Source organism: Rhizobacter sp. P5_C2, from assembly GCF_054049715.1.
On record NZ_JBFULV010000045.1, the window covers coordinates 1 to 53,358 of the forward strand.

The 53,358-nt window shown below is 69.7% G+C and carries 48 protein-coding genes and 1 pseudogene; 30 read left to right on the forward strand and 19 right to left on the reverse strand.

The genetic code is table 11. The features are described from left to right. The 4 genes from ACXJLU_RS17665 to ACXJLU_RS17680 all read right to left on the reverse strand — a co-directional run. Nucleotides 1-696, reverse strand: a 696-nt coding sequence (locus tag ACXJLU_RS17665; protein WP_457333136.1) for an SAM-dependent methyltransferase, incomplete at its 3' end; no start/stop codon positions are given. A gap of 48 nt (nt 697-744) precedes the next feature. After that, nucleotides 745-1,545 (reverse strand): DUF1365 domain-containing protein, encoded by an 801-nt coding sequence (locus ACXJLU_RS17670; RefSeq protein ID WP_457333138.1) that lies wholly within the window; start codon nt 1,543-1,545, stop codon nt 745-747. Continuing rightward, nucleotides 1,542-2,873, reverse strand: a complete 1,332-nt coding sequence (locus tag ACXJLU_RS17675; RefSeq protein ID WP_457333140.1) for an NAD(P)/FAD-dependent oxidoreductase — start codon at nt 2,871-2,873, stop codon at nt 1,542-1,544. Before ACXJLU_RS17675 ends, ACXJLU_RS17670 begins: the two co-directional genes overlap by 4 nt. 323 nt (nt 2,874-3,196) lie before the next feature. After that, the gene (locus ACXJLU_RS17680) at nt 3,197-3,778 is read right to left on the reverse strand and encodes a glutathione peroxidase (protein WP_457333142.1); all 582 of its coding nucleotides are present in this window, start codon (nt 3,776-3,778) and stop codon (nt 3,197-3,199) included. Nucleotides 3,779-3,906: 128 nt separating this feature from the next. On the opposite strand from ACXJLU_RS17680, the gene ACXJLU_RS17685 reads away from it, so the two are divergent. The 5 genes from ACXJLU_RS17685 (at nt 3,907) to ACXJLU_RS17705 (ending at nt 7,495) form a co-directional block, all read left to right on the forward strand. After that, nucleotides 3,907-4,833 carry a MerR family transcriptional regulator gene (locus ACXJLU_RS17685; protein WP_457333144.1) on the forward strand — a complete coding sequence of 309 codons (927 nt, stop codon included), beginning with the start codon at nt 3,907-3,909 and terminating at the stop codon, nt 4,831-4,833. A gap of 82 nt (nt 4,834-4,915) precedes the next feature. Further along, the gene (locus tag ACXJLU_RS17690; protein WP_457333146.1) at nt 4,916-5,788 is read left to right on the forward strand and encodes a ferritin family protein; all 873 of its coding nucleotides are present in this window, start codon (nt 4,916-4,918) and stop codon (nt 5,786-5,788) included. 141 nt (nt 5,789-5,929) lie between these two features. Then, on the forward strand, nt 5,930-6,541 hold the full coding sequence (locus tag ACXJLU_RS17695; RefSeq protein WP_457333148.1) for a TetR/AcrR family transcriptional regulator: 612 nt from the start codon (nt 5,930-5,932) through the stop codon (nt 6,539-6,541). Further along, entirely contained in the window at nt 6,538-7,005 is a 468-nt protein-coding gene (locus ACXJLU_RS17700; protein WP_457333150.1) for a nuclear transport factor 2 family protein, read from the forward strand. The genes ACXJLU_RS17695 and ACXJLU_RS17700 overlap by 4 nt, the downstream gene beginning before the upstream one ends. 16 nt (nt 7,006-7,021) lie before the next feature. Continuing rightward, the gene (locus tag ACXJLU_RS17705; protein WP_457333152.1) at nt 7,022-7,495 is read left to right on the forward strand and encodes an adenylyltransferase/cytidyltransferase family protein; all 474 of its coding nucleotides are present in this window, start codon (nt 7,022-7,024) and stop codon (nt 7,493-7,495) included. 75 nt (nt 7,496-7,570) lie between these two features. Here the strand turns inward: ACXJLU_RS17705 and ACXJLU_RS17710 are convergent, their stop codons facing one another. The 6 genes from ACXJLU_RS17710 to glnE all read right to left on the reverse strand — a co-directional run bounded on the left by ACXJLU_RS17710 (nt 7,571) and on the right by glnE (nt 13,681). Further along, nucleotides 7,571-8,071 carry a hypothetical protein gene (locus tag ACXJLU_RS17710; protein ID WP_457333154.1) on the reverse strand — a complete coding sequence of 167 codons (501 nt, stop codon included), beginning with the start codon at nt 8,069-8,071 and terminating at the stop codon, nt 7,571-7,573. Between the two features lie 6 nt (nt 8,072-8,077). Then, nucleotides 8,078-8,545, reverse strand: coding sequence for a hypothetical protein (locus ACXJLU_RS17715; protein ID WP_457333156.1), 468 nt, complete (start codon nt 8,543-8,545; stop codon nt 8,078-8,080). Then, entirely contained in the window at nt 8,535-9,305 is a 771-nt protein-coding gene (locus tag ACXJLU_RS17720; RefSeq protein ID WP_457333158.1) for a TIGR04255 family protein, read from the reverse strand. The genes ACXJLU_RS17715 and ACXJLU_RS17720 overlap by 11 nt, the downstream gene beginning before the upstream one ends. Nucleotides 9,306-9,381: 76 nt before the next feature. Next, nucleotides 9,382-10,275 carry a DMT family transporter gene (locus tag ACXJLU_RS17725; protein WP_457333160.1) on the reverse strand — a complete coding sequence of 298 codons (894 nt, stop codon included), beginning with the start codon at nt 10,273-10,275 and terminating at the stop codon, nt 9,382-9,384. Then, complete coding sequence (gene rrtA / locus ACXJLU_RS17730; RefSeq protein ID WP_457333162.1) at nt 10,272-10,856, reverse strand: rhombosortase; 585 nt, start codon at nt 10,854-10,856, stop codon at nt 10,272-10,274. The genes ACXJLU_RS17725 and rrtA overlap by 4 nt, the downstream gene beginning before the upstream one ends. A 20-nt stretch (nt 10,857-10,876) precedes the next feature. Further along, a complete protein-coding gene (gene glnE / locus ACXJLU_RS17735) occupies nt 10,877-13,681 on the reverse strand; it encodes a bifunctional [glutamate--ammonia ligase]-adenylyl-L-tyrosine phosphorylase/[glutamate--ammonia-ligase] adenylyltransferase (protein WP_457333163.1) in 2,805 nt (934 codons plus the stop codon). A 147-nt stretch (nt 13,682-13,828) separates the two neighbouring features. Between glnE and ACXJLU_RS17740 the strand changes: the two genes are divergently transcribed. Then, complete coding sequence (locus ACXJLU_RS17740; RefSeq protein WP_457333165.1) at nt 13,829-14,644, forward strand: carbon-nitrogen hydrolase family protein; 816 nt, start codon at nt 13,829-13,831, stop codon at nt 14,642-14,644. Here the strand turns inward: ACXJLU_RS17740 and ACXJLU_RS17745 are convergent, their stop codons facing one another. Next, complete coding sequence (locus tag ACXJLU_RS17745) at nt 14,645-15,571, reverse strand: carbohydrate kinase family protein (RefSeq protein ID WP_457333167.1); 927 nt, start codon at nt 15,569-15,571, stop codon at nt 14,645-14,647. Between the two features lie 186 nt (nt 15,572-15,757). Here ACXJLU_RS17745 and ACXJLU_RS17750 point away from each other — a divergent pair, with 186 nt between their 5' ends. From ACXJLU_RS17750 to ACXJLU_RS17770, 5 genes are read left to right on the forward strand one after another with little or no spacing between them, the layout of a single operon-like run. Next, nucleotides 15,758-16,774 carry a sugar ABC transporter substrate-binding protein gene (locus tag ACXJLU_RS17750; RefSeq protein ID WP_457333169.1) on the forward strand — a complete coding sequence of 339 codons (1,017 nt, stop codon included), beginning with the start codon at nt 15,758-15,760 and terminating at the stop codon, nt 16,772-16,774. After that, nucleotides 16,774-17,727, forward strand: coding sequence for an ABC transporter permease (locus ACXJLU_RS17755; protein ID WP_073462423.1), 954 nt, complete (start codon nt 16,774-16,776; stop codon nt 17,725-17,727). Before ACXJLU_RS17750 ends, ACXJLU_RS17755 begins: the two co-directional genes overlap by 1 nt. Next, nucleotides 17,727-18,512 (forward strand): ATP-binding cassette domain-containing protein, encoded by a 786-nt coding sequence (locus ACXJLU_RS17760; RefSeq protein ID WP_457333171.1) that lies wholly within the window; start codon nt 17,727-17,729, stop codon nt 18,510-18,512. Before ACXJLU_RS17755 ends, ACXJLU_RS17760 begins: the two co-directional genes overlap by 1 nt. Before the next feature lie 19 nt (nt 18,513-18,531). Continuing rightward, nucleotides 18,532-18,966, forward strand: a complete 435-nt coding sequence (locus ACXJLU_RS17765; RefSeq protein ID WP_457333173.1) for an RbsD/FucU family protein — start codon at nt 18,532-18,534, stop codon at nt 18,964-18,966. A gap of 4 nt (nt 18,967-18,970) precedes the next feature. Continuing rightward, on the forward strand, nt 18,971-20,182 hold the full coding sequence (locus ACXJLU_RS17770) for an ROK family transcriptional regulator (protein WP_457333175.1): 1,212 nt from the start codon (nt 18,971-18,973) through the stop codon (nt 20,180-20,182). Nucleotides 20,183-20,186: 4 nt separating this feature from the next. Here the strand turns inward: ACXJLU_RS17770 and ACXJLU_RS17775 are convergent, their stop codons facing one another. Next, nucleotides 20,187-21,422, reverse strand: coding sequence for an FAD-dependent monooxygenase (locus ACXJLU_RS17775; protein ID WP_457333177.1), 1,236 nt, complete (start codon nt 21,420-21,422; stop codon nt 20,187-20,189). Nucleotides 21,423-21,608: 186 nt separating this feature from the next. Between ACXJLU_RS17775 and ACXJLU_RS17780 the strand changes: the two genes are divergently transcribed. From ACXJLU_RS17780 to ACXJLU_RS17810, 7 genes are all read left to right on the forward strand, one after another. Further along, complete coding sequence (locus tag ACXJLU_RS17780) at nt 21,609-22,493, forward strand: EpsD family peptidyl-prolyl cis-trans isomerase (RefSeq protein WP_457333179.1); 885 nt, start codon at nt 21,609-21,611, stop codon at nt 22,491-22,493. Between the two features lie 123 nt (nt 22,494-22,616). Continuing rightward, nucleotides 22,617-23,654: an SPFH domain-containing protein gene (locus ACXJLU_RS17785; RefSeq protein WP_073462429.1), complete on the forward strand. Its 1,038-nt coding sequence runs from the start codon at nt 22,617-22,619 to the stop codon at nt 23,652-23,654. A 10-nt stretch (nt 23,655-23,664) separates the two neighbouring features. Then, nucleotides 23,665-25,251 (forward strand): DUF4178 domain-containing protein, encoded by a 1,587-nt coding sequence (locus ACXJLU_RS17790; RefSeq protein WP_457333181.1) that lies wholly within the window; start codon nt 23,665-23,667, stop codon nt 25,249-25,251. A 40-nt stretch (nt 25,252-25,291) separates the two neighbouring features. Further along, nucleotides 25,292-25,513, forward strand: coding sequence for a DUF350 domain-containing protein (locus ACXJLU_RS17795; RefSeq protein WP_056804825.1), 222 nt, complete (start codon nt 25,292-25,294; stop codon nt 25,511-25,513). Between the two features lie 104 nt (nt 25,514-25,617). Continuing rightward, complete coding sequence (locus ACXJLU_RS17800) at nt 25,618-27,711, forward strand: hypothetical protein (RefSeq protein WP_457333183.1); 2,094 nt, start codon at nt 25,618-25,620, stop codon at nt 27,709-27,711. Then, nucleotides 27,708-29,282: a polyamine aminopropyltransferase gene (locus ACXJLU_RS17805; RefSeq protein WP_457333185.1), complete on the forward strand. Its 1,575-nt coding sequence runs from the start codon at nt 27,708-27,710 to the stop codon at nt 29,280-29,282. The genes ACXJLU_RS17800 and ACXJLU_RS17805 overlap by 4 nt, the downstream gene beginning before the upstream one ends. Further along, nucleotides 29,279-30,913, forward strand: coding sequence for an FAD-dependent oxidoreductase (locus tag ACXJLU_RS17810; protein ID WP_457333187.1), 1,635 nt, complete (start codon nt 29,279-29,281; stop codon nt 30,911-30,913). Before ACXJLU_RS17805 ends, ACXJLU_RS17810 begins: the two co-directional genes overlap by 4 nt. Here ACXJLU_RS17810 and ACXJLU_RS17815 read toward each other — a convergent pair. From ACXJLU_RS17815 to ACXJLU_RS17830, 4 genes are read right to left on the reverse strand one after another with little or no spacing between them, the layout of a single operon-like run. Beyond that, on the reverse strand, nt 30,907-31,323 hold the full coding sequence (locus ACXJLU_RS17815; RefSeq protein ID WP_457333189.1) for an LIC_13387 family protein: 417 nt from the start codon (nt 31,321-31,323) through the stop codon (nt 30,907-30,909). The genes ACXJLU_RS17810 and ACXJLU_RS17815 overlap by 7 nt on opposite strands. A 53-nt stretch (nt 31,324-31,376) precedes the next feature. Then, nucleotides 31,377-32,846 (reverse strand): GGDEF domain-containing protein, encoded by a 1,470-nt coding sequence (locus ACXJLU_RS17820; protein WP_457333191.1) that lies wholly within the window; start codon nt 32,844-32,846, stop codon nt 31,377-31,379. A gap of 27 nt (nt 32,847-32,873) precedes the next feature. Further along, the gene (locus tag ACXJLU_RS17825) at nt 32,874-34,262 is read right to left on the reverse strand and encodes an aminopeptidase P N-terminal domain-containing protein (RefSeq protein ID WP_457333193.1); all 1,389 of its coding nucleotides are present in this window, start codon (nt 34,260-34,262) and stop codon (nt 32,874-32,876) included. A gap of 26 nt (nt 34,263-34,288) precedes the next feature. Next, on the reverse strand, nt 34,289-35,248 hold the full coding sequence (locus ACXJLU_RS17830) for a hypothetical protein (RefSeq protein WP_457333195.1): 960 nt from the start codon (nt 35,246-35,248) through the stop codon (nt 34,289-34,291). A gap of 143 nt (nt 35,249-35,391) precedes the next feature. Between ACXJLU_RS17830 and ACXJLU_RS17835 the strand changes: the two genes are divergently transcribed. The 7 genes from ACXJLU_RS17835 (at nt 35,392) to ACXJLU_RS17865 (ending at nt 43,504) form a co-directional block, all read left to right on the forward strand. Next, nucleotides 35,392-36,372, forward strand: coding sequence for a potassium channel beta subunit family protein (locus ACXJLU_RS17835; RefSeq protein WP_457333197.1), 981 nt, complete (start codon nt 35,392-35,394; stop codon nt 36,370-36,372). Nucleotides 36,373-36,471: 99 nt separating this feature from the next. Then, nucleotides 36,472-37,116 (forward strand): TetR/AcrR family transcriptional regulator, encoded by a 645-nt coding sequence (locus ACXJLU_RS17840; RefSeq protein ID WP_457333199.1) that lies wholly within the window; start codon nt 36,472-36,474, stop codon nt 37,114-37,116. Then, complete coding sequence (locus tag ACXJLU_RS17845) at nt 37,113-38,069, forward strand: HlyD family secretion protein (RefSeq protein WP_457333201.1); 957 nt, start codon at nt 37,113-37,115, stop codon at nt 38,067-38,069. The genes ACXJLU_RS17840 and ACXJLU_RS17845 overlap by 4 nt, the downstream gene beginning before the upstream one ends. Beyond that, the gene (locus tag ACXJLU_RS17850; protein WP_457333203.1) at nt 38,066-39,010 is read left to right on the forward strand and encodes an ABC transporter ATP-binding protein; all 945 of its coding nucleotides are present in this window, start codon (nt 38,066-38,068) and stop codon (nt 39,008-39,010) included. The genes ACXJLU_RS17845 and ACXJLU_RS17850 overlap by 4 nt, the downstream gene beginning before the upstream one ends. After that, the gene (locus ACXJLU_RS17855) at nt 39,007-40,131 is read left to right on the forward strand and encodes an ABC transporter permease (RefSeq protein ID WP_457333205.1); all 1,125 of its coding nucleotides are present in this window, start codon (nt 39,007-39,009) and stop codon (nt 40,129-40,131) included. The genes ACXJLU_RS17850 and ACXJLU_RS17855 overlap by 4 nt, the downstream gene beginning before the upstream one ends. Before the next feature lie 36 nt (nt 40,132-40,167). Further along, the gene (locus tag ACXJLU_RS17860; protein ID WP_457333207.1) at nt 40,168-41,487 is read left to right on the forward strand and encodes an NAD(P)/FAD-dependent oxidoreductase; all 1,320 of its coding nucleotides are present in this window, start codon (nt 40,168-40,170) and stop codon (nt 41,485-41,487) included. A gap of 34 nt (nt 41,488-41,521) precedes the next feature. Next, nucleotides 41,522-43,504 carry a tetratricopeptide repeat protein gene (locus ACXJLU_RS17865; protein WP_457333209.1) on the forward strand — a complete coding sequence of 661 codons (1,983 nt, stop codon included), beginning with the start codon at nt 41,522-41,524 and terminating at the stop codon, nt 43,502-43,504. On the opposite strand, the gene murU is transcribed toward ACXJLU_RS17865, so the two are convergent. Together murU and speD are read right to left on the reverse strand one after the other, a co-directional pair. Continuing rightward, nucleotides 43,501-44,205: an N-acetylmuramate alpha-1-phosphate uridylyltransferase MurU gene (gene murU, locus ACXJLU_RS17870; RefSeq protein ID WP_457333210.1), complete on the reverse strand. Its 705-nt coding sequence runs from the start codon at nt 44,203-44,205 to the stop codon at nt 43,501-43,503. The two genes, ACXJLU_RS17865 and murU, sit on opposite strands and share 4 nt — an antisense overlap. After that, nucleotides 44,202-44,564, reverse strand: a complete 363-nt coding sequence (gene speD, locus ACXJLU_RS17875) for an adenosylmethionine decarboxylase (protein ID WP_457333212.1) — start codon at nt 44,562-44,564, stop codon at nt 44,202-44,204. The genes murU and speD overlap by 4 nt, the downstream gene beginning before the upstream one ends. Before the next feature lie 92 nt (nt 44,565-44,656). Between speD and tkt the strand changes: the two genes are divergently transcribed. The 5 genes from tkt (at nt 44,657) to ACXJLU_RS17900 (ending at nt 52,823) form a co-directional block, all read left to right on the forward strand. Then, complete coding sequence (tkt, locus tag ACXJLU_RS17880) at nt 44,657-46,714, forward strand: transketolase (protein ID WP_457333214.1); 2,058 nt, start codon at nt 44,657-44,659, stop codon at nt 46,712-46,714. Further along, nucleotides 46,714-47,712, forward strand: coding sequence for a hypothetical protein (locus ACXJLU_RS17885; RefSeq protein WP_457333216.1), 999 nt, complete (start codon nt 46,714-46,716; stop codon nt 47,710-47,712). The genes tkt and ACXJLU_RS17885 overlap by 1 nt, the downstream gene beginning before the upstream one ends. Nucleotides 47,713-47,775: 63 nt before the next feature. After that, the gene (gap, locus tag ACXJLU_RS17890) at nt 47,776-48,774 is read left to right on the forward strand and encodes a type I glyceraldehyde-3-phosphate dehydrogenase (RefSeq protein ID WP_073462451.1); all 999 of its coding nucleotides are present in this window, start codon (nt 47,776-47,778) and stop codon (nt 48,772-48,774) included. Between the two features lie 204 nt (nt 48,775-48,978). Next, nucleotides 48,979-50,994, forward strand: coding sequence for a S8 family peptidase (locus ACXJLU_RS17895; protein WP_457333218.1), 2,016 nt, complete (start codon nt 48,979-48,981; stop codon nt 50,992-50,994). 23 nt (nt 50,995-51,017) lie between these two features. After that, a complete protein-coding gene (locus tag ACXJLU_RS17900; RefSeq protein ID WP_457333220.1) occupies nt 51,018-52,823 on the forward strand; it encodes a S8 family serine peptidase in 1,806 nt (601 codons plus the stop codon). A 58-nt stretch (nt 52,824-52,881) separates the two neighbouring features. Here ACXJLU_RS17900 and ACXJLU_RS17905 read toward each other — a convergent pair. Then, nucleotides 52,882-53,358 (reverse strand): annotated as a pseudogene (locus tag ACXJLU_RS17905) (SPOR domain-containing protein); the annotation flags it as partial.

Genomic DNA, 53,358 nt, shown 5'->3' on the forward strand with positions numbered 1-53,358 from the left:
GCGCTGCCCCCACTCGAGCTGCTCGGTCGACAGCGTCACGCCGGTCACCTGCGCGCCGAACTCGCGGGCCGCGCATTCGGCCAGCGCGCCCCAGCCGCAACCCACCTCGAGCACGCGGTCGCCCGGCCGCACGCCGCATTCGCCCAGCGCGCGCCGCATCTTGGCCACTTGCGCCGTCGGCATGTCCTGCGCGCGGTTGCCGTCGAACCACGCGCTGGAATAGTTCATCGTCGGGTCCAGCCACAGGCGGTAGAACGCGTTGCCGAGGTCGTAGTGCGCATGGATGTTCTTCTTGCTGCCGCGCCGCGAGTTGCGGTTGAACAGATGGCGCGCCCGGTGCAGCAGCGCGCCCCACCAGCGGCCGTAGACCAGCGCCTCCATCTCGTCGCGGTTCGCGATGAAGAGCTTCAGCAGCGCTGCCAGGTCGGGCGTGCTCCAGTCGCCGGCGATGAAGGTCTCGGCGAAGCCGATGTCGCCGGATTTCAGCGCCGCGGTGGCGGCATTCCAGTTGCGCAGCCGCAGCGCTGCGCGAAGCTCGCCGCCGCTGCCGAAGTGCAGCTGTTCGCCGCTCGGCAGCTGGATGTCGAGCGTGCCGTGGCGCAGGTGTTCGAGCAGGTGCAGCACCGGGCGGGCCGCCATCGGCACGGTGTCGGGCAGGGGCCGGGACGCGAAGCTGGTGGGAAATCGATAAGACATGGTGTCGTTGCCCGATCGGCGGTCGGTGAGCGGCAGGTCGGCGGGAGATCAGCGGGTGAGAAACTGCGCCGGCGGCGCCGGCTTCCGTCTCCAAGGCACGCGCTTGCAGAACAGCTTCAGCGCCTGCCAGTGGATGCGCGCAACGACGGCCAGCGTCATCAGCGGCATGCCGAAGAAGGCGGCGCGCGCGCTGCGGACCGACAGCGGCGCGAGCGTGCCCGAGACGCTGGTGCGGATCAGCGGGCCTTCGCTGTCGTCGTGGTCGATGCGGGCGATGGTTCTCATGGGAGAGTCCATACGCGCATCCGCGGCCGGCGGATGCACGCCGCTCAGCATGAAGCGAAAACGGTAGCGGCCGCGTGGCTCGCAGAACGGCGACACATGGAAGACCTTGTCGGCCGTCAGCTCGCGGCCCCAGGCCAGCGTCGGACCATGCAGCAGGTAGCAATGCCGCTCGCCGAAGGTGTTGTTGACCTCGACGACGATCGCGCCGAGCCCGCCGTCGGCCCGGTGGCAGTACCAGAAGCTGACCGGCTTGAAGGTGTGGCCGAGCAGCCGCGGCAGGCAGTGCAGCCAGACCTCGCCGCGCGTTTCGCCGTGCAATCCCTCGGTGAACAACAGCTCGTCGAGCCAGGCCAGGCAGTCGTCCCGGCCGTCGCCATGGTCGCGATCGCTGAAGCTGACGAGCCCGAAGCGGTTGCGGTGCAGCGCCGGGGAGGGCTGCGCGCGCAGGCTGCGCAGCGGCAGCATCAGAAAGTAAGTGGGGTAGGCGAAGCGGTTGATGGCCGGTCGCAGGCGCGCGTGCCGCACTTGGCCCCGGCCGATCAGCGCCTGCGCGCCCGGCGTCACGCGGCGACTCCCTGCTCCGCGGTGGCCCACCGTTCGCGCAGGCCGTCGACGACGGCGAGGCCCGACATCAGCCCGTCTTCATGAAATCCGTAGCGCGTCCACGCGCCGCAGAACCAGGTGTGGGCCTGGCCTTGCAGCGCCGGCAGGCGTTGCTGCGCCGCGATGGCTGCCGCGTCGAACACCGGATGCGCGTAGTCGAACTCGCCGTGCACCCGGTCGGGCGCCGGCTCGCGCACCGGGTTCAGCGAGACGATCACCGGCTCGCGGAACGGCAGCGGCTGCAGCCGGTCGATCAGGTAGTGCAGGCAGACCGAGGCCTGCTCGCGCGGCAACTCGGCCGCGCGCTCGTAGTTCCAGGCCGCCCACGCGCGGCGCCGCTGCGGGAGCTGCCGCGTGTCGGTGTGGAGCACCGCGCGGTTGCGGTGGTAGCGGATCGCGCCGAGCAGCGCGCGCTCGGCCGGCGTCGCGTCGTCGAGCAGCGCGAGCGACTGATCGCTGTGGCAGGCCAGCACCAGTTCGTCGAAGCGCTCGCTGCCGGCGTCGGTGCGCACCATCACGCCGGCGCTGCCCTGGCCGGGCGGCAGGCGCCGCACGCTGCGCACCGGCGTGTTCAGCCGCGCGTCGGCGATGCGCGGCAGCATCTTCTCGACATAACGGCGCGCCCCGCCGACCACGGTGAACCAGCGCGAACGGTTCGCCACCTGCAGCAGCCCGTGGTTGTGGCAGAAGCGGATCATCGTCGCGACCGGAAAGCGCAGCATCTGCTCGGTCGGACACGACCAGATGCTGCCGATCATCGGCAGGAAGTAGCCGTCGCGGAACATCGGCGAGAAGCGCTGCGCCTCGAGGAAGTCGCCGATCGACTGCTGCATCTGCGCGTCGTCGTTGTCGTCATCGTCACGCTCGGCGATGCGCGTGGCCACGCGGTTGAAGCGCAGCACCTCGGCCAGCATGCCGAGAAAGCTCGGGCGCAGCAGGTTGCGACGCTGCGCGAACACGCTGTTCAGGTCGCTGCCGCTCCATTCGAGGCCGGTCGACCGCGCCTGCACCGAGAACGACATCTCGGTCGCAGTCGTCGCGACGCCCAGCTCGGCAAACAGCGCGATCAGCCGCGGGTAGGTGCGTTCGTTGAAGACGAGGAAGCCGGTGTCGACGCCGTGCGTGACGTCGCCGGTGCCATCGCGGGCCGGCAGTGTCAGATCGACGGTGTGCGTGTGGCCGCCGAAGTACGGCCCGGCTTCGAACAGCGTGACCTGGGCTTCATCGGCCAGCCGCCAGGCGACCGACAGGCCGGCGATGCCGGAGCCGACGACGGCAACGCGTCGCATCGCAGCTCAGGCTCGGTCGACCGGGGCGCAGAGGCCCGGGCCGGGAATAAAAACCGCTGCACAGCGCCCCGCGGCGAAGGAGGGAGGGAGGAGGGAGGAGGAGAACCGCCCCGGGATTTCAGCCTGCTGGGCAGGCCGGCTGTGCAACGCAAGAACAGGATCCAAACACGTGCCACCGGCAAACGCCCCGGCACGTCTCAGGTGGGGTGAGACGCCCAGTGTCCAGTCGAGTTCCGTCGTCTTCCGAAAAAAAACATGTCCCGGTGTGACCCGCCACCGGGCGTGGCCGAAGGCGGCGACATCGAGGCGGCGGGCAAGGCGCATCACTTCGCGGCCAGTTGGCGTTCGATCTCGCGCACGAAGGCCGCGTCGTCCGGCTCGACCGTGCTCGCGAAGCTCTGCACCGCGTTGCCGTCGCGCGAGACCACGTACTTGTGGAAATTCCACTTCGGCGCGGCGCCGGTGCGCCTGCGCAGTTCCACGTACAGCGGATCGACCTGGGCGCCGGCAGACTCGGCCACGCGGGTCTTCGTGAACATCGGGAACTTCACGCCGAAGGTGTTTTCGCAAAAGTCCGCAATGTCCTTGCTTGAGCCCGGCTCCTGCGAGCCGAAATCATTGGACGGGAACCCGAGCACGACCAGGCCCCGGTCGCGGTAGCGCTGGTACAGCGCCTCGAGGCCTTTGTATTGGGGCGTGAAGCCGCAGAAACTCGCGGTATTGACGATCACCACGACCTGGCCGGCGTACTGGCACAGGTTCTGCGGCTTCTCGTCCTGCAGGCGCAGCGCTTGCCGGTTCAACAGGGCCGGGCACGACGGCGCGGCCGATGCCGTGGCGGGGGCCAGCAAGGCGCCTGCGAGCAGGGCCGAGGCCAGCGCGAGGAGGGGTCGAAAGTGTGTCATGCGGTCAGTTTGTCCAGGTCAGGATGGGTGTCGATGCCAACGAACTGCTCAATTTTGCCGACATTGTCCAGTTTTGTCCTGGACAATATTGATTCGCTTGGCAAGCTTGTCGACCCGAGCGTGCCACGATGAAAGCCCCTACCCTGTCCATCGCCGCCGTCGAGCGCGACACCGGGCTCAGCAAGGACACCTTGCGGGTCTGGGAGCGCCGCTACGGATTCCCGCTGCCGCAGCGCGATGCGCAGGGCGAGCGCTCGTATCCGCTCGACCAGGTCGAGAAGCTGCGCATCGTGCGCCGGCTGATGGACGGCGGGCACCGGCCCGGCCGGGTCGTCGGCATGCCGATCGACGAGCTGCGCCGGCTCAGCGAGAGCAGCCCCGAGCCGGTGCGCGGCACCGCCACCGCGGCCGCTCCGCTCGAGCCGGTCGCGCCGGCGTTGAACCAGTACCTCGAACTCGTTCGTGCCCATGATCTGGTGGCATTGCGACGCCTGCTGACGCAGGCCCAGTTGAGCCTGGGCCTGAGCCGCTTCGTCGTGGAAGTGGTGGTCCCCCTCAATACGCTGGTCGGCGACGCCTGGATGCGCGGGCAGCTGGAAATCTTCGAGGAACACGCCTGCTCGGAGGTGCTGCACGGCGTGATGCGCCAGGCGCTGTACCTGCTGCCGCAGCCGCCGGCCGACGCGCGGCCGAACGTGCTGCTGACCACCTTCCCCGGCGAACCGCACGGGCTGGGCCTGCTGCTGGCCGAGGTGCTGCTGGGCATGGCCGGCGCGCGCTGCACCTCGCTCGGGCTGCAGACGCCGCTGTGGGACACCGTGCTGGCGGCCCAGGCTTTCGAGGCCGACATCGTCGTGCTGGCCTTCAGCGGCGCCACCAACCCGCAGCAGGTCACCGACAGCCTGGTCGAGCTGCGCGCGAAGCTTCCGGCGCCGGTCGAGGTCTGGGTGGGCGGCGCCGCACCGGTGCTGCACCGGCGCACGCCGGCCGGCATCACCGCGCTGGCCACGCTCGGCGACCTGCAGGGCGCGCTGAAGCGCTGGCGGGAACGGTAGATAACCTTCTTCGCTACTCTTGTGTGACGGGCTGTCACGATGCGCCGTCTAAAATGCCGCCGGACTTCCACAGGCCCTATCCATGCTTTACCCCGAACTGTTCAAGCAACTCGAGGCTGTCCGATGGAACATGGACACCGACATCCCCTGGGATGAGTTCGATGGCAGCCAGCTCACCGAAGAGCAAGCCCAGACCATCAAGATGAATGCGATCACCGAGTGGGCGGCGCTGCCGGCCACCGAGATGTTCTTGCGGGACAACCGCGATGACAGCGATTTCTCGGCATTCATGAGTGTGTGGTTCTTCGAAGAGCAGAAGCACTCGCTGGTGCTGATGGAGTACCTGCGCCGCTTCCGGCCCGACCTGGTGCCGAGCGAAGAGGAACTGCATGCGGTGCGCTTCGAGTTCGATCCCGCCCCGGCGCTCGAGACGCTGATGCTGCACTTCTGCGGCGAGATCCGCCTGAACCACTGGTACCGCCGCGCCGCCGAATGGCACAGCGAGCCGGTGATCAAGGCCATCTACGAGACGCTCGCGCGCGACGAGGCCCGCCACGGCGGCGCCTACCTGCGCTACATGAAGCGCGCGATGCAGAAGTTCGGCGACGAGGCGCGCGCTGCCTTCGCGAAGGTCGGCGTGCTGATGGCCAGCGCCCGCCGCACCGCGCAGGCGCTGCACCCGACCAACCTGCATGTGAACGTCAAGCTGTTCCCGCGCGACACCATCCAGAGCCGCCTGCCCAACCCCGAGTGGCTGGAGCAGTGGCTGGACCGCCAGATCCAGTTCGACGCGGTCTGGGAGAACAAGGTCGTCGAGCGCATCCTGCACAACATGAGCCTGCTGATGGAACGCAGCTTCGCGAGCGTGCAGGAGCTGAACCGCTTCCGCAAGGAGATGGCGGCGGCGATCGCGGCCGCCGCCAAGGGTGCCACCCCGGGCGCACAACCGGCCTGATCGACGCCGGCTCCACCTCGACGGCCCGCGCAAGCGGGCCGTTGTCGTTTCATGCCTTGCGCGATGCGACGAAGCCCGTCAGAATAAAAGAAACTGATCGGTCTCTTTTGAGGGGGCTCGTGAGGAACGTGAAAGGCAGGCATGGGCAGCAAGGGCGAACGCACGCGGGCCGAGGTCATCCAGCGCACGGCCGAGCTGATGAACCAGCGCGGCTTCCTCGCCGCCTCGATGGGCGCGGTGGTCGAGGCGACCGGCCTGCAGAAGGGCGGGCTGTACCGCCACTTCGAAAGCCGCGAGGCCCTGGCGCACGAGGCCTTCGACTTCGCCGTCGAACAGGTGCGTGACCGCCTGCTGGCGGCGGTCGGCTCGGCGACGCGAGCTCCCGATCGATTGCTGGCGATGCTCGACGCCTACGGCGATCCGGGCAACGACGTGCCGTTGCCGGGGGGCTGTCCGATCATGAACACCGCCATCGAAGCCGACCACGCCGACCCGGCTCTGCGCGAGCGCGCACAGGTGGCGATGCTGGCCTGGCAGGGCCTGGTCGCACGCATCGTCGACGACGGCCTGCGCCGCGGTGAACTGCGCGCCGGCGTCGATGCACCGGCCTTCGCCAGTGTGTTCATCGCCTGCATCGAAGGTGGCGTGATGCTGTCGCAGTTGCACGGCGACCCGTGCCATCTGGATGCCGCGCGCGCCCATCTTCGAGCGCAGGTGCACGCCCTCGTTCCTTCCGCAGGAGAGCCGCCATGATCTATCGCCGGGTCGTCGAATTCCAGCTGCGCCGCGCCTTCGATGCGCTCAACCGAGGCGACCACGCCCCGGTACTGGGGGCCTTCGGCAGCCCGGTCGAACACGTCTTCTTCGGCCGGCATGCGCTGGCCGGCAGCCGCCACGCGATGGCCAGCATCGGCCCCTGGTACGAGCGCCTGAAGCAGGTGTTTCCGGACCTGCAGTTCGAGATCCGTTCGGTGGCCGTGCGCGGCATGCCGTGGAACACGACGGCGCTGGTCGAGTGGCGCGACCGCTTCACGATGCCGGACGGCACGCGGCGCGGCAACCAGGGCGTGCATGCGGTGGGGCTGAAATGGGGCAAGGTGGTGTCCTTGCGCATCTACTGCGACACGCAGGTGCTGGCCGAGGCCTTGCACGACATGCAGGCACAAGGCCGCCCGGCGGCAGGACTGCCGCCGATCGACGATGCGCTGGCGGCCTGAGGCGACAATCCGGCCGATGGCCTCCTTCCTCGACAAACTCTGCCCGCGCGAACAGCTCGCTTCGCGACTCGCGCTGCTGCCGCGGCCGCTGGTCTTCACCAACGGGGTGTTCGACATCCTGCACCGCGGCCACGTCAGCTACCTCGCGAAAGCGCGCGAGCTGGGCGGCAGCCTGGTGATCGGGCTGAACAGCGACGCGTCGGCGCGCCTGCTCGGCAAGGGACCCGACCGGCCGCTGAACACCGAGACCGACCGTGCCTGCGTGCTGGCCGCGCTGGAGAGCGTGAGCCTGGTGACGCTGTTCGACGAGAAGACGCCGGTCGCGCTGCTCGGCGAGGTGCGCGCCGACCTGTACGTGAAGGGCGGCGACTACGACATGGAGACGCTCGACGAGACGCGGCTCGTGCGCAGCTGGGGCGGGCAGGCGCTGGCGATCCCGTTCGTCGATGGGTATTCGACGACGGCCTTGGTCAAGCGCATTCGCGCATAGGTGGATTTGTTCGACGACCGGCGCGGCTGCGGCAATCATGGGTTGCCCTGAAATCGTTGGATCGAGGTCCACCAATCAGGTCGTGGCATCCAGCGGGACAGCCCTCTCGAAGTGGCAGCAATTCAGGAACAGGTACTGCTTCACTGCGAGATGCGCGGGATCGTCCAGACTCCCTGTCCAATGGTCAACCCCGGGCAGGGGATGTACGCCGCAATGCGTGTCGCCCTCCGCACGCGGCTCTTTCCGGCAGTCGAGTTTCGTCCCGACGTCCATCAATCGCGCAGCGCGAATCGTTCCCACCGACAGCACCGCATAGGCCATCTGCCGGGTGGGCCGAATCAGTTGGACATTCAACGGATTGGCGATCTGATAGCAGCGCAAGTGGGCCAGCTTCTCGGCAAAGCTGTTGCCGTGAGCCGGCAGCATCTCCAACCCATCGACCGACAGGTAGGCGTCGTTCCACTGCCCGTTCGCGGCAAGCCGGAACTCGAAAGATGCGACGGAGGGTGCGCGACTGGACGGGTCGAGGGTCGAGGCCTTGCACAGGCGCGCAACGAAATTCTCGCCGGTCAGCACGAGTGCTCACCCTGCGAATCGTGCAGTCAGCGGCTCGACATCAAACAACGCGACGGCATGGCCTCGCCCCCATCGACGTTCGAGAGCGCCATCCACGGAGGCCGTCACCGCGAATTTCAACTGGAAGCGATCCAGGAACTCCAGCGAAAGCGCTTCATTTCCTATTTGCCAAGTCGCAATGATTCGACCACTGGCCTCCGCACCCATCGTCGGCAGCACCCGCATGGGTGTTCGAATGAGGAAGCGAATCAGCCCCGCCCAGGAGTCTTCGTCCAGCGGCCGTCCGTAGTCCTCGTAGTAGGCCGCGCTCAGTTCCACGAACGCGCGCTGGTACTCGCCTTGTGCGAACACCTGCCGCCACTCGCACTCGTCGATCGATGCGGAGCCCGGCGCTTTCGCGCGAGGCGCGAGACGGCCGTCGGGCAGTTGCCTGTCCGCGGTGGCCGGCGTGGAGGAGAGCAGGTCATTGAACATCGCGCAGCTTCCAGTGTTGATGCATCGCGGGGGTCGTGAGGTCCTTGAAGGCCTGAATCAGGAGGTCATGTGCCTTCAGCGCCCACGGCCCAAGGCGCTGTTCTTCCCCGCTGCGCCCCCGCACGGTGAGATCGATCTTCAGCACACCACTGCCATCATCGGCGCGGCGGCCCGTTGCAATCACGACGGACATGTCACCCACATTCCCGGGAACCTCGAAGGTATAGGAGTGCGCCAAGGCCGTCGGCGCATCCAGGAACCGCTGGCCCCGGCACCACGCGGCATCGCGCAGGGTGTCGTCAGCAAGTTCGAAAGGCGATTTCCCGGCACTCGACACGATGTTGGTGTAGGTGAGTTCGTTGGAAAGTGGCTGGATGGCGCTGCCGGTGGCCTCCAGCACATAGGCGCCAAACACGTCCCACAAACCCAGCGCTTGCGCATGGATCGCGGGAAATCGAACATACGCGGCCGAGTCGCTGGTCTTGCGCCAATTGAAGTGAAAGCGATTCTGCTGGAGTTGCACCAGCCTCGCCTTGTCCGCGGACACGTACCAGACACGTGGAAGCATGATCCCGTCGTCACCGAGAAGCGGGCCGTCGTTGATGTTCACGATCTGGCCGGCGTGCGCGACATCTGGAAAATCCTTCTTGATCCGCTCCCAGAACGCACCGAAGTGCGGCACCAGAAAGTCGGGCCTCGGCAAGAACGTGCACCCCAAGGAGACTTCAGCCAGAGGCGGGGCGTCGAAGGTGATTCCCATGCGGCGCAATGTACCAAAGGGCGATGGCTGGCCGAACATCGAAGTTCGAATGTACCGGGGGGCCTCGACAGCGGATTCAGCGTCGGTTCACCAGTGCAATGCCCGCAGCCACACCCACCAGCGCCACCACCAGCCGCGCCGTGATCGGCTCGCCGAGCAGCCACAGCCCGAGCAGCAGCCCGAACACCGGCGTCAGCAGCGTGAAGGCCGCGAGCCGTGTCGCGGGGTAGTGGCGCACCAGCCAGAACCACATCAGGTAGCTGGCCGACGTGACGACCACCACCTGGAATGCGAGCGAACTCCAGGCCAGCGGCGACAGCGAATGAGGCAACGGCCGGCCGCTCGCGAGCGCCGCCAGCGCCAGCAGCACGCCCGACACGCTGAGCTGGTACAGCAGCGTCTTCTCGGCCGACGCACCCGACAGCCTGGTGCCGCGGATCGCCAGCGTGGTCGCGCCCCACAGCACGCCCGCCGTCACGCCGAGCGCATCGCCGATCCACTGGTGCACGCCGACGGCGGGCTGCGAGAAGCCCTCGGCGAAGGCCCAGGCGACCCCGGCGAATGCAGCGACCAGCCCGCCCACCTGCACGCCCGACAGCCGCTCCGACTTCGCGATGAACGGCATGCCGAGCGCGACGACGAACGGCGACAGGTAGATGAACACCACCATGCGCGACGCACTGGTGTACTGCAACCCGAGGAAGATGCAGACGAACTCGGCCGCGAACAGCGCGCCGGCCAGCAGCCCGCCACCCAGCGTGCCGTCGCGCTCGAACAACCGGATGCCGCGCCAGCGCGACCACACGGACACCAGCAGCGCACCGCCCAGCGAGCGCAGCGCCGCCTGCTGCAGCGGCGGCACCTCGGGCAGCGCCGCCTTCGCGGCGACCTGGTTCAGGCCCCACAGGAAGCACAGGCCGATCAGCGAGGTGACGGCCAGCGAATCGAGCGCACTCTTTCGTTCAGTCATCGTCTTGTTCTGGAGAGGAAACCTGTCAGGCCGATCGCGACCAGCGCACAGGCGATGCCGACGACCAGACCGCAGGCATGCGCGATCGGTGCGACGCCGATGTCCCAGCCGGCCGTGTGCTGCACCGGCCCGAGCCACGGCGATTCACTGATCACCTTGACGACGAGGCCCACGAGCACCGCGGCGCCGATCCACCGCCCGGATCGTTGCGTCAGCAGGTGCACAGCGACGATCGCGACCGCCGCATGCAGCACGCCCGACAGCCCGCCGTAATGGCGCAACGCCGGCTGCAGCAGCAGCGCGAGATGCGTCAGCGGCCAGGCCACGAACCACGCCGCGCTCACCGGCCACGGCACGCGCGCCGACAGGCCCAGCATCGCGACCAGCACCAGGCCGAGCAGGTTCGCGCCCAGGTGCAACAGGCTGAAGTGAACGAACAGCGCGGTCCACCAGCGCCACGGCTCGGTGGCCGCCAGCCCGGGCTGCCAGTCGAGCACCGCCTTCGGCACCGCCTGCGCGGCGAGCGTCGCGAGGAAGATCGACGCCGACAGCAGCGCCCACGCCCGACCGGGCTGTCGCAACGCGCGCGGAGCGTTGGTGATCAAGCGCCGGCCGACGCCGGAAACACGGCGGCCCACAGCGCGAGCACCGCATCGCGGTACGCGGCCAGCGGCGCCGGATCGAACTGGGTCGGTTGCTCGTCGAGCCGCGCCCGGTGTTGCGCGCGGCGCAGCTCGCGGTAGGCATCGGCGGCGGCGCTGCCGACGCCGGCCGGCAGCAGCCCGCACCCCTCGGCGCGCTGCAGCAGCGCGATGTTGCCGACGTTGTCGAGCAACTCCGGATGGTCCGCGCCATGGGCCAGCACCAGTGTCTGCACCGCGAACTCGGCGTCCATCATGCCGCCGGCACTGTGCTTCACGTCGAACAGCGCGCCGCGCACCGGATGGGCGCTGCGCACCTTCTCGCGCATCGCCTGCACCTCGGTGCGCAGCGCAGCCGGGTCGCGCGGCGCGCACAGCACCGCGCGGCGCACCGCCTCGAAGCGCGGCGCCAGCTCGGCATCGCCGGCGCAGAAGCGCGCCCGCGTCACCGCCTGGTGCTCCCAGGTCCACGCGGTGTTGCTGCCGCGCCCGCGCTGGTAGTTCTCGAACGAGGCGAGCGAGGTGACGAGCAGCCCCGAGCTGCCGTTCGGCCGCAGCGCGGTGTCGATGTCGAACAGTTCGCCGGCCGCGGTGCGCAGCGTGAGCCAGGTGATCAGCTTGCGCACGAAGGCGGCGTAGACCTCGGCGGCGCGGTCGGTATCGGCCTCGTCGCTGTCGTCGTACAGGAACACCACGTCGAGGTCGCTGCCGTAGCCGAGCTCCTTGCCGCCGAGCTTGCCGTAGGCGATCACCGCGAAGCGCGGCGCCGGCCGGTGGCGCAGCTTCAGGTGGCCCCAGGCCCAGTTCAGCGCGCACTGCAGCGTGGCATCGGCCAGCGCCGACAGGTCGTCGGCCACCTGCTCGACCGTGATGTGGCCCTCGACGTCGCGCACCAGCGTGCGGAACACCTCGGCATGGTGGGCGCGGCGCAGCGTGTCGAGCAGCGATTCTTCGTCGGCCTGGCCGGAGCGCTCCCAAGCCTCGTGGCGCGCTTCCAGGTCGGCGATGAATTCGGCGGCGTCGAAGCGGCTGTGCAGCAGGCGTTCGTCGGCGAGTTCGTCGATCACGCCGGGGTGCTGCATCAGGTAGCGCATCGGCCAGCGCGCCAGGCCGAGCAGGCGCAGCAGGCGGTTGTGCACCTCGGGCCGCTCGACCAGCAGCGCGAGGTAGCTCTCGCGGCGCAGCAGCGGCTCGACCCAGTCGACGAAGCGCGCGGCGGCATCCATCGTGCAACGCCGGTCGCCGACCGCCTCGACGGTGCGCGTGATCAGCCGCGCCAGCCGCACCTTGCTGTCGTCGCGCAGCGCGCGGATCTTCGGCTGGCCGCACCAGCTGCGCACGCGCGACGCGATCTCGGGCGGCAGCTTCTCGATGAACTCCTCGCTGTCGACCGGCGACGGCGGCGGCCCGCAGGTCTTGCAGCTGCCGGGCTTCTTGCCGGGCGGGCAGGCGGCGGGCGCCTGGCCTTCGTGCAGCAGTGCGTCGAATTCGAGCGCGACCATCTCGCGCGCCGCGCCCAGCAGCTCGAGCAGCTCGCACGAGACCTTGCCGCAATGCAGGCCCATGCTGCGCGCGATCCAGTTCAGGTCGTCGTCGGCGGTCGGCAGCAGGTGCGTCTGCTGGTCGTCGAGGAACTGGATGCGGTGCTCGATGCGGCGCAGGAAGGTGTAGGCCTCGGCCAGCCGCTCGGCGCTGGCCGGCTTCATCAGCCCGCCGGCGGTCAGCTTGCTCAGCGCCTTCAAGGTGGAGCGGGTGCGGATCTCGGGGAACTGCCCGCCGCGCACCACCAGCAGCAGCTGCACGATGAACTCGATCTCGCGGATGCCGCCGCGCGACAGCTTCACGTCGTTCGCGCGTTCGGGCCGGCCGGCGGCGCGGCGCTGGGCCTCGTCGCGCACCTTGCGGTGCAGCTGGCGCAGCCCTTCGAACACGCCGTAGTCGAGGTAGCGCCGGTAGACGAAGCTGGTCACGGTGGAGCGCAGCGCGAGCGCGCGGCCGTTGCGCACGCTCTCGCGCGGCGCGACGACACGGCTCTTCAGCCAGGCGAAGCGCTCCCACTCGCGGCCCTGCACGAGGAAGTACTCCTCCAGCATCGCGAGGCTGACGACCGGCGGGCCGGAGTTGCCGTTCGGCCGCAGCGCGAGGTCGACGCGGAACACGAAGCCGTCGTCGGTGGTGTCGCCGATCAGTGCGTAGAGGCTGCGCGCGAGCTGCGAGAAGTATTCGTGCGCGGTGACCTGCTGCGGGCCGGTGGTCTCGCCGTCTTCTTCGTAGACGTAGACCAGGTCGATGTCGGACGAGACATTCAGCTCGCGCGCACCGAGCTTGCCCATGCCGACGACCCAGAAGTCGATGCGCTGGCCGTCGGCGTTCAGCGGCGCGCCGTAGCGCTGGTCCAGCTCGCGCTGCGCCTGCGCAATCGCGCGGTCGAGCGTGGTTTCGGCCAGCTCGGTCATCGAGCGCGTGATGTCCTCCATCGCCGCGCCCTGCTCCACGTCGAGCACGGCCAGGCGTTCGAGCACCAGGTGGCGGGCCACGCGCAATGCGCTCGGCAGCGTGCGGTCGGTGGCCAGCAGCGCGTCGATCAGCGCCTCGATCGGTTCGCGGGTCGGCAGGCCCGGGGCCAGCAGCGACAACTCGGCGCCAAAGCGGCGGCGAATCCGCTGCACGAAGCGGCTGTGCTCGGCGAGAGCCGGGCCGGGCATCGTTGGCGCGGCCGTGGCGTCGGAGGCCGGCGCGCCGAGGGTGGAAGACTCGAGAGCCATGAGACGTTGCTGCCCGTGTCGAGGAAGGCGGTCGGATTCTGCCCCAGCCGCAATTCCTGTGACGGGCGAAGGCCTGGAGTCCGACGTAAGCTCGGGCGCTCCGGCCGCCACCGTGTGAGGAAGGCCACACTCTGCAGGGAAATCCCGATGCTGATCGCCGCACTCCAAACGGTCTCGACGCCCCGCGTCGACGAGAACCTGGACCACGCCCGCCGGCTGATCGCGCAGGCCGCCGAGGCCGGTGCGAAGCTGGTCGGGCTGCCGGAGTATTTCTGCCTGATGGGCCTGAGCGACCGCGACAAGCTCGCGGTGGCCGAGACGCCGGGCGACGGGCCGATCCAGGCGATGCTGTCGGAGGCGGCGCGCAGCCACGGGCTGTGGATCATCGGTGGCACCTTGCCGCTGCGAACCGGCAACCCCGACCGCGCGCTCAACGCAAGCTGCGTGTTCGCACCCGACGGCACGCTGGCGGCGCGCTACGACAAGATGCACCTGTTCCGCTACGACAACGGCCGCGAGAACTTCGACGAAGGCCGCGTGCTGCAGGCCGGCAGCGAGCCGGTGACCTTCGAGGCCGAGGGGCTGCGCGTGGGTTTGAGCATCTGCTACGACCTGCGCTTTCCGGAGCTGTACCGCGCGATGATGTCGCCGCCCTGCGACCTGCTGGCGGTGCCGGCGGCCTTCACGCACACCACCGGGCATGCGCACTGGGAGCTGCTGCTGCGGGCGCGGGCGGTCGAGAACCAGTGCTACGTGATCGCGCCGGCACAGGGCGGGCTGCACGAGAACGGCCGGCGCACCTTCGGGCACAGCCTGATCGTCGACCCGTGGGGCGAGGTGCTCGCGATGCGCGAGGAGGGCGAAGGGGTCGTGATGGCGACGCTCGACCCGGCGCGCATCGCACAGGTCAGGATGCAGCTGCCGGCGCTGACGCACCGGCAGCCGAGGTGGATCGCGGCCTGATCAGGCCAGTTCGCTGCGCCGCGGCAGATCCGCGCCGCGGCGCGAGCAGGTGATGGCCGCGGCACGCGCCGCGAAGTTCAGTGCATCCGCCAGGTGCAGGTCGCTCAACGAAACGATCGCCGCGCCCGACAGCGCATCGCGCTCGGCCAGCCAGGTCAGCAGCGCCGCCTGGAAGGTATCGCCCGCGCCCACCGTGTCGATCACCGTCACCACCACCGGCTGCGCTTCGGCCTGCGCCAACACCGTCCAGCCGATCGCCCCCTTCGCGCCGCGCGTCACCACCACCAGCGTGACGCCGGCGGCCAGCCACTCCCGCGCCAGCGCCTCGTGCGCGACGCCCGGGTACAGCAGCGCCAGGTCCTCGTCGCTCACCTTCAGCAGGTGCGTGCGCGGCAGCATCCACTGCAGCTGCTCGCGCCAGCGCGCGACATCGGGCTCGACATTCAGGCGGATGTTCGGGTCGTACGAGATCAGGCAGCGCCCGTGCTCGCGCTCGACCAGCGCGCGCAGCGTGCCGGCCACCGGCTCGACGACGGTGTTGAACGAGCCGACGTGGATCACGGTCGCATCGCCCGGCACGCGCTGCAGCGCCTCGAGCGGCACCTCGCGGTCGGCCGCGCCGTGCCCGTAGAACGCATACGACGGCACGCCGGCCGCATCGAGCCCAACCAGGCCCAGCGTCGTCGGCGCGCTGCTGACGTGCAGCGCCCGCGTGTCGACGCGCTCCGCCTGCATCGCCGCCACCAGCCGCTCGCCGAGGAAGCCGCTCGACACGCCGCCGAAGAACGCCACCGGCTGGTCGAGCCGCGCCAACCCGACCGCGACGTTGAACGGCGAGCCGCCGATGCGCGCATCCATGCTGACGCCGGTCGGCGTCGAGCCGGTCGAGAACACATCCATCAAGGCTTCACCGCACACCACGAACATCGATCGCTCCAGAGGGAAAGTTGGCAAGAGAAGAACTGCAAAAGGGCCGCCAGCTTGCCCGCCGGCGGGCCGCGGAGGCTACAGGGTTTTCCATTAATCAATCAACTTGATTTATTAAACGCCACTGCCCATACTTTGCTGCGCGTTCCCGATACGCCGCCTCACCCACAACACCGGAGACAAGACATGCGCCTGAAGACCCAGCTGATCCTCTCGTCGATCACCGCCGCTGCTGCCCTGCTGGCGGCCGGCACCGCGGCGCAGGCCGCCGACCAGCCGATCATCGGCCTGATCACCAAGACCGAGACCAATCCCTTCTTCGTGAAGATGAAGGAAGGCGCGAACGAGGCCGCCAAGTCCAAGGGCGCGAAGCTGCTGACCGGCGCCGGCAAGGCCGACGGCGACAACGCCGGCCAGGTGACCGCGATGGAGAACATGATCGCCGCCGGCGCCAAGACCATCCTGATCACGCCGAGCGACTCGAAGGCGATCGTGCCGGCCATCAAGAAGGCGCGCGACAAGGGCGTGCTGGTGATCGCGCTCGACAGCCCGACCGACCCGACCGACGGCACCGACGCGCTGTTCGCGACCGACAACTACCAGGCCGGCGTGCTGATCGGCCAGTACGCGAAGGTGGCGATGGCGGGCAAGCCGGTGAAGATCGTCACGCTCGACCTGTTCCCCGGCCACCCGGTCGGTGCGCAGCGCCACAACGGCTTCCTGAAGGGCTTCGGGCTGGCCGCGCCCGATGCGAAGAGCAACGAACTCGGCAAGGCCGCCGAGGTGGTCTGCATGGCCGACAGCTTCGGCGACCAGGCCAAGGCGCAGACCGCGATGGAGAACTGCCTGCAGAAGAGCCCCGAGGTGACCCTGGTCTACACGATCAACGAGCCGGCCGCCGCCGGTGCGTACAAGGCGCTGAAGACCGCCGGCAAGGACAAGGGCGTCGTGATCGTCTCGGTGGACGGCGGCTGCCAGGGCATCAAGGACGTCGGCGCCGGCGTCATCGCGGCGACCTCGCAGCAGTACCCGCTGAAGATGGCGGCGATGGGCGTCGAGGCCGGCATCGCGTATGCGAAGACCGGCAAGAAGCCGAGCGGCTACACCGACACCGGCGTCACGCTGATCGCCGCCAAGCCGGTGGCCGGCGTCGACAGCAAGGACGTGAAGACCGGCACCGACCTCTGCTGGGGCAAGAAGTAATGAAGGGGCGCTTGCCCCCGCTCGCGACGCTCGGCCCCTTCATCGCGCTGCTGCTCGCCTGCGGTTTCTTCGCGACGCAGAACGAGCGCTTCCTGACCGGCGGCAACCTGTCGCTGGTGCTGCAGCAGGTGATGGTGGTGGGCGTGATCGCGATCGGCCAGACGCTGATCATCCTGACCGCCGGCATCGACCTGTCCTGCGGCATGGTGATGGCATTGGGCGGCATCGTGATGACGAAGTTCGCCACCGAACTCGGCGTGCCGCCGCTGCTGGCCGTGCTGTGCGGCATCGGCGTCACGACGCTGTTCGGGCTGGTCAACGGGCTGCTGGTCACGCGCATCAAGCTGCCGCCGTTCATCGTCACGCTGGGCACGCTGAACATCGCGTTCGCGATCACGCAGCTGTACTCGAACTCGCAGACGGTGACCGACGTGCCCGACGCGATGACGGCGCTCGGCAACACCTTCGCGCTCGGCGGCACCACCAACGTCGCGTACGGCGTGGTGCTGATGCTCGCGCTGTACGGCCTGGCCTGGTTCGCGCTGCGCGAGACGGCCTCCGGCCGCCACGTCTATGCGGTGGGCAACAGCCCCGAGGCGACCCGGCTGACCGGCATCCCGACGCAGCGCGTGCTGCTGTCGGTGTACGTGCTGGCGGGGGTGTTCTACGGCATCGCGTCGCTGCTGTCGGTGGCGCGCACCGGCGTCGGCGACCCGAACGCCGGGCAGACCGAGAACCTGGACGCGATCACCGCGGTGGTGCTCGGCGGCACCAGCCTGTTCGGCGGGCGCGGCGTGATCCTCGGCTCGCTGGTCGGCGCGCTGATCGTCGGCGTGTTCCGCAACGGGCTGACGCTGATGGGCGTGTCGTCGATCTACCAGGTGCTGGTGACCGGCGTGCTGGTGATCCTGGCGGTGGCCACCGACCAACTTTCTCGCAAGGGAGCGCGCTGATGGTGACCCCTATCGTGATGGAGGCCCGCGGCCTCGTGAAACGCTACGGCCAGGTCGTCGCGCTCGACGGTGCCGATTTCGAGTTGCGCGCCGGCGAGATCCTCGCGGTGATCGGCGACAACGGCGCCGGCAAATCGTCGCTGATCAAGGCCTTGTCGGGCGCGACGATTCCCGACGAAGGCGAGATCAAGCTCGACGGCAAGGTCATCCACTTCAAGAGCCCGATCGACGCGCGCCGCGCCGGCATCGAGACCGTCTACCAGGACCTCGCGGTGGCGCCGGCGATGAGCATCGCCGAGAACCTGTTCCTCGGCCGCGAGCTGCGCCGTCCGGGCTTCCTCGGCAGCGTGCTGCGCATGCTCGACAAGAAGAAGATGCTGGAAGAAAGCGTCACGCGGATGAACGAGCTGAAGGTCGGCATCCGCTCGATGACGCAGGCGGTCGAGACGCTGTCGGGCGGGCAGCGCCAGTGCGTCGCGGTGGGCCGCGCGGCGGCGTTCGCGCGGCACGTGGTCATCATGGACGAGCCGACCGCGGCGCTCGGCGTCAAGGAAGGCAACATGGTGCTCGAGCTGATCCGCCGCGTGCGCGACAAGGGCCTGCCGGTGATCCTGATCAGCCACAACATGCCGCATGTGTTCGAGATCGCCGACCGCATCCACATCGCGCGGCTCGGCAAGCGCGCGGCGGTGGTCAACCCGAAGAAGATCAGCATGAGCGACACGGTGGCGGTGATGACCGGTGCGAAGCGGGTCGACGAACTGCCGGCCGACTGCCTGGCCTGAATCCCGGTACCGAGACACCATGCTGAAGAACATCGATCCCGTGCTGACGCCGGCACTGCTGAAGCTGCTGTGCGAGATGGGCCACGGCGACGAGGTGGTGCTGGCCGATGCCAACTTCACCGCCGAATCGCTGGCCGGCGGCCAGCCGGTGCTGCGCCTGCCCGGCATCGGCATGGCGCGGGCCTGTGCGGCGGTGCTGTCGGTGTTCCCGCTCGACGACGCGGTGCCGCGGCCGGTCGCCTACATGCAGGTGAGCGGCACGGCCGAGGGCTACCGTTCGGCGCTGCAGCGCGAGATCCTCGACCCGCTGGGCGCCCAGTGCGAGGCCGTCGAGCGCTTCGCGTTCTACCAGCGCGTGCGCGGCGCCTACGCGATCGTGCAGACTGGCGAGATGCAACCGTTCGCCAACATCCTCTTCAAGAAGGGCGTCATCGCCGACGCCCTTCGGCCCTGACCGAATGACCGAACTCCAGGCGAGCCGGCTGCGGCCGCGCGGCTCCAACCACGTGGGCATGCGCCAGTTCAACGAGCGCGTGGTGCTGCAGGCGATCCGGCTGCACGGCGCGCTGCCGAAGGCCGAGATCGCGCGCCTGACCCACCTGACGCCGCAGACGGTGCAGCTGATCATCGGCCGGCTCGAGGGCGACGGGCTGGTCGTCAAGCAGGCGCCGGTGCGCGGCAAGGTCGGCCAGCCATCGGTGCCGATGGCGCTGAACCCGGACGGCGCGTTCTCGATCGGCATCAAGATCGGCCGGCGCGGCATGGACATGCTGCTGGTCGACTTCACCGGCCAGGTGCGCGAGCGGCTGGTGCGGGCTTATGCCTTCCCCGATCCGCGCAGCTTGTTCGACGAGATCGCCGACGGCCTGGCCGAGCTGCGCGGGCGGCTCGGCCCCGAGCGGGCGCGCGTGCTGCACGGCGTGGGCGTCGCGGCGCCGCTGTCGCTCGGTGGCTGGGAATCGCTGCTCGGGGTGTCGGCCGAGGCGGCGCGGGCCTGGGCGCTGATCGACATCCGCGCCCGCGTGGCCGCGCTCACCGAGCTGCCGGTGGTGTTCGTGAAGGACACCGCGGCGGCCTGCGTGGCCGAGCTGGTGGCGGGCCGCGGGCGCAGCATGCGCAGCTACCTCTACATCTTCGTCGACACCTTCATCGGCGGCGGGCTGGTGCTGGACAGCCACCTGCGCGGCGGCGTCAGCGGCAACGCCGGCGCGGTCGGTTCGCTCGCGCTGGGCGCGAACGACGGCAGCGGACTGCCGCGGCAGCTGCTGAGCCTGGCCTCGCTGTTCGACCTGGAGGCACGCTGGCGCGAGGCCGGGCTGGCCGAACAGGCCTGGCTCGACGAGCGGGCGCTGAGCGGGCCCTGGCTGCCGATCACCGAGGCCTGGCTGCGCGACGCCTGCCCCGGCATCGCGCTGGCGGTGCACACGGCGGCCTGCCTGCTCGACCTGGAGGGCGTGATCATCGACGGCTCGTTCGGCCGCGGGCTGCTCGCCGCGCTGCTGCGCGAACTGACGGTGGCGCTGGACGGCTACAGCTGGGAAGGCGTCGCGCGGCCGGAGGTGTTGCCGGGCACGATCGGCTCGGATGCGCGGGCGATGGGCGGGGCGCTGCTGCCGCTCTATGCGAACTTCGCGCCGGATCGGGATCTGTTCCTGAAGCTGGAGCCGTGATCGCTCAGCGCGACCCGAACATCATCTGCCGCGCCAGTGCCGACTTCACCGGCTTCAACGCCTGCAACGCCGCCATCCCCAGCCCCCGCGCGGCCCCCGCCCCCGGCAGCTTCCACGTGAAGCTGCGCGCCAGGAAATCGGTGGCGGCGATCATCGCCCAGCGGTCCGGCCCGCGCTGCCACTCCAGCCGCCGCAGCACCTGCGCCACATCCCGGTTGCGCGACAGGGCCTGCACCAGCTCGAACGCATCGCGCAGCCCGAGGTTCAACCCCTGCCCCGCCACCGGGTGCAGCGTCTGCGCGGCGTTGCCGATGCGCACCGTGCGGCCGTCGGTCAGCGTGCGCTCGGCGCTCAACCCGAGCGCGAAGCGCTTCAGCGGCGACAGCGCGGTGATCGCGCCGACCTCGGCATCGAACATGGTGTTCAGCACCGCGAGCCGCTGCGCATCGGTCAGCGGCTCGACCGGGTCGTCATTCCCCGGCACGCACCACACCAGCGAGGCCTGGCCGTTCTTCAGCGGCAGCAGCGCCGCCGGCCCGTGGCGCGTGAAGCGCTCGTAGGCGACGCCCGGCCGGGCGTTCGCGAGCGTCACGGTGCCGACCCAGGCCGTCTGGTGGTAGTCGTGGTGCAGCGGCTCGCGCACGCGGCCCAGGCGCTCCCGCGGCAACTGGCTGAACACGCCGCCCTCGGCCACCACTGCGAGGTCGAAGCGCTCGGCGATGCCGGCATCGATCTCGACGCCATCGTCCACCGGTTTCAGCCCCTGCACCGGCTGCCCGAAGCGACTCAGCAAGCGTTGCGGCTCGCGCTCGCAGGCCGCCAGCCAGGCCCGCTGCAGCGGCGCGACGATGCCGCCATAGCTCTGCACCGCCCCCAGCATCGGCACCGCCTCTTCGAGCGCGCTGATGCGCACCGTCGGCTCGCCGATCCACGCGGCCAGCGCCGCACCGAGCGACGGCGGCTGCTGCGAGACATGCACCTCGACGATCGGTTGCGCCGCCTCGGCCTGCCAAGCGTCGAGCCGCTGCAGCAACTGCACGCTGCCGAGCGACAGCGCCAGCGTGCGCGGGTCGCCGGACACGTCCTTGTCGAGCGGGCGGGCATCGAACACGCTGACCTGGGCCTGCGGCAGCGACTGCGCGGCCAGCAGCGCCAGCGCCAGCCCGACCGGCCCGGCGCCGACCACGGCCAGCGTCAACGGCTTGCCGGATGCGGATGAGGTGGGGCGGGGAGCGTTCATCGGGCACCTCGTGTGGCGAAAAAACGGCATTGTCGCGCTGCCGCGCCCGACCCCTTTCAGAGCGCTTGGCGTGACATTTCGCACCGATCGCCGGCCCGCCACTGTCCTACCCCCGACTCAGGGCATGTCAGCCGGGGGCCCGAGGGGGTACGGTGCCGGTTGATGTCCCTTAGCCGTACCCCACCAATGCCCGCCTTCGCAGTTCCCGCGCGCCTGTTGCTCCTGACCGCTGCCATCGTTGCCGCAGGCACGATGCTCGGTGCCTGCAGCCCGCAGGCCGGCGCCTCCACCGAACAGGCCGCCTTCAGGATCAACGGCGAGCCGGTCAGCGAGCACCAGCTGGAATTGGTGCTGCCGCGTGGCGCGATCGGCGACAGCGACGCGCAGTCGCAGGCCGCGGGCCGCCAGGCGGTGGCCGGGCTGGTGCAGGAATCGCTCGCGGCGCAGGCCGCGCGCAAGGCCGGCCTGGACCGCGACCCGCGCACCGTGCAGATGATCGAGGCCGCGCAGCGCGAGGTGCTGGCCCGCGTCTATGGAGAGCGCCTCGCCGGCACCGCGGTCGAGCCATCCAGCGACGAGATCGACCAGTTCTACGAAGCCCATCCCGCGTGGTTCGCGCAGCGCCGGCTGATGTGGCTGCAGGAGGCGGTGCTGCCGCTGCCGGCCGCGCGCATCGATGCGCTGAAGGCCCGGCTGCAGGCCGCGACCACGCCCGACAAGACGATGGAGGCGCTGCGCGTCGAAGGCGTGCCGCTGAATGCGCGCCAGTTCGCGCTGCAGCCCGAAGAGACGCCGCAGGCGCTGCTCGACGGCCTGGTGCCGCTGCGCGTCGGCCAGTCGCTGGTGCTGCCGCAAGACGGCGGCGTGCGCGTGCTGACGGTGCTGCAGACGCAGCCGGCCGCGGTGTCGCGCTCGGCGGCCGTCAAGCAGATCGCGGCGCTGATCCGCGGCGAGCGGCGCCGCAAGGCGGTCGAGCGCGGGCTCGCGGCCTTGCAGCAGCAGGCCAAGGTCGAGTACATCGGCCGCTCGATGCAGTGGAGCGCCGCGGCGTCCGCGCCGCTGCTGCGCTAGCCGATCCACCGGGGGCCGCGCCACGCGGTTCACCAAAAAGGGGGAGACGAGGGGCCGATGCCGCGGCGTATTATTCGCCGCACTCCGATCCCGGAGCCGGTCGTCTTCCAGGAGCTTCACGCCATGGGCCTGATGGATTTCATCAAGAAACAGTTCATCGACATCCTCGAGTGGACCGAGTCCGGCGACGGCGTGCTGGCCTGGCGCTACCCGATGGCCGACAACGAGATCCAGTACGGCGGTTCGCTGACCGTGCGCGAATCGCAGATGGCGGTGTTCGTCAACGAAGGCAAGGTCGCCGACGTGTTCGGCCCCGGCACCTACAAGCTGACGACGCAGACGCTGCCGGTGCTCACTTACCTGAAGAACTGGGACAAGCTGTTCCAGAGCCCGTTCAAGAGCGACGTCTACTTCTTCAGCACCCGCCAGCAGATCGACCAGCGCTGGGGCACGACCCAGCCGGTGACGATCCGCGACAAGGACTTCGGCGCGGTGCGCCTGCGCGGCTTCGGCAACTACAGCTACCGCATCGCCGACCCGAAGCTGTTCCACACCGAGGTCTCGGGCACGCGCGCCAGCTACACCACCGCCGAACTCGACGGCCAGTTGCGCGCGCTGATGCTGCAGCACATCTCCGACGCAGTCGCGTCCAGCGGCATCGCCTTCCTCGACCTCGCGGCCAACCAGGTCGAGTTCGCGAAGGCGCTGCAGGAGGCGACGCAGCCGGCGTTCAACAAGCTCGGCCTGCTGCTCGAGAGCGTGACGCTGCAGAACATCTCGCTGCCCGAGGAGCTGCAGAAGATCCTCGACCAGAAGATCGGCATGGGCATGGTCGGCAACGACATGGGCAAGTTCATGCAGTACCAGACGGCGCAGGCGCTGCCGAAGTTCGCCGAAGGCAGCGGTGGTGGTGGCGGCATCGCCGGCGACGCGATGGGCCTGGGTGCGGGCGTTGCGCTCGGCCAGGTGCTGGCGCAGCAGCTGGGCCAGGGCCTGCAGCAGCCGCCGGCGGCGCCGGCCGCGGCAGCCGCCGCGGCGGCGATCCGCCCCGACGAGGTGATGGCCACGCTCGAGAAGCTCGGCGACCTGAAGGCCAAGGGCATCCTGACGCAGGACGAGTTCGACGCCAAGAAGGCCGAGCTGCTGAAGAAGCTGGTCTAGAAACCAGTTCTTGGCAACCGAACCCAGCCCCCAGCGCGTCTACCGCGCGGCCTGCCCGAACTGCGGGGCCGAGGTCGAGTTCCGCTCGGCCGCGTCGGCCTTCGCGGTCTGCAGCTTCTGCCGCAGCACCATCGTGCGCGACGGCGATGCGCTGCGCAAGATCGGCCAGAGCGCCGAGCTGTTCGACGACCATTCGCCGCTGCAGCTCGGTGCGAGCGGGCGCATGCAGGGCGCCGCCTTCACGCTGGTGGGCCGGCTGCAGTACCGCTATGCCGAGGGCACCTGGAACGAGTGGCACGCGCTGTTCGACAACGGCCGCAGCGGCTGGCTGTCGGAGGACAACGGCCGCTACGTGCTGGCCTTCGACCAGCCGTTGCAGGCCGCGGCGCCGGACCCGACCAGCCTGCGGCCCGGCCAGCAGCAGATCGTCAACGGGCAGCCGTGGTCGGTGGCCTCGGTCTCGGCCGCGAAGCTGATCGCGGCGCAGGGCGAGCTGCCGGTCAAACCCAACACCGAACGCGGCTTCATCGTCAGCGACCTGCGCAGCACGCGCGACGAGGTCGGCACGCTCGACTACGGCAACCCGGCCGCGCCGAAGTGGTCGGTCGGCCGCTCGGTCGCGATCAGCGAACTCGCGATGACCGGCCTGGCCGAGCAGGCCGAGAAGACGCTGAAGGCGCGCAGCATCGAATGCCCGAACTGCGGCACCTCGCTCGAGGTGAAGCTGGCGACGACGCAATCCATCGTCTGCCACCAGTGCCATTCGGTGGTCGACGTGTCGCAGGGCGTCGGCGGCGACCTCGCGCATTACGTGCAGGACAACGGCAGCGAGCCACAGATCCCGCTCGGCAGCGTCGGCACGCTGGCGCTCGGCGGCAAGGCGCCGCTGCCGTGGCAGGTGGTCGGCTATGTCGAACGCTGCGAGCTGCCGGACGGCCCGGACGACGAGCAGACCTTCTGGCGCGAGTACCTGCTGTACCACCGCAGCGAGGGCTTCGCGTTCCTCGTCGATGCGGAAGACGGCTGGAGCTGGACGGCGCCGATCACCGGCGTGCCGCAGCTGCGTGGGGGGGGTGACAACACCAGTGCCACGTACCAGGGCGCGACCTACCGCAAGCTCTACACCTACACCGGGCAGGTCACCTACGTGCTCGGCGAGTTCTACTGGCAGCTCACGCGCGAACAGCGCACGCTCAACACCGATTACCAATCCGGCAGCAAGCGGCTGAACCGCGAGCAGACCGGCGACGAGATCGTCTGGTCGGCCGGCGACGCGATGAGCGCCGACGCCATCCTGAAGGCCTTCCGGCTCGATGCGGGCCAGCGTGCGGCGCTGCAGCGCGATGCGCTGCCGTCGTCCGGTTCAGGCGGGCTGCTGGCCAAGATCTTTCTCGCGATGTTCGTGATCGCCGTGCTGCTGATGCTGTTCCGCTGCAGCAGTGGCAGCAGTTCGTCGAATTGCGACGGCCTGCGCACGACCTACGGCGAGAATTCGCAGGAGTACGTCAGCTGCCTGAACAGCAACCGAAGCAGCAGCGGCTTTCGCACCGGCGGCGGCTCGTTCGGCGGCTTCTCGAGCGGCGGCGGCCACAAATGAAAACCCGCACCCACGCAACCACACCCAGGAGGCTCTCATGATGGGAATCGAATGGATGAAGCCCGGCATCTTCGTCGGCTCCATCCTGTTTGCGCTGATCGGCGTGCTGGTCTTCTGGATCAGCTTCGTCATCGTCGACAAGATCACGCCCTACGACCTGTGGGCCGAGATCGTCGAGAAGAAGAACGTCGCGCTGGCCATCGTGGTCGGCGCGATGTGCATCGCGATCGGGATGATCGTGTCGGCCGCGATCCACGGCTGATCGGCTCGACGTCAGGAAACGGGCGGCCGGGAGCCGCCCGCGAGGGCGCGGTTGCGCCCGCTCAGCGGTAGTGAATACACAAAAACATTCTTCGAGGAGAACACATGAAATTGCAGACATGGACGGCCGTCTCGGCCCTGGTGGCCGCGGCATTGGCAGGCTGCGGTGGTGGCGGTGGTAGCGGTGACACCGCGGGCAACCCGCCTCCGCCGACGGTCGTCGGGCATGACCTGGGCGGCGTGGTCGCGGCTGGCGCGCCGCTGGCCGATGCCGTCGTGACCCTGAAGGATGCCGACGGCAAGGGCCTGCTCGTCACCGCGGGTGCCGACGGCAGCTACCGCTTCGCCGACGTCAGCGCCTACAAGGCGCCGTTCATGCTGACGGCCAAGGGCACGCTGGGCGGGCAGGCCATCGAGCTGCACGCCGCGGTGCTGGCCGGCGACACGAACTCGGGCCACGTCAACCTGACGCCGCTGACCGAGCTGATGACCGCCATCGCCCTCGGCAGCGCCCCGACCGACGCGCCCGACCCCGCGCGCCTGACCGCGGCCCAGCTGCAAGCCGCGCTGGCCCAGGTGCAGGCGCTGCTGCGTCCGGTGCTCGATGCGGTGGGCGTCGGCGCGAGCGTCGACCTGCGCACCGTCGTGTTCGTCGCCGACCACAGCGGGCTGGACCGCGCGCTCGATGCGATCCGCGTCGAACGCAGCGCCGGTGGCTACACCGTGTCGTCGGTGATCGACGCCGACGGCAACGCCCGCATCGAGCTGGACCCGGCCGCTCCGGCCTCGGCCCAGCCGCTGCCCTTCGACGGCGGCTCGGTCGCGCAGCTGACGACGGCGCTGAACGCGCTGCCCGCCGTCAAGGCGCGGCTGCAGGCGTTCAGCGCGCTGTTCAAGACCGCGTCACCGTCGGCCGCCAGCGTGAAGGCGATGTTCACCGCCGACTTCCTGCACACCGGGCTGGACGCAGAGGGCTTCGCCGCCTTCCTGCGCCAGCCGCTGTATGTCAACGCCAGCTTCGACAACCCGCGCATCGTCTCGGTGATCGACGACGACAACCTCGTCATCAACTACCGTGTGCGCTTCGATGCCGCCACCAAGGAGCGCTCGATCGACGAGACGCTGCGCCTGCAGAAGGTCGGCGGCAGCTGGCTGTTCAAGGGCGACGGCGAACTGGCGGCCATCTCGCTGGCGTTCGAATCGCGCCTGGTCGCGACACCGGTGGCGCCGACCGCGCTGGCCGCGCTGAGCGGGGTGCGCACGCAGACCTACGTCGACACGAACGGGGTGACACAGAGCTATTACCTGCGCGACCTCGTCGGCCCCACCGGCGAGGTCGAGGACACGCTGTACCTCGGGCAGCCCGGCGACTACGACTTCGGCTACCTCGGGTCGTCGATGGCCTCGACGGACACGCCGGAGGGGCTCGCGGCCTTCCGCAGGAACTCGCAGTACTACGCGACGCCGAACAACGCGATCGAGCAGTACTTCATTCCGGCGGTGTTCTCCGACCGCGTGTCGCCCCGCGCCGCCGCCATCGTGCTGACCGGCCCCGGCCTGCCGGCCGGCGGGCTGACGCTGGTGCCGTCGACTGCGCAGCGTCCGCGCTGGGCCTGGATCTTCAAGGGCGACAGCGACGCCTGGACGGCGTTCAACACCTCGCGTTGCGGGGCGGTGAACAACGCCACCAACCCGGTGCCCGACTGCGCGTTCGACCTGTCGAAGGTGCAGACCGGCTCGGAGTACGTGTTCAGCTTCCGTGACGCCACCGGTGCCGCGCTGGGCGAGATGCGCCGCAAGCTGCCGGCCAAGCCGGCGTCGGCGGCCGAGCTGCTGCAGGACAAGGGCAGGTTCTTCGCCCGGCTGCAACTGGACGACGCGCACAAGTTCAGCGTCGGCAACCTGTACGACCCGGACGGTGCCTTCAAGGAAGGCACGGGCCTGGTGCTGGCGTGGAGCTTCCCGACCGCCCCGAAGATGAGCATGCACGGCGTCGGCTTCTCGACCTTCTACTTCGATGCGGCATCGGTGTTCCATGAGTCGTCGCGCTTCGACTCGTACCTCGACAGCGACCGCCAGAGCCTGCCGATCACCGTGACACGCGGCACGCGGTTCAGCGGCGGCTATGCCAACATCGAGGTCTACGACCACTTCGGCAACACCTACAAGCACGAGGTGAACAGCCACAACATCGAATGAACGACGACGCGGCGCGAGCCGCACCTGCTGCCCCTGCCGCCGTGCCGGGCATCCGCCCGGCCGAGGTGGCGCTGCTCGCGTCGGTCTTCGTCGTCGCCGCCTGCGGGCTGGTCTACGAGCTCGCGGCCGGCACGCTGGCGAGCTACCTGCTGGGCGATTCGATCCTGCAGTTCTCAACCATCATCGGCAGCTACCTGTTCGCGATGGGCATCGGCTCGTACCTGTCGCGCTTCTTCGAGCGGCAGATCATCGCGCACTTCCTGCGCATCGAGCTGCTGGTCGGGCTGGTCGGCGGGCTGATGCCGCTCGCGCTGTTCGCGCTGCAGACGCTGGCCGCGCCGTCGTTCCGTTTCGCGCTGTATGCGCTGGTGCTGCTGGTGGGCACGCTGGTCGGGCTGGAGATCCCGCTGGTGATGCGCATCCTGAAGCGACACTTCCGCGAACGCTATGCGCTGAAGGACCTGGTGTCGCAGGTGCTGACCTTCGACTACCTCGGCGCGCTGGTCGTCGCGATCGCGTTCCCGCTGCTGTTCGTGCCGCAGTTGGGCCTGATCCGCACCGGCGCCTTCTTCGGGCTGCTGAACGCCGCGGTCGCGGTGTGGGCGCTGTGGCTGTTCAAGGGCGAGCTGCGGCGCTGGAGCCTGCATGCGCTCGCCTGCGGCGGCGTCATCGTGGCGCTGCTCGCGGCCTTCGCGGGGGCCGAGCGCGTCAGCAGCTGGGCCGAGGACCGCTTCTACGCCGACCGCATCGTCTACAGCGCGTCGAGCGCCTACCAGCGCATCGTCGTCACGTCGAGCAGCGTCGGCGTGCGGCTGTTCCTGAACGGCAACCTGCAGTTCCACTCGCGCGACGAGTACCGTTACCACGAGGCGCTGGTGCACCCGGCGATGGCCGGCCACGGTGCGCCGCGCCAAGTGCTGGTGCTGGGCGGCGGCGACGGCATGGCGGTGCGCGAGATCCTGAAATACCCCGGCGTCGAGCAGGTCACGCTGGTGGAGCTCGATCCGCACATGACGACGCTGTTCGCGCAGTCGCCGATGTTGCGCGCGCTGAACGGCGATTCGCTGCATTCGCCGAAGCTGCGCATCGTCAACGCCGATGCGTTCGCATGGCTGGAGCAGACCCCGGGCGCGTTCGACGTGATCGTGATCGACTTCCCGGACCCGACCAACTTCTCGATCGGCAAGCTCTACACCACCGGCTTCTACCGGCTGGTCGAGCAGCACCTGAACGCGAGCGGCTATGCGGTGGTGCAGACCACCTCGCCGCTGATCGCGCGCAAGAGCTTCTGGACGGTGGCGACCACGCTGGAGGCCGCCGGGCTGCAGGTGACGCCGTACCACGCGCATGTGCCGAGCTTCGGCGAATGGGGCTTCATCCTCGCGAGCCGCCGGCCTTACCGGATGCCGACGCAGCTGCCCGAGGGGCTGCGCTTCATCAGCCTCTCCGGCCTGCCGGCGCTGTTCGATTTCCCGATCGACATGGCGCGCGTGCCGGCCGACGTGAACCGCTTGTCGAACCAGGTGCTGGTGCAGACCTTCGAGGACGAATGGGGCAAGGTGCACCAGTGAAAAGACGCAGCTGGCTGGCCCGTGCCGCTTCACTGCCCTTCGTCGGGCTGGCCGGCTGCGAGGCGAAGCGACCGGCGGCCTACGGCGGCGAATGGGTCGGCGCGCAGCACGAGCGCGGACACCGCTTGCGCGATGGCGGCCGCACGCTGGCCGAGCCGACGGTGCACAAGCGTGCGGGCGTAATCATCGTCGGCGCCGGCATCGCCGGGCTGTCGTGCGCGCGCAAGCTGGCGCTGGCCGGCATCGACGACGTGCACGTGTTCGACCTGGAGGATGGCGCCGGCGGCAACAGCCGCGCGCACCGCATGGGTGGCATGGCCTGCCCGCTCGGCGCGCACTACCTGCCGGTGCCGGGCGACGACGCGGTGGAGCTGGTCGGCTTGCTCGAATCGCTGGGGCTGCGCCGCACCGAGGGCGGCCGCGCGGTGTGGGACGAGCGCCACCTGTGCCACAGCCCGCAGGAGCGACTCTTCATCGACGGCCACTGGCACGACGGCCTGCTGCCGCCGATCGCCGCGCTGCCCGAATCGCAGCGCGATGCAACGCTCGCGCAGTACCGCCGCTTCGCGGAGCTGGTGGCGCTGGCCGGGCCGAGCGGCAGCTTCGCGCTGCCGACGGCACGCGCCGCGTGGACGCCGGCGATGCAGGCGCTGGACGGCGTCACCTTTGCGCGCTGGCTCGACGACCAGGGCATCACCGCGCCGCCGCTGCGCTGGTACCTGGACTACTGCTGCCGCGACGACTACGGCGCCGGTGCCGCGCAGGTGTCGGCCTGGGCCGGGCTGCACTACTTCGCGAGCCGGCACGGTTTCCATGCGCCGGGCGAGAGCGCACCGGCGCGCGACGACGGCGTGCTGACCTGGCCGGAAGGCAATGCGTGGCTCGCACAGCGGCTCGCGGCACCGCTGACCGGGCGGCTGCACGACGGCTGCGTCGCGTTGGCGCTGGAGGAAGGCCGGCACGAGGTGACGCTGGACCTGTGGAACGCGAAGGCGCAGCGCACCGAGCGCTGGACCGCGGCGCACGCGGTGCTCGCGACGCCGCTGTTCATCGCGGCCCGCGTGCTGCGCACGCCGCGGCCGGCCTTGCACGCGGCGGTGGCCGCGATGCGCTACGCACCGTGGCTGGTCGCGAACCTGCAGCTGTCGGACGCACTGGACGACCAGCCCGGCGCGCCGCCGTCGTGGGACAACGTGCTGTACGGCAGCAACACGCTCGGGTATGTCGACGCGATGCACCAGGCGACGCGGCCCTACCCCGGCCCGACGGTGCTGACGGCGTACTGGGCGCTGGGTGGCGACAACGAGGCGCAGCTCATCGCGCAGCGCAAGCGCCTGCTCGACCAGCCGTGGCAGGCCTGGTCGCAGGCGGTGCTGCAGACGCTGGTGGAGGCGCACCCGGACCTGCCGGACAAGCTGGCGCGCATCGACCTGATGCGCTACGGCCATGCGATGAGCATCCCGCTGCCCGGCGTGCGCAGCAGCACCGCGCTGGCGGCGCTGGCCTCAGGCGGCGGCCGCGTGCAGTTCGCGCACGCCGACCTGTCGGGGTACTCGGTGTTCGAGGAGGCGTTCTTTCATGGGAACGAGGCGGGGCGGCGGATTGCGGCGGCGTTCAAGCAGCGTCAATAACCCAATGACATCGTGATGGCCCCGGCGACGAAGCAGCTCGTCGCGATCGCCGTCGCGGCCAGCGGGATCCGGAACCAGTAGCGCAGCGAGAGCACGACGTAGGCGGCGCTCGCGATGCCGGCCAGCCACACGAAGGTGGGCGAGCGGTGCAGCACGTCCATGTGCCGCGCGGCGAGCATCAGGTAGACCAGCGAGAACAGGATCGCGCCGAGGCTGTGGCTCGCGTTGAAGCCGATCCAGGCCTTCCACATCGTCGTGTCGCGCGTCAGGCGCGGCGAGCTCGACCGCATCGCGCGGGCGACGTTGGCATCGCGCGGATCGAAGTTCGTGCCGAAGAAGGTGTACGTCAGATGCAGCACGCCGAGCAGGCCGTAGATCGCGGCCCCGGCGAGGATCAGGATTTGGGACATGAGAGATTGTGTGGGTCGGAAGAGCAAGCGTCGTTACCAGGCGCAACCCGCACTCACCCCGCCCTGCGCCGATCCATCTGCGCACTCTCATAGAACGCCTTCTTCGACGCATACATCGCGTGATCCGCCTCGTTGACCGCGGCCTCGATGCGCCCACCCGCTTCGCAGGTCGCGATGCCCAGCGCAAAGCTCAGCGTCGTGGTGCCGTGGAACTGGTTGTTCAGCTCCGACAGCGAGGCCAGCCGGTCCAGCAGCAGCTGCGCGGCGCGCGCGTCCATGCCCGGCAGCAGCAGCGCGAACTCGTCGCCGCCGATGCGCGCCGCGCACATCGGCTTGTCGATCGCCTTCGTCAGCACCTCGCCGGCGCGCCGCAGCAGCGCGTCGCCGGCCGCATGGCCCTGCGTGTCGTTGATGGTCTTCAGCCCGTTCAGGTCGCCGACCACCACCGTCACCGGCCACGGGCCCTTGCGCTCCAGCCGGTTGATCTCGTCGACGAAGAAGGCCCGGTTGCGCAGCTTGGTCAGCGGGTCGTGCTTGCCGAGGAACTCGAGGTAGGCCTCGGCCTGCTTGCGCGCGGTGATGTCGGTCAGCGAGATCAGCACCAGGTCCCAGTCGGCCTCGTGGCCGGGCAGCACCGAGAACTGCAGGTACACATGCAGCTTGTCGCCCGCCAGGTTGTAGTTGACGACCTCGCGCTGGTGCGTCGTCTTGCCGTTCCACAGGTCGTGCAGCTGGTCGCCGAAATGCGCCGTCATGTCGTCGCGGAACACGTCGCCCAGCCGGCGCAGCAGCGTGTCGCGGTCGGGCGCGCCGAACATGCGCAGCGTCTGCTGGTTCACGTCGATCACGCGCACCTCCTGCAGGCAGCGGCTGACGAACTCCGGGTGCACGTCGGTGAAGACCCGGAAGTCGCTGATGCCCTGCGCACGCGCCTCGTCGAGCAGCCGCTTCACGCTGCTGAAATCCTCGACCCACAGCGACACCGGCGAATGCTCGAACAGCCCGCGCGCGTACAGCTCGCTCAGCCGCAGCGCCTCGGCAGCCGCGGTGCGCTCGGTCACGTCCTCGATCGACAGCAGCACGCGGTCCCAGCCGGCCTCGTGTCCCGGCAGCACGGTCGCGTTCAGCACGATGTCGAGCCGCCGGCCGTCCAGCGCGTAGTTCACCGTCTGGCTCGTGAAGCGGGTGCGGCCCTCCCACAGCGCGGCCAGTTCCTCGACGAGCTGCTCGAACATGTCGTCGCGGAACACCCGCGGCAGGTTCTCGACCAGGTGCGCCAGGTCGCGCGCGCCGTACAGCTCGAGCGTGCGCCGGTTCACCTGCAGCACGCGCAGGCAGGCCGAACACTCGCCGACGCGGCGCGGGTCGGCCCGCAGGTGCGCGCGCAGGTCGCTCACGCCGTCGGTGCGCCAGCGCGCGAACAGCGCATGCAACGCGCTGTAATCCTCCAGCCACAGCGACACCGGCGCGAGCTCGAACAGGCCGGCGAGTTCGGCGGGGGGCAAGGCCTCGTTGACGTTCATGACATGCCCTTCTTGGCAGCAGCGACCTCAGTGCGCGTTCATCCACGCCTCGATGGCGGCGGGCTCCACCGGCGCGCCGCGGCTGATCAGCTCGCAACCGCCGGGGGTCACGACCGCATCGTCCTCGATGCGGATGCCGATGTTCCAGAAGACCTCGGGCACGTCGGGCGCCGGCTGCACGTACAGGCCGGGCTCCAGCGTCACCACCATGCCGCATTCGAGCTTGCGCGACGGCGAACGCACGACGCGCCCGCCGCGGAAATCCGGCTGGTCGACGGCCGGCTCCTGCAGCGACAGGTACTCGCCGACGTCGTGCACGTCGCGCCCCAGCCAGTGGCCGGTGTCGTGCATGTAGAAGCGCCGGTAGGCCCCGCTCGCCATCACCGAGTCGACATCGCCATCGCGGTCGCGCGCCAGCAGCCCGTGGTCGAGCAGGCCCTGCGACAGCACGCGCACTGCCGCCTCGTGGGCATCGCGCTGGCGACAGCCGGGCCGCGTCGCGGCCATCGCGACCTGCTGCGCGGCCAGCACCACGTCGTACAGCGCGCGCTGCGGCGCGGTGAAGCGACCGTCGGCCGGAAAGGTGCGGCTGATATCGCTCGCGTAGCCGTCGAGCTCGCAGCCGGCGTCCACCAGGCACAGCTGGCCGGCGCGCAGTTCGGTGGGGCCGGCCGCATGGTGCAGCACGCAGGCGTTGCCGCCGGCCGCGACGATGCTGCCGTAGGCCGGTCCGCTCGCACCGTGGCGGCGGAACTCGTGCAGCAGCTCGGCCTCGATCTCGTACTCGCGCACGGCGGCCGCCGGGTCGGCGCGGAAGCGCTGCCCGCAGTAGCGCATCGCCCGCGCATGGGCACCGGCCGAGATCGCCGCCGCGCGCCGCATCGTGTCGATCTCGTCGGCATCCTTGATCAGGCGCATCTCGTCGACCAGCGGGCCCAGGTCGCGGTGCACCGGGCCTTCGGCACCCAGGCCGGCGCGCGTGCGGGCGCGCGCCAGCCAGCCCGGCAGGCGCTGGTCGAGCGCGCTCGGCACGGTGAACAGCGTCCAGACGTTGCGCACCTGGCCCATCAGCTCGGGCAGCAGTTCGTCGAGGCGCTCGATCGGCCAGGCCAGGTCGACGCCGAGCGCCTGCGGCGCGGCCTCGGGCCCGAGCATCGGCCCCTCCCACACCGAGCGCTCGGCGTTGACGGCGTGGCAGAACAGCTCGCTGCGGCCGTCGGCATGCAGCACCAGGCAGCTGTGCGGCTCGTCGAAGCCGCTCAGGTAATGGAAATGGCTGCCGTGGCGGAACGGGTGCTCGTTGTCGCCGTTGCGCATCTGCATCGCCGCGGTCGGCACGATCGCGATGCCGCCACCGGCGGCGGCCAGGCGGCGGGCCAGCTCGGCACGGCGCCGGCGGAAAGGGTGGGTGCGCATCGGGCGGAGGGCGGTGCGCCGGCGCGTCAGAACTCGCTGTCCGCGCGGGATTTCGACGGATCGGTGGCCGCGGCGGCGGCGGCGCGCTGCTTGCGCAGGCGGCGCAGCTCGCGCAGCATTTCCTTGTCGCCGGCCGTCGGGATGCGGCCGCCGTCGGGATCGGGCACACCGGGCATGGTGTCCGGCGGGCCCGGGCGGGTGGACACGAAGCCGGGTCGGGTGGCCGCGCCCGGCTCGCTCCGCTCGCCCGCCGGTCTGTCGGCGCGTTTGTCGCCGCGCTTGTCGTTCTGCTTGTCCAGCAAGGCCTGCAGCCGCCAGCGGATCTGGTTGGCCGCGTTCTCCACCGCCTCGAGCTGGGTCTCGGCATCGGTCTTGGGCAAGGCGACGGCGCGCTTGTCGGTCATCCGCATCAGCAGGCGGCAGACGCGGTTGCGGTTGAAGTGGCGCAGCGTCGGGAGCGTGCCGTCCTCCTCGACGACGCTCACGTCGCGGATGTTCTCGATCGCCACCTGGTGCACCTTGCCGGTGACACCGCGCTGGAACCAGACGTAGTTCGCGCTGACGCCGACGCGCTCCCAGCGCGCCATGTCGAAGGCGACCGCGCCGAGCACGCCGAGGATGCCCACGAAGATCAGCCAGCCGAACGACAGCGCGACGCCAAGCCAGATCACCAGGCCCGCGACGAACGGGACGACCACGACCTCGAGCATCGCGCGGTCGGAGGTGCCGTAGACGTTGCGGTCGTAGCCGGCGAGTTCGAGCTCGCCGCTGGCCAGCGGCTGGAACGACGCGGTCAGAGCCTTCGCGCCGCGCCCGATCAGGATGTGGCCGGCGACCGCGAACGCGACAAGGAAGGGCAGCATCAGCCAGGTGCTGAACGACGCGAGGCCGGTGGCGCGGGTGGCGGCAGCGGCCACCGAAGGGCTGCCGAGCGCGCACAGCGCCAGCGGCAGCAGGAGGGAGCGGGGGCGAAGAATCTTGGTCACGGACGCGACGGTAACGCGAAGCGCACCGTCCGCAAAGGGGACCGACGAGAGTACCCGCACTCGGGCGTGGGGGCTCGTGCGCGGTGTGCGAATCAACCGGGGGGCTGTGGCTAAGATGCCGCAATTCTTAACGAGGTGTAGCGATGAAATACCGTCGATTGGGCCGCAGCGGCCTGCAGGTCAGCGAGCTGTCGCTGGGCTCGTGGGTCACCTATCACAACCAGGTGGACACCGGCTCGGCCAAGGAAATGCTCGCGGCAGGCTTCGATGCCGGCGTCAATTTCTTCGACAACGCCGAGGCCTATGCTGCCGGCCAGAGCGAGGTGGTGATGGGCGAGGCGTTCCGCCAGCTGAAGTGGCCGCGCCTGAACTTCATCGTGTCGACCAAGTTCTTCTGGGGCCTCGACCGCGAAGGCAACACCGTCAACCGGCGCGACACGCTGAACCGCAAGTACCTGACGCAGGCGATCGACGGTTCGCTCAAGCGCATGCAGCTGGAGCACATCGACCTGGTGTACTGCCACCGGCCCGACCCGCACACGCCGATCGAGGAGACGGTCTGGGCGATGAGCGACATGATCACCCGCGGCAAGGCCTTGTACTGGGGCACCAGCGAGTGGAGCGCCGCCGAGATCCGCGCTGCGTACGACATCGCCGAGCGCCACCACCTGCACAAGCCGGTGATGGAGCAGCCGCAGTACCACCTGTTCCACCGCCAGCGCGTCGAGCAGGAGTACGCGCGCTTGTACGACGACATCGGCCTGGGCCTGACGACCTGGAGCCCGCTCGCCAGCGGCCTGCTGACCGGCAAGTACCGCAGTGGCGTGCCGCAGGGCAGCCGCGGCGCGCTCGAAGGCATGGGCTTCCTGCTGAAGGGGCTGACCGATGCGGACAAGAACGCCGCCGTCGCGAAGCTGGAGCCGATCGCCCGCGACCTGGGCGGCAACCTGGCGCAGCTGGCTGTTGCCTGGGTGAATCGCAACCCGCGCGTCAGCACGGTGATCCTGGGCGCGTCGAAGCTGTCGCAGCTGCAGGACAACCTGGGCGCGCTGGCGATCACGCCGAAGCTGACGCCGGAGGTGCTGGCGAAGATCGACGAGATCACGACGCCGTTCGCGGCTTGAGGCGACCGCGGTCTGAATCGAGAAGGGCCCTGCGGGGCCCTTTTTTTTCATTTGTTTCATCGCCTCCCGGAGGTTATTGGACGACCGTATAGTTACGCCATGCCCCGCCCTTCCCAGAACGTCGACCAGCGCCTGCTTGATGCCGGCCTCGAGCTGCTGCCGCAGACCGGTTGCGCCGGGCTGTCGGTGCGGCGGCTCACCGAGCATGCGGGCGTCAACCTGGGCATGTTTCACTACCACTTCAAGTCCAAGGACAACTTCATCCGCGCGGTGCTGCAACGCACCTACGAAGACATGTTCGCGGCGTTGACGCTGGAGGTCGAGACCGACTCCGCGGCGTCGCCGGTGCACAACCTGCGCAGCGCGGTGCGCGTGCTGGCGCACTTCGGCCGCCGGCACCGCCACCTGATGGTGCGCATCCTGGCCGACGCGATGGCCGGCGAAGCGCTGGCGCGCGAGTTCCTGCTGGCCAACCTGCCGCGCCACATCGCGGTCATCGGCCGGCTGATCGCGCAGGCGCAGCAGCGCGGCGAGTTCCGGCCCGCGCCGCCGCCGCAGGTGCTGGCCTTCATCGCCGCCGGCGTCGCATCACCGATCCTGATCGGCACCGCGATGCAGGGCGCCGGCGGCCTGCCCGAGGCCCACGCGCTGATCGACGACCACCTGCTGTCCGACGCGGCGATCGAGGCGCGCATCGACGCCGCGCTGCGCGCCTGGCTCACCCGCCCCGAGGAGACCCCATGAAGCATCTCGCGCTGTTGATGGGAATCGCGGCCGCGCTGGCCGCCTGCTCGGAGCCGCCCGCCGAAGGCTATGCCGGCTATGCGGAAGGCGACTACGTGCGCCTGTCGGCACCCGTCGCCGGCACCTTGACCAGGCTGCACCTGCAGCGCGGCGACCGCGTCGATGCGGCGGCGCCGGCCTTCGTGCTGGAGCAGGACAGCGAGCGCGCCGCGCGCGAGGAAGCCGAGTCGCGCCTGCGCGCCGCGCAGCAGCAGCTGCTCAACCTGCAGCAAGGCAGGCGGCCCGATGAACTGGCGGCGGCGCGCGCCCAGCTCGCCCAGGCGCAGGCGGCGCTCGCGCTGTCGACCGCCGAACTGGCGCGCACCGCGAAGCTGGTGGCCGAGCAGTTCAACTCGCCGGCCACGCTGGACCAGGCGCGCAGCAAGGTGGCGAGCGACCAGGCGCACGTCAACGAACTGGCGGCGCAGCTGCGCCTCGCGAACCTCGGCGCGCGCACGCCGGAGATCGCCGCCGCCGCGCAGGAGGTGAAGGCCGCGCAGGCGCAGCTCGACCAGGCGGAATGGCGCGTCGCGCAGAAGACCCAGCGCGTGCCCGCTGCCGCCGACGTGGTCGACGTGCTGTACCGCGAAGGCGAGTACGTGCCGCTGGGCGGCCCGGTGCTGACGCTGCTGCCGCCCGGCAACATCAAGGCGCGCTTCTTCGTGCCGCAGGCGGTGGTCGGCAGCTTGCGCGTCGGCCAGGCGGTGAGCCTGCGCTGCGACGGTTGCGGCGCGCCGATCGCCGCGCGGCTGAGCTTCGTCGCCCGCGAGGCGGAGTTCACGTCGCCGTTGATCTACAGCCGCGAGAACCGCGCGGCGCTGGTGTTCATGGTCGAGGCGCGGCCCGAGCCGGCCGACGCCCGCCGCCTGCATCCCGGCCAACCGCTGCAGGTGCTGCTGGGCGCCACCTCATGAGCGATGCCGCTGCCCCCGCGCTGATCGACGTGCATGGCCTGACCAAGCGCTACGGCGGCCGCACCGTCGTCGACCATGTCGACCTGCGCGTCGAGAAGGGCCGCATCCACGGCTTCCTCGGCCCCAACGGCAGCGGCAAGACGACGACGATCCGCATGCTGTGCGGGCTGCTGACGCCCGACGACGGCGGCGGCACCTGCCTGGGCCACGACATCCGCACGCAGTCGCGGCTGATCAAGCGGCAGGTCGGCTACATGACGCAGCGCTTCGGCCTCTACGAAGACCTGAGCATCGAGGAGAACCTCGACTTCGTCGCCCGCGTCTACGCGGTGCCCGACCGCCGCGCCAAGGTGACGGCCACGCTCGAGCAGCTCGGGCTCGCGACGCGGCGCACGCAGCTTGCCGGCTCGCTGTCGGGCGGCTGGAAGCAGCGCCTCGCGCTCGCTGCCTGCCTGATCCACTCGCCACAGTTGCTGCTGCTCGACGAACCCACCGCCGGTGTCGACCCGGCCGCGCGCCGCGATTTCTGGGACCAGATCCACGACCTGGCCGCGGCCGGCCTGACGGTGCTGGTGTCGACGCACTACATGGACGAGGCCGAGCGCTGCCACGAGCTCGCCTACATCGCCTACGGCAAGCTGCTGACGCAGGGCACGGTGCAGCAGGTGATCGACAGTGCCGGGCTCGTGACCTGGGCGGTGGCGGGCACGAACCTGGTGGAGGTCGGGCACCGGCTGCGCGAGGCGAAAGGCATCCGCACCGTCGCGCCATTCGGTTCGACGCTGCATGTCAGCGGCGACAACGAGCAGGCGATCCGCGACGCGCTGGCCGCGGTGAACCGCCCGGACCTGAAGGCGAACGCGATCGAGCCCAGCCTGGAGGATGTCTTCATCGCGCTGATGCAGGACGCGAAGGACAACTTCGCCACGGAGAAGTCATGAGCTGGCAGCGCTTCATCGCGATCCTGATCAAGGAGCTGCGCCAGGTGCGGCGCGACCGGCTGACCTTCGGGATGATGGTCGTCGTGCCCATCGTGCAGCTGGTGCTGTTCGGCTTCGCGATCAACAACGACCCGAAGCACCTGCCGGCAGCGATCGTCGTGCTGGACCAGAGCGAGTTCACGCGCAGCTTCGTCGCCGGGCTGGAGAACTCGCAGTACTTCCGCATCACCGAGCGCCCGGCCGGCGTCGCCGAGGCCGATGCGCTGCTGGCCACCGGCCGCGTGCAGTTCGCGCTCGTGATCCCGCCGGATTTCTCGCGCCGGCTGCAGCGCGGCGAGCGCCCGGCGATGCTGGTCGCGGCCGACGCCACCGACCCGGYGGCCACCGGCAACGCGGTCGCCGCGCTGGACCGCATCGGCCAGCGGGCGATCGGCCGCGAGCTGGTCGGGCCGCTCGCCGCGCTGCGGCCAGCCGACTCGCCGTTCGAGATCCGCGTGCAGCGCCGCTACAACCCCGAAGGCCTGACCAGCTACAACGTGATCCCGGGGCTGATCGGCGTGATCCTGACGATGACGATGGTGATGATGACCTCGCTCGCGATGACACGCGAACGCGAGCGCGGCACGATGGAGAACCTGCTGGCGACGCCGGCGCGGCCGGTCGAGGTGATGCTCGGCAAGATCGTGCCCTACATCCTGATCGGCTACGTGCAGGTGACGGTGATCCTCGCGGCCGCACGCCTGCTGTTCGATGTGCCGATGGAAGGCAGCGTGCTGCTGCTGTCGGCGGTGCTGGTGCTCTTCATCGCAGCCAACCTGGCGGTCGGCTTCACCTTCTCGACGATCGCGCGCAACCAGCTGCAGGCGATGCAGCTGACGTTCTTCTTCTTTCTGCCGTCGATGCTGCTGACCGGCTTCATGTTCCCGTTCCGCGGCATGCCGGGCTGGGCGCAGGCGATCGGCGAGGCGCTGCCGCTGACGCACTTCCTGCGCATCGTGCGCGGCATCATGCTGAAGGGCAACGGGCTGGTGGAGGTGGCGCCGCACCTGTGGCCGATCGCGCTGTTCATGGCGGTGGCCGGCACCATCGCGCTCGCAAGGTACCGCCAGACGGTCGACTGATACCCTTGGCCTGAATCAGAACAACGAAGGCTTCGCATGCAACGGATCGTGATCGTCGGTGGTGGCGCCGGTGGGTTGGCGCTGGCCACCCAGCTGGGCAAGTCGCTCGGGCGCAAGGGGCTGGCGGAGATCACGCTGGTCGACGCGGCACGCACGCACGTCTGGAAGCCGCTGCTGCACCAGCTCGCGGCCGGCAGCTTCGACACCCATGCCGAAGAGATCGAGTTCCTCGCGCAGGCGCGCGGCCACCACTTCAAGTTCCGGCTCGGCCGGCTGTCGGGCGTCGACCGTGCCGCGAAGACGGTGCAGCTGGACGCGAGCTACGACGAGGGCGGCCGCGAGATCACGCCGGCGCAGACGCTGGCCTACGACACGCTGGTGATCGCGGTCGGCAGCCAGACCAATGATTTCGGCACCACCGGCGCGGCCGAGCACACCATCAAGCTCGACAGCCCGCCGGCCGCCAAGCGCTTCAACGACCGGCTGATCAACGCCTGCATCCGCGCGCAGAGCGTGCCGCGCGCGGCCGGCAGCGGGCGCCTGACGGTGGCCATCGTCGGCGGCGGCGCCACCGGCGTCGAGCTGGCCGCCGAACTGCATGCCGCGGCGCGCGTGCTGGCGAACTACGGCTTCGACCACATCCACCCCGAGAAAGACCTGCAGATCGTGCTGGTCGAGGCGGCGCCGCGGCTGCTGTCGCAGCTGCCCGAGCGGCTGAGCGAAGCGGCGGTGCGCGAGCTGCGCAAGCTGGCGATCGAGGTGCACACCAACGAGCGCGTGGTCGAGGTGACCGCCGACAGCCTGCGGATGGCGAGCGGCAAGGTGATCGGCTCCGACCTCACGGTGTGGGCGGCCGGCGTGAAGGCGGCAGATTTCCTGCGCACGCTGGGCGCGTCGAACGGCCAGGACGCGCTGGAGACCAACAAGCTCAACCAGCTGATGGTCAACGGCAACCTGCAGACCACGCTGGATCCCGCCATCTTCGCGTTCGGCGATTGCGCGGCCTGCCAGCAGCCTGACGGCACCTGGGTGCCGCCGCGCGCGCAGGCCGCCTACCAGGAGGCGATGTACCTGGTGAAGGCGATCCCGAAGTTGCTGGCGGGCGAGACGGTGAAGCCGTTCGTGTTCAGCGACAAGGGTTCGCTGGTGTCGCTGTCGGAGTACTCGTCGGTTGGCAGCCTGATGGGCAGCCTGACGCGCGGCAGCCTGTTCATCGAGGGGCGCCTCGCGCAGTTCATGTACTGGGCGCTGCACAAGCAGCACCAGATGGCGCTGGGCGGCTTCTGGCGAATGGTGCTGGTGACCTTGTCGGAGTTTCTCGACCGGACGTATCGACCGAAAATCAAGCTGCATTGACTTCTGCTGCCCATCCCGATCGCCGGCTTGCGCCATGTTCAAGTTTCTCAAAGGCCTGGACGGCTGCGTGACGCCCGCAGCGACGCTCCCTGTGACCGATGACGACCCCGCCGCCTTGAGGCGGTCGGCCACACAGGCACTCGGCGAGGGGCGGCTGGCTGATGCGGCTCGCTTGTACCAACGCTTCGCCGAGCACGATCCGACCGATGCGGAGGTCTTCACGGCGTGGGGGCGCGCCCTCAAGGAGGCGGGCCGCAACGCCGAGGCACAGTCGGTTCTGGCCACCGCAGCCCGGCTGGCGCCGCGATCGGCAGACCCTCTCTACCTGCTGGGCGAACTGGCGCAGGCAGCGGGCCGGCCGGCGCAGGCCATCGCGTACTACCGCTCCGCGCTGCAGGCCCAACCCGGCTTTGCGCCAGCCTGCGTGCCGTTGTGCCGTTTGCTGTACGAGCAGGGCGATCTGGCCGGTGCGTCGGCGGTGATGCGCGGTGCGATCGAGTTCCACCCCGACCGTGCCGACTTCCACCTGTTCGCCGGGTACGTGACTTTTTCGCAGCAGGGACCTGCGCAGGCTGTGCAGGCCTTCGAGCGCGCGTTGGTGCTGCAGCCCGGGATGCCAACGGCCCGCTCCAACCTTGTCGTCGCGTTGGAGGCGAGCGGGGATACCCTGCGGGCGCTGGACATGACCCGCGAGATGCTGGCGGCGGAGCCGGCCCGACTGGAGTTGCGCATCGCGGTCGGGCGGCTGGCGTTCGAGGGGCGCCTGGCCGGGCTGGCGCAGGTCGTGCCGGTGCGAGCTGATGGTGGGGCGGATGCGGAGCAAGACCCCGGTGATGCCCCGCCGATGCAACTGGTGGTCGAGGGTTGGCGCGGCATCAACCACTCGTTCGCGCTGATCCACCAGCGCCAGATCCTCGAACTGCTGCGGCGACGTGATGTCGTGCTGAGCTGCCGCGACCTGCCCTTCGCGCTCGGGCACTGGAACCCGCGCACGGTGCCTGCGGGATTCGAGCCGGCCGAGCAGGCGAAGATCGACGCAGTGCCTGTGGTGCCCGAAGGTGCAGCCGCGGACGGCGTCTACCGCATCAGCTCACCGTTCGCCGCGCCGCAGCTGCACGACTCGCGAAGGACCTTCACCTACATGGTCACCGAGTGCGGCTTGACGCGAGCGAACTTCGCGGACGGCCGCATGGACATCCGCCGCTTCACGGCGGGCGGCAACCGCGTCGTCACTTCCAGCCTGTGGTCCAAGCAGCGCCTGGTCGACGAGGGGCTGGACGCCGACGACATTGACATCGTCACCTGCGGCGTCAACCGCGAGGTGTTCGCGCCGCTCGAGCCGTTGCAGCGCGCCGAATGGCGCCGCCAACTGGCTCTGCGGGAGCACGAGATCGTGTTCCTGAACCTCGGCGCGGCGTTCTGGAACAAGGGCGTCGACCTGTTGATGCTGGCTTTCGCCACGCTGCGGCAGCGTCGCCGCGATATCCGGCTGATTCTCAAGGACCAACGGGCGGTCTACGCCGTCACGACAGCCGAGAACACCCTGCGCGACCTGTCGAACCGGCATCCTGCCCTCTTCACGGCCGAAACGATCGACGCCATTGCGCTGGTTGGCAGCAATCTGTCTCAGACTCGTCTGGCCGGGCTCTATGGCGTGGCCGATGGCTATGTCTCGCCCTACCGTGCCGAGGGGTTCAACGTGCCGGTGCTGGAGGCGCTGGCCTGCGCGGTGCCGGTGATCGTGACCGACGGCGGCTCGACGGATGACTTCTGCCCGCCGACAGTGGCGACTCGCCTGCCCAGCAGGCTGCTCAGCCGCGACGGCGACGAACCGGGCCGGCCGGCACACTATCGCGAACCCGATTTCGACGCGCTGGTCGAAGCGATGTCGCGCCTTGCTGCCGGCGACGCGATCGACCGCAGTGCCTTCCGCCGGCACCTCGATCGCCTGTTGCCCACCAAGTCCTGGACGGCGGCAACGTCGCAGCTGGTGGACGCGATGCGCAGGTCGAACTAGGAGCCGTTCAAGGCGTCGAGTTGGGCGGGCGTGCCGACGTTCTCCCACGCGCCGCGCCACACCTCGGCGCTGATGCGCCGCTCGCGCATGCCGGCGAACAGCAGCGGGCCGAGCGCCGCCTTCGTGCCCGGCGCGATGCCGGCGCACAGCGACGCGCGGCACAGCGCGAGGTTGGCGTAGGTCCAGCGCAGGCCGTCGGGCCCGGCGGCGTCGGCCAACCCGAAGCCTTGGGCATCGAGCCCGAAATCACCCTTCGCATGGAACGCCGGGTTGGGCACCAGCCACAGGTGCGCCAGCAGCGACCCGGCGGCGAAGCGCGCGCCTTGCTCGGCGTCAAAGCGGAAGCCGGGGGCGTGGATGTCGCCCGAGACGACCCAGAAGCACTCGTCCGGCCGGTCGACCAGCAGCGGCAGCGCCTTCGCGATGCCGCCGGCCGTCTCCAGCGCGCCGCCGTGGTCACGGCCTTCCATCGAGTAGCGGAGGCGCAGGCCCCAGCGGCTGCCGTCGCCGAGCGCGGCCGGGATCTGATCCTCCAGCCATGCGGTGTTGATCACCACCTCGCGCACGCCGTCGCGCGCCAGCGCCTCCAGGTGCCATTCGATCAGCGGCTTGCCGTGCACCGGCAGCAAGGGCTTCGGCGTCGCATCGGTCAGCGGCCGCATGCGCTCGCCGCGGCCGGCGGCCAGGATGATGGCTTTCATTCGGTCCCTCGCAGCAGCGATTGGCGCTCCACCTGCGCCGGCTCGAACACCCCGAGCAGCGCATCGAGCAGCGCATGCGCCTTGGCCGAGTTGTCGGCCCCGAGGTTGCAGACGTAGACGTCCAGCGTCACCCCGGCCAGCTCGGGCCAGGTGTGCACCGCCAGGTGCGATTCGGCCAGCAGCACGACGCCGGTCACGCCGCCCGGCGCCGGGAAGCGGTGGAACAGCTCGCCGACCGGCTGCAGCGCGGCGGCAGCGACGGCCGCGAGGCAGCGCCGCCGCAGCGCGTCGGGCTCGGTCATCGCGGGGTTGCCGGGGGCGCAGCCGCGCAGGTCGGCGGTGAGGTGCAGGCCTTGCATCGGCAGGATTATCGGTGGCGCCTAAAATGCGCCGCTTCCGCCCCCGCGCCCCGACGCGACCGTCCCGAACCCAACCCCAGGAGCCGCCCGGCATGACTGCCCTCGCCCACGACACCACCTTGATGGCGAACGCCATCCGCGCCTTGGCGATGGACGCCGTCCAGCAGGCCAATTCCGGCCACCCGGGCGCCCCGATGGGCATGGCCGACATGGCGGTCGCACTGTGGGGCCGCCACCTGCGCCACAACCCGGCCAACCCGCACTGGGCCAACCGCGACCGCTTCGTGCTGAGCAACGGCCACGCGTCGATGATCCTGTACGCGCTGCTGCACCTGACCGGCTACGACCTGCCGATGAGCGAGCTGCGCAACTTCCGCCAGCTGCACAGCAAGACCCCCGGCCACCCCGAAGTGGGCTACACCCCGGGCGTCGAGACCACCACCGGCCCGCTCGGCCAGGGCGTCACCAACGCCGTCGGCATGGCGCTGGCCGAGAAGCTGCTGGCCAAGGAATTCAACCGCGACGGCCATGCGATCGTCGACCACCACACCTACGTGTTCCTCGGCGACGGCTGCCTGATGGAAGGCATCAGCCATGAAGCCGCCGCGCTGGCCGGCGCCTGGCGCCTGAACAAGCTGATCGCGCTGTACGACGACAACGGCATCTCGATCGACGGCAAGGTCGCGCCGTGGTTCATCGACGACACCCCGAAGCGCTTCGAGGCCTACGGCTGGAACGTGATCGCCGCCGTCGACGGCCAGGACTCGGCCGCGGTCGATGCCGCGATCACCGCAGCGAAGAAGGCCGACAAGCCGACGCTGATCTGCTGCAAGACGACCATCGGCAAGGGTTCGCCGAACCGCGGCGGCACCTCGAAGGCGCACGGCGAGGCGCTGGGCGCCGACGAGATCAAGCTGACCCGCGAAGCCCTGGGCTGGACCTGGGAGCCGTTCGTGATCCCCGAGCAGGCCTACGAGCAGTGGGACAGCCGCGCCGACGGCCTGGCCGCCGAGACCCAGTGGGTCGACGCGTTCGAGGCCTACTCGAAGGCGTTCCCGGAGCTGGCGGTCGAGTTCATCCGCCGCATGGACCACGAGCTGCCGAAGAACTTCGCGCAGACGCTGCTCGACACCGCGGTCGCCGCCAACGCCAAGGCCGAGAACGTGGCCAGCCGCAAGGCCAGCCAGATCGCGCTGGAGTCGTTCACGAAGGCCTTGCCCGAACTGCTCGGCGGCAGCGCCGACCTGACCGGCTCGAACCTGACCAACACCAGCAGCACGCCGCCGCTGCGCATGGAAGCCGACGGTTCGCCGAACGGCGGGCGCCACATCAACTACGGCGTGCGCGAGTTCGGCATGGCCGCGGTGATGAACGGCATCGCGCTGCACGGCGGCTTCATCCCGTACGGCGGCACCTTCCTGACCTTCAGCGACTACAGCCGCAACGCGATCCGCATGGCCGCGCTGATGAAGATCCGCGTGATCCACGTGTTCACGCACGACAGCATCGGCCTCGGCGAAGACGGCCCGACCCACCAGTCGGTCGAGCATGCCGCGGCGCTGCGCCTGATCCCGGGGCTGGACGTCTGGCGCCCGGCCGACACCGCCGAGACGGCCGTGGCCTGGGGCGTCGCGATCGAGAACCAGCGCCGCCCGAGCGCACTGCTGCTGTCGCGCCAGAACCTGCCGTACGCGCCGAAGGCCGAGTTCGCGGCCGGCCACCCGCAGGCGGCGATCGACACCATCGCGAAGGGCGGCTATGTGCTGGCCGAGCCGAGCGAGGTGGGCCTGAAGAAGAAGGCGCAGGCGGTGATCATCGCCACCGGCTCCGAGGTGCAACTCGCACTGCATGCGCAGCAGCTGCTCGCGAAGCCCGAGAACGGCGGCATCGCGGTGCGCGTGGTCAGCATGCCCAGCACCTCGGTGTTCGACCGCCAGGCCCCCGCCTACAAGACCAGCGTGCTGCCGCAAGGCGTGCCGCGCATCGCGGTCGAGATGGGCGTCAGCGACGGCTGGTGGAAGTACGGCTGCGCCGCGGTGGTCGGCATCGACACCTTCGGCGAATCGGCCCCGGCCCCGGTGCTGTTCAAGCACTTCCATTTCACGCCGGAGAACGTGGCCGACACCGTGCGTGTCGTGCTGGGACGCTGATGAGACGGACGCTGGCCGGGCTGCTGCTCGGCCTGCTCGCATCCTGGGCGGCAAATGCGGCCTCGGCCGCGCCCGAGGGCTTCATGGTGCAGCCGGACACGGCTGCGCTCAAATGCCTGACGCCTGCTCCCGCCGATCGCAAGCCGATCGCGTATCCGGACGATGCGAGGCGCCTGCAAAGCGGTGGATTCGTGCGTGTGAACCTGGAGTTCCGCCATCCCGACAAGCCGCCCCGGACCACCCTCGTGAACCATGCGGGGATGAAGTCCTTCAACGACGCGGTGGAAGCGTACGTTGCCGCCTATCGGCTGCCCTGTCTGCGCGAGGAATCGGGCACCGTGACAGCGACGCAGGATTTCGAGTTCACGCTGGACGACGGCCAGCCGGTCGCCTGGCATCCGCTGCGGCAGGTGCCGCTCGACATCGAGTCGGACAACTGCAGGCCACGCTTTCCCATCCTTCCCCAATTCCCCCGGGCGGCGCTGAATGACGGTGCCGATCACGCGATGCTGCTGTTGCGGATGAAGTTTCGCGGCCCCACCGAGCCCCCTGCGGTGTCGGTGCTCTACCGCGATGCTGCACCGACGTTCGTGGCCGCGGCCACCCGGTGGGCCTCGGGGGTTCGAATGCCCTGCCTGAGGGAAGACCAGGTCGTCACCACGGCACAGTCCTTCCGGTTTCAATGGGACGACGACAACGGCCTTGTCTTCAAGGACTTGGGCTTGCAGCAGCTCATGCGGGTCATCGACAAGCTCGACGAGCACCACGTCTTCTTCGACTTCAACACGATGGGCTGTCCTTTCAACGTCCGCCTTCAGCTGTACCAGCCGGCGATGGAGAACCGGGTCGGCGAAATCGGGACCAGCGACCCGCGGCGCGCGGCGTTCCTCGAATGGATGAGCCGCATTTCCCTCAAGCTGCCTGCCAAGGCGCTGAGCCAGGTCCTCGGTTCGTCGATGACGGTCTCGGTGCCCTGTACCCAGCTTGATCTCCGCTGAACGTCCCGAACGGCGACAATGGCCCCCACGTTTTTTCGCAAGCGCTAACTGGAGAGACAGACCATGACCATCAAGATCGGCATCAACGGCTTCGGCCGCATCGGGCGCATGGTGTTCCGCGCGGCCGTCCAGAACTTCAAGGACATCGAGGTCGTCGCGATCAACGACCTGCTCGAGCCCGACTACCTCGCCTACATGCTGCAGTACGACTCGGTGCACGGCCGCTTCGACGGCACGGTGGCGGTCGACGGCAACACGCTGATCGTCAACGGCAAGAAGATCCGCCTGAGCGCCGTGAAGGACCCGGCCGAACTGAAGTGGGGCGAGGTCGGCGCCGACATCATCGTCGAGGGCACCGGCATCTTCCTGACCAAGGAGACCGCGTCCAAGCACATCGCCGCCGGCGGCAAGAAGGTCGTGATGACCGGCCCGTCGAAGGACGACACGCCGATGTTCGTGTTCGGCGTCAACGACAAGACCTACAAGGGCGAGGACATCATCTCCAACGCCTCGTGCACCACCAACTGCCTGGCCCCGCTCGCCAAGGTGCTGAACGACAAGTGGGGCATCAAGCGCGGCCTGATGACCACGGTGCACGCCACCACCGCGACGCAGAAGACCGTCGACGGCCCGAGCAACAAGGACTGGCGCGGCGGTCGCGGCATCCTCGAGAACATCATCCCGTCGTCGACCGGCGCGGCCAAGGCCGTCGGCGTCGTGATCCCCGAGCTGAACAAGAAGATCACCGGCATGTCGTTCCGCGTGCCGACCTCCGACGTCTCGGTGGTCGACCTGACGGTCGAGCTGAACAAGGAAGCGACCTACAAGGAGATCTGCGCCGAGTTCAAGGCGCAGTCCGAAGGCGCGCTGAAGGGCATCCTCGGCTACACCGAGGACAAGGTCGTCGCGACCGACTTCCGCGGCGATGCCCGCACCTCGATCTTCGACGCCGATGCCGGTATCGCGCTCGACAGCACCTTCGTGAAGCTGGTGGCCTGGTACGACAACGAATGGGGCTACTCGAACAAGGTGCTCGAGATGGTCCGCGTGATTTCGAAGTGAACGTCGGCTGCCGCAGCGCAGCACGACCGCCAAGGCCTCCCCTGGGAGGCCTTTTTCATGGGCAGGCCGCCGATCCGTTGCATCTGCACGGTCCGTGAAACTGAGTTGTCTCCAAGCGTGTCAGCCGATGTCCGGTTCACCCCTGGACACAGGGCCACTGCCTACACTGGCCGCTTCGGGCCGCCGGCCCCTCCTGGGCGTTCCATGAAGCGTTTCATCTTCTCCTGCCTCGCGTCCTTGTTGGCCCTGGCGCTCGCGCCGGCCGCATCGGCCGCCGAACAGGCGCCCACCGTGCGCAAGATCCCCGCCGAGCTGCAGGCGCGGGTCATCGTCAAGTTCAAGGCCGATTCGAGTGCGATGCGGGCGCTGTCGGTCGCCGGCGGCAGCGCGCAGGCCGCGCCGCAACAGGCGCAGACGCTGTCGCAGCGGCTCGGCCTCGCGCTCAGCGACGGCCACGCGCTGACTTCGCGCAGCCAGGTCGTGAAGGCGAATGGGCTCAGCTCGGCCGACCTGGCGGCTCGCCTGTCGGCGCTGTCGGATGTCGAGTACGCGGTGCCGGACGGCCGCCGCCGCGCGTTCGCGGCGCCGAACGATCCGCTGTACGCCGGCGGCGCGAGCGTGTCGCCGACCGTCGGCCAGTGGTACCTGCGTGCATCGACCAGCAGCGTGGTGTCGGCGATCAATGCCGAGACGGCCTGGGCGATCACCACTGGCAGCAGCAGCGTCGTCGTCGCGGTGCTGGACACCGGCATCCGCCCCGACCACCCCGAGCTCACCAACAAGCTGCTGCCCGGCTACGACTTCGTCAGCGATGCGGCGACCGCGAACGACGGCAACGGCCGCGACAACGACCCGAGCGACCCCGGCGACTGGATCACGTCGGCCGAGGACGCCAGCGGTGACTTCGCCGGCTGCGGCGCCGAAGGCAGCAGCTGGCACGGTACGCAGACGGCCGGCCTGGTCGGCGCATCGACCAACAACGGCAGCGGCATGGCCAGCATCGGGCGCGACGTGAAGCTGCTGCCGGTGCGCGTGCTCGGCAAGTGCGGCGGCGACGACAGCGACATCATCGCGGCGATGCGCTGGGCCGCCGGCTTCACGGTGTCCGGCGTGCCGGTCAACACCAACCCGGCCAAGGTGCTGAGCCTGAGCCTCGGCGGGTCGGGCACCTGCTCGCAGGCCTACAAGGACGCAATCACCGAACTGACCGCTGCCGGCGTCGTCGTCGTCGCGGCGGCCGGCAACGACGGCCTGGCGGTCAACGTGCCGGCCAACTGCCCCGGCGTCGTCGGCGTGGCCGGCGTGCGCCACACCGGCAGCAAGGTCGGCTTCTCGAGCCTCGGGCCGGAGCTGACGATCGCCGCGCCCGCCGGCAACTGCGTCAACACCAGCGGCGCGTGTCTCTATCCGATCCTGACGACCACCAACACCGGCAGCACCACGCCGGGCACCAGCACCTACACCGACAGCGCCAACCCGTCGCTCGGCACCAGTTTCTCGACACCGCTGGTGGCCGGCACGCTCGGCCTGATGTTCTCGGCCGACCCGGCGCTGACGCCGGCCCAGGCGATCAGCGTGCTGAAGAGCACCGCGCGCGCGTTCCCGACCACCGGCGCGGGCACCGGCGTGGTCGCCTGCCACGCGCCGACATCGGTCGCGCAGAGCGCCGAGTGCTACTGCACGAAGACCACTTGCGGCGCCGGCCTGCTGGACGCCGGCGCGGCGGTGGCGGCCGTGGCCCAGGTGGTGGCCCGCATCGACGCCGGTTCGAGCAGCACGACGGTCGGCTCCTCGATCACGCTCAGTGGCAGCGGCTCGTCGGCCGCGGTGGGCCATGCGATCACCGGCTACCAGTGGGCGCTGACCGCCGGCAGCGGCATCGCCAGCTTCACCAGCGCGACCAATGCCGCGACCGCGACGGTCGCGACAACGGCGGCCGGCAGCTTCACCGTGAGCCTGACCGTCACCGACGATGCGGCGCACCTGGCGACCAGCACTGCCTCGGTCGCCGTGACCGCGGCCTCGACGCCGACCGACCCCACGACTCCCACCACGCCGACGACCCCGACCGCCTCCAGCGGCGACAGCGGCGGCGGTGGCGCCCTCGGCTGGCCGTGGCTGGCCGGCCTGCTGGCGGCGGTGCTGGCGCTGCAACGGTCGCGCGTGCGGGCCCGCCGCCAGACCCTTGCACACAACTCGACGCCTCGCCTTGGGGCATGATCTCCGCTCGACGGAGACACCCCATGCGCCACTTTCTGACACTCCCCTGCGCCCTCGCGGTGCTCGGGGCCCTGGCCGCCGGCCACGCCGCTGCCGCCTCGCCTCAGCCGGACCGGTCCCTGACAGCCGCATCGAAAGCGCCGCGCGCGCTCGGGCTGCTGGTCAAGCTGAAGGATGCGCCGTCGCACGAACAGGCCGCGGCCCTCGGCACCACGAAGGCGGGCACCGAACGGCTGCAGGGCGTGATGCGGACCGCCGGCCTCGCCGCGCTGAAGATCTCGCCGAACGGTCGCGCGGCGCAGCGGGTGGATTTCGACCACGTGCTGTCGGCCGGCGAAGCGGCCACGCTGGCTGCCAAGCTCCGTGCGCAGCCGGAGGTCGAGTGGGTCGTCCCGAATGACCTGGAGCGCCGGCTGGCGCTGCCGATCGACCCGCTCTTCCCGAAGACTGCCGGCACCACCGGACAGTGGTGGCTGCAACCGGTCAGCGGCTCGAACGCCAACGCGGCGAGCGACCGCATGCGGGGCGTGCCCGGCGTGCAGGGCGCGTGGGACACGACGACCGGCAACGCCGCGGTCACGATCGCGATCCTCGATTCGGGCGTCACGACGCACCCCGACCTGTCGGCCGCGCGCTACTGGCCGGGCCGCGATTTCGTCTCGGAACTCGCGTATTCGAACGATGGCAACGGCTGGGACACCGACCCGAGCGATCCGGGCGACTGGGTCACGCAAGCCGACCTCAGCAGCCCGGACTTCGCCGGCTGCGGCGTCGAGACCAGCTCGTGGCACGGCACCACCACGGCCGGCATCGCCGCCGCAGCCAGCAACGACGGCGTTGGCGTGGCCGGCGTCAACTGGACCAGCCGCGTGCTGCCGGTGCGCATCTCCGGCAAGTGCGGCGCGACGGTCGGCGACATCGTCGACGGCATGCGCTGGGCCGCCGGCCTGCAGGTGCTCGACGGCAGCAACAACACGATCCCCGTCAACCCGCACCCGGCCCGCGTGATCAACCTGAGCTTCGGTGGCAGCAACCCGTGCAATCAGGCGTACCAGAGCGCCATCGACGATGTGGCCGCGGTGAAGACCGTCGTCGTCGCGCCGGCCGGCAATGAAAGCGGTGGCGTGACGCGCCCGGCCAACTGCAGCGGCGTGGTCGGCGTTGCCGCGGTGAACCGCGACGGCTTCAAGGCCAGCTACTCGAACTTCGGCCCGAGCATCCAGATCGCGACAGTCGGTGGCGACACCTCGCAGATCGGCAATTGGGGCAGCACGGTCAACGACGACGGTCTGCTGACGATCAGCAACGACGGCACCAGCATGCCCGGCAACGGGAACTATGTGCACGTGTTCGGCACCAGCTTCTCGACCCCGCTGGTGTCCGGCGTGCTGAGCCTGATGGTCAGCGTCAACCCGAACCTGACGACCGCGCAGTTGATCGACGGGCTCAAGCGCAGTTCGCGGCCGCACGTCACGTCGCCGGTGGTCGGAGCCTGCGCGAATTCGAACCCGGGGCGCTGCATCTGCACGACAAGCACCTGCGGCGCCGGCTTGATGGATGCGGCGCAGGCGCTGGTGTATGCGGCGAACCCGACCGGCTACACCGCGCCGAACTGGTCGTCGGTGGTGATCGACACGCCGGCACTGCGGGCTGCGGCGGCGCAGGGGCAGGATCTGGCGGCGAATGGGGGGAGCGACAACCCGGGCAATCCGAACGATCCGCCGATCAACCCGCCGGGCGACAGCGGTGGCGGTGCGCTGGGGTTCGGTTGGCTGTTGGGGCTGCTGGCGGCGGTGGCCGCGCTGCGGCGCAAACACCATTCGGCCTGAACACCGCTCGCCCTGAGCTTGTCGAAGGGTCGGGCCGAGCCTGTCGAAGGGTCGGGGCTTATTTCGAACAGCTGCCGAAGGGCCGCCCCAGCAGCGCGTCGGACTTCAGCGCCATCACCTGCGCCCACAGCGCGTCGTCGGCGCGCGGGATGCGCAGCGCGTGGCTCACGCCGGGTGCCGACAACTGCGCGACACGGGCGGTGCGCACGCCGCGCTGCGTCAACTCGGTCAGCGCCTTCTCGGCCGAATCCTTGTTGTCGAAGCGGCCGAGCGACAGGCCGACCTCGAACTCGGGCGCGTTGCGCAGCTCCTCGTACGGCACCTTCATCCGCTTGAGCTCGTCTTCCTTCTTCTGCAGGCCTTCGCGGTTCGGGTACCTGCCCATGTAGACCATCCAGACCGCCGGCAGCTCGTTCTTCACGCTGCTCCAGCTGCCGGGGGGCAGCGTGGCCTGCAGCGCCGCCTCGGCGGTGCCGATCTGCGCCGGCGTGTACGGGCCGGCCTCCAGGCAGGCCAGCGCCGGCTCGCCGGAGCC

Bases quoted from the DNA above. Each gene is read 5' to 3' on its own strand.
- ACXJLU_RS17675 (WP_457333140.1), bottom strand. From the start codon at position 2,873: ATGCGACGCGTTGCCGTCGTCGGCTCCGGCATCGCCGGCCTGTCGGTC.
- ACXJLU_RS17680 (WP_457333142.1), bottom strand. From the start codon at position 3,778: ATGACACACTTTCGACCCCTCCTCGCGCTGGCCTCGGCCCTGCTCGCA.
- ACXJLU_RS17685 (WP_457333144.1), top strand. From the start codon at position 3,907: ATGAAAGCCCCTACCCTGTCCATCGCCGCCGTCGAGCGCGACACCGGG.
- ACXJLU_RS17690 (WP_457333146.1), top strand. From the start codon at position 4,916: ATGCTTTACCCCGAACTGTTCAAGCAACTCGAGGCTGTCCGATGGAAC.
- ACXJLU_RS17695 (WP_457333148.1), top strand. From the start codon at position 5,930: ATGGGCAGCAAGGGCGAACGCACGCGGGCCGAGGTCATCCAGCGCACG.
- ACXJLU_RS17700 (WP_457333150.1), top strand. From the start codon at position 6,538: ATGATCTATCGCCGGGTCGTCGAATTCCAGCTGCGCCGCGCCTTCGAT.
- ACXJLU_RS17705 (WP_457333152.1), top strand. From the start codon at position 7,022: ATGGCCTCCTTCCTCGACAAACTCTGCCCGCGCGAACAGCTCGCTTCG.
- ACXJLU_RS17715 (WP_457333156.1), bottom strand. From the start codon at position 8,545: ATGTTCAATGACCTGCTCTCCTCCACGCCGGCCACCGCGGACAGGCAA.
- ACXJLU_RS17720 (WP_457333158.1), bottom strand. From the start codon at position 9,305: ATGGGAATCACCTTCGACGCCCCGCCTCTGGCTGAAGTCTCCTTGGGG.
- ACXJLU_RS17725 (WP_457333160.1), bottom strand. From the start codon at position 10,275: ATGACTGAACGAAAGAGTGCGCTCGATTCGCTGGCCGTCACCTCGCTG.
- glnE (WP_457333163.1), bottom strand. From the start codon at position 13,681: ATGGCTCTCGAGTCTTCCACCCTCGGCGCGCCGGCCTCCGACGCCACG.
- ACXJLU_RS17740 (WP_457333165.1), top strand. From the start codon at position 13,829: ATGCTGATCGCCGCACTCCAAACGGTCTCGACGCCCCGCGTCGACGAG.
- ACXJLU_RS17745 (WP_457333167.1), bottom strand. From the start codon at position 15,571: ATGTTCGTGGTGTGCGGTGAAGCCTTGATGGATGTGTTCTCGACCGGC.
- ACXJLU_RS17750 (WP_457333169.1), top strand. From the start codon at position 15,758: ATGCGCCTGAAGACCCAGCTGATCCTCTCGTCGATCACCGCCGCTGCT.
- ACXJLU_RS17755 (WP_073462423.1), top strand. From the start codon at position 16,774: ATGAAGGGGCGCTTGCCCCCGCTCGCGACGCTCGGCCCCTTCATCGCG.
- ACXJLU_RS17760 (WP_457333171.1), top strand. From the start codon at position 17,727: ATGGTGACCCCTATCGTGATGGAGGCCCGCGGCCTCGTGAAACGCTAC.
- ACXJLU_RS17765 (WP_457333173.1), top strand. From the start codon at position 18,532: ATGCTGAAGAACATCGATCCCGTGCTGACGCCGGCACTGCTGAAGCTG.
- ACXJLU_RS17770 (WP_457333175.1), top strand. From the start codon at position 18,971: ATGACCGAACTCCAGGCGAGCCGGCTGCGGCCGCGCGGCTCCAACCAC.
- ACXJLU_RS17775 (WP_457333177.1), bottom strand. From the start codon at position 21,422: ATGAACGCTCCCCGCCCCACCTCATCCGCATCCGGCAAGCCGTTGACG.
- ACXJLU_RS17780 (WP_457333179.1), top strand. From the start codon at position 21,609: ATGCCCGCCTTCGCAGTTCCCGCGCGCCTGTTGCTCCTGACCGCTGCC.
- ACXJLU_RS17785 (WP_073462429.1), top strand. From the start codon at position 22,617: ATGGGCCTGATGGATTTCATCAAGAAACAGTTCATCGACATCCTCGAG.
- ACXJLU_RS17795 (WP_056804825.1), top strand. From the start codon at position 25,292: ATGGGAATCGAATGGATGAAGCCCGGCATCTTCGTCGGCTCCATCCTG.
- ACXJLU_RS17800 (WP_457333183.1), top strand. From the start codon at position 25,618: ATGAAATTGCAGACATGGACGGCCGTCTCGGCCCTGGTGGCCGCGGCA.
- ACXJLU_RS17805 (WP_457333185.1), top strand. From the start codon at position 27,708: ATGAACGACGACGCGGCGCGAGCCGCACCTGCTGCCCCTGCCGCCGTG.
- ACXJLU_RS17815 (WP_457333189.1), bottom strand. From the start codon at position 31,323: ATGTCCCAAATCCTGATCCTCGCCGGGGCCGCGATCTACGGCCTGCTC.
- ACXJLU_RS17820 (WP_457333191.1), bottom strand. From the start codon at position 32,846: ATGAACGTCAACGAGGCCTTGCCCCCCGCCGAACTCGCCGGCCTGTTC.
- ACXJLU_RS17825 (WP_457333193.1), bottom strand. From the start codon at position 34,262: ATGCGCACCCACCCTTTCCGCCGGCGCCGTGCCGAGCTGGCCCGCCGC.
- ACXJLU_RS17835 (WP_457333197.1), top strand. From the start codon at position 35,392: ATGAAATACCGTCGATTGGGCCGCAGCGGCCTGCAGGTCAGCGAGCTG.
- ACXJLU_RS17840 (WP_457333199.1), top strand. From the start codon at position 36,472: ATGCCCCGCCCTTCCCAGAACGTCGACCAGCGCCTGCTTGATGCCGGC.
- ACXJLU_RS17845 (WP_457333201.1), top strand. From the start codon at position 37,113: ATGAAGCATCTCGCGCTGTTGATGGGAATCGCGGCCGCGCTGGCCGCC.
- ACXJLU_RS17850 (WP_457333203.1), top strand. From the start codon at position 38,066: ATGAGCGATGCCGCTGCCCCCGCGCTGATCGACGTGCATGGCCTGACC.
- ACXJLU_RS17860 (WP_457333207.1), top strand. From the start codon at position 40,168: ATGCAACGGATCGTGATCGTCGGTGGTGGCGCCGGTGGGTTGGCGCTG.
- ACXJLU_RS17865 (WP_457333209.1), top strand. From the start codon at position 41,522: ATGTTCAAGTTTCTCAAAGGCCTGGACGGCTGCGTGACGCCCGCAGCG.
- murU (WP_457333210.1), bottom strand. From the start codon at position 44,205: ATGAAAGCCATCATCCTGGCCGCCGGCCGCGGCGAGCGCATGCGGCCG.
- speD (WP_457333212.1), bottom strand. From the start codon at position 44,564: ATGCAAGGCCTGCACCTCACCGCCGACCTGCGCGGCTGCGCCCCCGGC.
- tkt (WP_457333214.1), top strand. From the start codon at position 44,657: ATGACTGCCCTCGCCCACGACACCACCTTGATGGCGAACGCCATCCGC.
- ACXJLU_RS17885 (WP_457333216.1), top strand. From the start codon at position 46,714: ATGAGACGGACGCTGGCCGGGCTGCTGCTCGGCCTGCTCGCATCCTGG.
- gap (WP_073462451.1), top strand. From the start codon at position 47,776: ATGACCATCAAGATCGGCATCAACGGCTTCGGCCGCATCGGGCGCATG.
- ACXJLU_RS17895 (WP_457333218.1), top strand. From the start codon at position 48,979: ATGAAGCGTTTCATCTTCTCCTGCCTCGCGTCCTTGTTGGCCCTGGCG.
- ACXJLU_RS17900 (WP_457333220.1), top strand. From the start codon at position 51,018: ATGCGCCACTTTCTGACACTCCCCTGCGCCCTCGCGGTGCTCGGGGCC.